Annotated in this window: 48 protein-coding genes, 1 pseudogene and 1 riboswitch (1 of these 50 only partly in view); of the genes and pseudogenes, 26 read left to right on the forward strand and 23 right to left on the reverse strand. The window is 68.1% G+C overall.

The features are described 5' to 3' along the window. Positions 1-16: 16 nt before the first annotated feature. Positions 17-274: pseudogene (locus B5D37_RS10220) on the reverse strand (transposase); the annotation flags it as partial. A 250-nt stretch (positions 275-524) separates the two neighbouring features. Between B5D37_RS10220 and B5D37_RS10230 the strand changes: the two are divergent. Continuing rightward, positions 525-878 (forward strand): hypothetical protein, encoded by a 354-nt coding sequence (locus B5D37_RS10230; RefSeq protein WP_078758639.1) that lies wholly within the window; start codon positions 525-527, stop codon positions 876-878. A 7-nt stretch (positions 879-885) separates the two neighbouring features. On the opposite strand, the gene B5D37_RS10235 is transcribed toward B5D37_RS10230, so the two are convergent. Then, positions 886-2,772, reverse strand: coding sequence for a sodium:solute symporter family protein (locus tag B5D37_RS10235; RefSeq protein ID WP_078758640.1), 1,887 nt, complete (start codon positions 2,770-2,772; stop codon positions 886-888). Positions 2,773-2,946: 174 nt separating this feature from the next. Here B5D37_RS10235 and B5D37_RS10240 point away from each other — a divergent pair, with 174 nt between their 5' ends. Next, a complete protein-coding gene (locus B5D37_RS10240) occupies positions 2,947-3,810 on the forward strand; it encodes a DNA ligase (protein ID WP_078758641.1) in 864 nt (287 codons plus the stop codon). Positions 3,811-3,839: 29 nt separating this feature from the next. On the opposite strand, the gene B5D37_RS10245 is transcribed toward B5D37_RS10240, so the two are convergent. Genes B5D37_RS10245 through B5D37_RS10255 form a run of 3 tightly spaced genes read right to left on the reverse strand, consistent with a single transcriptional unit; the run spans position 3,840 to position 5,877 of the window. Then, positions 3,840-4,769 carry an aspartate carbamoyltransferase catalytic subunit gene (locus B5D37_RS10245; RefSeq protein ID WP_078758642.1) on the reverse strand — a complete coding sequence of 310 codons (930 nt, stop codon included), beginning with the start codon at positions 4,767-4,769 and terminating at the stop codon, positions 3,840-3,842. Continuing rightward, entirely contained in the window at positions 4,766-5,299 is a 534-nt protein-coding gene (gene ruvX / locus B5D37_RS10250) for a Holliday junction resolvase RuvX (RefSeq protein WP_078758643.1), read from the reverse strand. The genes B5D37_RS10245 and ruvX overlap by 4 nt, the downstream gene beginning before the upstream one ends. Beyond that, positions 5,296-5,877 carry a YqgE/AlgH family protein gene (locus tag B5D37_RS10255; protein WP_078758644.1) on the reverse strand — a complete coding sequence of 194 codons (582 nt, stop codon included), beginning with the start codon at positions 5,875-5,877 and terminating at the stop codon, positions 5,296-5,298. The genes ruvX and B5D37_RS10255 overlap by 4 nt, the downstream gene beginning before the upstream one ends. Before the next feature lie 83 nt (positions 5,878-5,960). Here B5D37_RS10255 and B5D37_RS10260 point away from each other — a divergent pair, with 83 nt between their 5' ends. Then, positions 5,961-7,676, forward strand: a complete 1,716-nt coding sequence (locus B5D37_RS10260; protein ID WP_234987810.1) for a dipeptidyl-peptidase 3 family protein — start codon at positions 5,961-5,963, stop codon at positions 7,674-7,676. 166 nt (positions 7,677-7,842) lie between these two features. After that, positions 7,843-8,760 (forward strand): DUF72 domain-containing protein, encoded by a 918-nt coding sequence (locus B5D37_RS10265; RefSeq protein WP_078758645.1) that lies wholly within the window; start codon positions 7,843-7,845, stop codon positions 8,758-8,760. Between the two features lie 267 nt (positions 8,761-9,027). Here B5D37_RS10265 and B5D37_RS10270 read toward each other — a convergent pair whose 3' ends face one another. Together B5D37_RS10270 and B5D37_RS10275 are read right to left on the reverse strand one after the other, a co-directional pair. Next, positions 9,028-10,191, reverse strand: coding sequence for a PilT/PilU family type 4a pilus ATPase (locus B5D37_RS10270; protein ID WP_078758646.1), 1,164 nt, complete (start codon positions 10,189-10,191; stop codon positions 9,028-9,030). Positions 10,192-10,249: 58 nt separating this feature from the next. Beyond that, complete coding sequence (locus tag B5D37_RS10275; protein WP_078758647.1) at positions 10,250-11,287, reverse strand: type IV pilus twitching motility protein PilT; 1,038 nt, start codon at positions 11,285-11,287, stop codon at positions 10,250-10,252. Between the two features lie 144 nt (positions 11,288-11,431). On the opposite strand from B5D37_RS10275, the gene B5D37_RS10280 reads away from it, so the two are divergent. The 3 genes from B5D37_RS10280 (at position 11,432) to B5D37_RS10290 (ending at position 13,688) form a co-directional block, all read left to right on the forward strand. Next, positions 11,432-12,115, forward strand: coding sequence for a YggS family pyridoxal phosphate-dependent enzyme (locus B5D37_RS10280; protein ID WP_425478048.1), 684 nt, complete (start codon positions 11,432-11,434; stop codon positions 12,113-12,115). A 222-nt stretch (positions 12,116-12,337) separates the two neighbouring features. Beyond that, positions 12,338-13,186, forward strand: coding sequence for a pyrroline-5-carboxylate reductase (gene proC / locus B5D37_RS10285; RefSeq protein ID WP_078758649.1), 849 nt, complete (start codon positions 12,338-12,340; stop codon positions 13,184-13,186). A gap of 25 nt (positions 13,187-13,211) precedes the next feature. Continuing rightward, a complete protein-coding gene (locus B5D37_RS10290) occupies positions 13,212-13,688 on the forward strand; it encodes a DUF4426 domain-containing protein (protein WP_159447383.1) in 477 nt (158 codons plus the stop codon). 101 nt (positions 13,689-13,789) lie between these two features. Here the strand turns inward: B5D37_RS10290 and B5D37_RS10295 are convergent, their stop codons facing one another. Further along, positions 13,790-14,590, reverse strand: a complete 801-nt coding sequence (locus B5D37_RS10295; protein WP_234987812.1) for a cobalamin-binding protein — start codon at positions 14,588-14,590, stop codon at positions 13,790-13,792. After that, positions 14,587-15,192 carry a pyridoxamine 5'-phosphate oxidase gene (gene pdxH / locus B5D37_RS10300; RefSeq protein ID WP_078758652.1) on the reverse strand — a complete coding sequence of 202 codons (606 nt, stop codon included), beginning with the start codon at positions 15,190-15,192 and terminating at the stop codon, positions 14,587-14,589. Before pdxH ends, B5D37_RS10295 begins: the two co-directional genes overlap by 4 nt. Before the next feature lie 73 nt (positions 15,193-15,265). Here pdxH and B5D37_RS10305 point away from each other — a divergent pair, with 73 nt between their 5' ends. From B5D37_RS10305 to hemE, 4 genes are all read left to right on the forward strand, one after another. Further along, positions 15,266-15,820 (forward strand): shikimate kinase, encoded by a 555-nt coding sequence (locus B5D37_RS10305; protein WP_078758653.1) that lies wholly within the window; start codon positions 15,266-15,268, stop codon positions 15,818-15,820. Next, positions 15,817-16,911 carry a 3-dehydroquinate synthase gene (aroB, locus tag B5D37_RS10310; protein ID WP_078758654.1) on the forward strand — a complete coding sequence of 365 codons (1,095 nt, stop codon included), beginning with the start codon at positions 15,817-15,819 and terminating at the stop codon, positions 16,909-16,911. Before B5D37_RS10305 ends, aroB begins: the two co-directional genes overlap by 4 nt. A gap of 106 nt (positions 16,912-17,017) precedes the next feature. Next, positions 17,018-17,272, forward strand: a complete 255-nt coding sequence (locus B5D37_RS10315) for a WGR domain-containing protein (RefSeq protein WP_078758655.1) — start codon at positions 17,018-17,020, stop codon at positions 17,270-17,272. A gap of 132 nt (positions 17,273-17,404) precedes the next feature. Continuing rightward, positions 17,405-18,478 carry a uroporphyrinogen decarboxylase gene (hemE, locus tag B5D37_RS10320; protein ID WP_078758656.1) on the forward strand — a complete coding sequence of 358 codons (1,074 nt, stop codon included), beginning with the start codon at positions 17,405-17,407 and terminating at the stop codon, positions 18,476-18,478. Positions 18,479-18,520: 42 nt separating this feature from the next. On the opposite strand, the gene B5D37_RS10325 is transcribed toward hemE, so the two are convergent. After that, entirely contained in the window at positions 18,521-22,114 is a 3,594-nt protein-coding gene (locus tag B5D37_RS10325) for a hybrid sensor histidine kinase/response regulator (protein WP_078758657.1), read from the reverse strand. 257 nt (positions 22,115-22,371) lie between these two features. Between B5D37_RS10325 and B5D37_RS10330 the strand changes: the two genes are divergently transcribed. Genes B5D37_RS10330 through B5D37_RS10340 form a run of 3 tightly spaced genes read left to right on the forward strand, consistent with a single transcriptional unit; the run spans position 22,372 to position 24,202 of the window. Next, entirely contained in the window at positions 22,372-23,085 is a 714-nt protein-coding gene (locus B5D37_RS10330; RefSeq protein ID WP_143814268.1) for a YceI family protein, read from the forward strand. Next, positions 23,082-23,654, forward strand: a complete 573-nt coding sequence (locus B5D37_RS10335) for a cytochrome b (protein ID WP_078758659.1) — start codon at positions 23,082-23,084, stop codon at positions 23,652-23,654. The genes B5D37_RS10330 and B5D37_RS10335 overlap by 4 nt, the downstream gene beginning before the upstream one ends. Further along, positions 23,651-24,202 (forward strand): YceI family protein, encoded by a 552-nt coding sequence (locus B5D37_RS10340; protein WP_078758660.1) that lies wholly within the window; start codon positions 23,651-23,653, stop codon positions 24,200-24,202. The genes B5D37_RS10335 and B5D37_RS10340 overlap by 4 nt, the downstream gene beginning before the upstream one ends. A gap of 30 nt (positions 24,203-24,232) precedes the next feature. Here B5D37_RS10340 and B5D37_RS10345 read toward each other — a convergent pair whose 3' ends face one another. Beyond that, positions 24,233-24,499 carry a glutaredoxin family protein gene (locus B5D37_RS10345; RefSeq protein ID WP_078758661.1) on the reverse strand — a complete coding sequence of 89 codons (267 nt, stop codon included), beginning with the start codon at positions 24,497-24,499 and terminating at the stop codon, positions 24,233-24,235. A 111-nt stretch (positions 24,500-24,610) separates the two neighbouring features. Here B5D37_RS10345 and B5D37_RS10350 point away from each other — a divergent pair, with 111 nt between their 5' ends. Both B5D37_RS10350 and B5D37_RS10355 read left to right on the forward strand, forming a co-directional pair. Beyond that, positions 24,611-26,002, forward strand: coding sequence for an L-serine ammonia-lyase (locus B5D37_RS10350; protein WP_078758662.1), 1,392 nt, complete (start codon positions 24,611-24,613; stop codon positions 26,000-26,002). 60 nt (positions 26,003-26,062) lie between these two features. Further along, entirely contained in the window at positions 26,063-29,131 is a 3,069-nt protein-coding gene (locus B5D37_RS10355; protein WP_078758663.1) for a ligand-binding sensor domain-containing diguanylate cyclase, read from the forward strand. Positions 29,132-29,146: 15 nt separating this feature from the next. Here the strand turns inward: B5D37_RS10355 and B5D37_RS10360 are convergent, their stop codons facing one another. Genes B5D37_RS10360 through metX form a run of 3 tightly spaced genes read right to left on the reverse strand, consistent with a single transcriptional unit; the run spans position 29,147 to position 32,588 of the window. Then, positions 29,147-30,253 (reverse strand): homoserine dehydrogenase family protein, encoded by a 1,107-nt coding sequence (locus B5D37_RS10360; RefSeq protein WP_078758664.1) that lies wholly within the window; start codon positions 30,251-30,253, stop codon positions 29,147-29,149. Then, entirely contained in the window at positions 30,250-31,503 is a 1,254-nt protein-coding gene (metB, locus tag B5D37_RS10365; protein WP_078758665.1) for a cystathionine gamma-synthase, read from the reverse strand. Before metB ends, B5D37_RS10360 begins: the two co-directional genes overlap by 4 nt. Then, entirely contained in the window at positions 31,500-32,588 is a 1,089-nt protein-coding gene (metX, locus tag B5D37_RS10370; protein WP_078758666.1) for a homoserine O-succinyltransferase MetX, read from the reverse strand. Before metX ends, metB begins: the two co-directional genes overlap by 4 nt. A gap of 70 nt (positions 32,589-32,658) precedes the next feature. Next, positions 32,659-32,780: riboswitch (SAM riboswitch) on the reverse strand. Between the two features lie 108 nt (positions 32,781-32,888). On the opposite strand from metX, the gene B5D37_RS10375 reads away from it, so the two are divergent. Both B5D37_RS10375 and B5D37_RS10380 read left to right on the forward strand, forming a co-directional pair. After that, a complete protein-coding gene (locus B5D37_RS10375; protein ID WP_078758667.1) occupies positions 32,889-34,019 on the forward strand; it encodes an NHL repeat-containing protein in 1,131 nt (376 codons plus the stop codon). A 2-nt stretch (positions 34,020-34,021) separates the two neighbouring features. Continuing rightward, positions 34,022-34,939 carry a peptidoglycan DD-metalloendopeptidase family protein gene (locus tag B5D37_RS10380; RefSeq protein WP_078758668.1) on the forward strand — a complete coding sequence of 306 codons (918 nt, stop codon included), beginning with the start codon at positions 34,022-34,024 and terminating at the stop codon, positions 34,937-34,939. A gap of 18 nt (positions 34,940-34,957) precedes the next feature. On the opposite strand, the gene B5D37_RS10385 is transcribed toward B5D37_RS10380, so the two are convergent. Next, the gene (locus tag B5D37_RS10385; RefSeq protein ID WP_078758669.1) at positions 34,958-36,058 is read right to left on the reverse strand and encodes an HDOD domain-containing protein; all 1,101 of its coding nucleotides are present in this window, start codon (positions 36,056-36,058) and stop codon (positions 34,958-34,960) included. Positions 36,059-36,240: 182 nt separating this feature from the next. Here B5D37_RS10385 and B5D37_RS10390 point away from each other — a divergent pair, with 182 nt between their 5' ends. After that, on the forward strand, positions 36,241-37,845 hold the full coding sequence (locus tag B5D37_RS10390) for a peptide chain release factor 3 (protein WP_078758670.1): 1,605 nt from the start codon (positions 36,241-36,243) through the stop codon (positions 37,843-37,845). An 80-nt stretch (positions 37,846-37,925) separates the two neighbouring features. Beyond that, positions 37,926-39,881 (forward strand): AsmA family protein, encoded by a 1,956-nt coding sequence (locus tag B5D37_RS10395; protein ID WP_078758671.1) that lies wholly within the window; start codon positions 37,926-37,928, stop codon positions 39,879-39,881. A 25-nt stretch (positions 39,882-39,906) separates the two neighbouring features. On the opposite strand, the gene B5D37_RS10400 is transcribed toward B5D37_RS10395, so the two are convergent. The 3 genes from B5D37_RS10400 to mtgA all read right to left on the reverse strand — a co-directional run bounded on the left by B5D37_RS10400 (position 39,907) and on the right by mtgA (position 42,272). After that, a complete protein-coding gene (locus B5D37_RS10400; protein ID WP_078758672.1) occupies positions 39,907-40,335 on the reverse strand; it encodes a CBS domain-containing protein in 429 nt (142 codons plus the stop codon). Continuing rightward, positions 40,295-41,335 carry a glycosyltransferase family 2 protein gene (locus B5D37_RS10405; RefSeq protein WP_078758673.1) on the reverse strand — a complete coding sequence of 347 codons (1,041 nt, stop codon included), beginning with the start codon at positions 41,333-41,335 and terminating at the stop codon, positions 40,295-40,297. The genes B5D37_RS10400 and B5D37_RS10405 overlap by 41 nt, the downstream gene beginning before the upstream one ends. Before the next feature lie 142 nt (positions 41,336-41,477). Further along, positions 41,478-42,272: a monofunctional biosynthetic peptidoglycan transglycosylase gene (gene mtgA, locus B5D37_RS10410; RefSeq protein ID WP_078758674.1), complete on the reverse strand. Its 795-nt coding sequence runs from the start codon at positions 42,270-42,272 to the stop codon at positions 41,478-41,480. Between the two features lie 36 nt (positions 42,273-42,308). On the opposite strand from mtgA, the gene hslO reads away from it, so the two are divergent. The 5 genes from hslO (at position 42,309) to B5D37_RS10435 (ending at position 49,894) form a co-directional block, all read left to right on the forward strand. Next, complete coding sequence (hslO, locus tag B5D37_RS10415) at positions 42,309-43,250, forward strand: Hsp33 family molecular chaperone HslO (protein ID WP_078758675.1); 942 nt, start codon at positions 42,309-42,311, stop codon at positions 43,248-43,250. Positions 43,251-43,352: 102 nt separating this feature from the next. Further along, a complete protein-coding gene (locus B5D37_RS10420; protein ID WP_078758676.1) occupies positions 43,353-44,201 on the forward strand; it encodes an XOO1806 family protein in 849 nt (282 codons plus the stop codon). Continuing rightward, entirely contained in the window at positions 44,146-46,023 is a 1,878-nt protein-coding gene (locus B5D37_RS10425; RefSeq protein WP_078758677.1) for a tetratricopeptide repeat-containing sulfotransferase family protein, read from the forward strand. The genes B5D37_RS10420 and B5D37_RS10425 overlap by 56 nt, the downstream gene beginning before the upstream one ends. A 182-nt stretch (positions 46,024-46,205) precedes the next feature. After that, entirely contained in the window at positions 46,206-48,818 is a 2,613-nt protein-coding gene (locus B5D37_RS10430; RefSeq protein ID WP_078758678.1) for a TonB-dependent receptor plug domain-containing protein, read from the forward strand. 89 nt (positions 48,819-48,907) lie between these two features. Beyond that, positions 48,908-49,894, forward strand: a complete 987-nt coding sequence (locus B5D37_RS10435) for a class I SAM-dependent methyltransferase (RefSeq protein ID WP_078758679.1) — start codon at positions 48,908-48,910, stop codon at positions 49,892-49,894. Positions 49,895-49,929: 35 nt separating this feature from the next. Here B5D37_RS10435 and B5D37_RS10440 read toward each other — a convergent pair whose 3' ends face one another. The 5 genes from B5D37_RS10440 to B5D37_RS10460 form a co-directional block, all read right to left on the reverse strand. Next, complete coding sequence (locus B5D37_RS10440) at positions 49,930-50,859, reverse strand: DUF4097 family beta strand repeat-containing protein (protein ID WP_078758680.1); 930 nt, start codon at positions 50,857-50,859, stop codon at positions 49,930-49,932. 12 nt (positions 50,860-50,871) lie between these two features. Further along, positions 50,872-51,147 (reverse strand): hypothetical protein, encoded by a 276-nt coding sequence (locus B5D37_RS10445; protein WP_078758681.1) that lies wholly within the window; start codon positions 51,145-51,147, stop codon positions 50,872-50,874. 221 nt (positions 51,148-51,368) lie between these two features. After that, entirely contained in the window at positions 51,369-51,959 is a 591-nt protein-coding gene (locus B5D37_RS10450; protein ID WP_078758682.1) for an RNA polymerase sigma factor, read from the reverse strand. Between the two features lie 121 nt (positions 51,960-52,080). Beyond that, positions 52,081-53,889 carry a phosphoenolpyruvate carboxykinase (GTP) gene (locus B5D37_RS10455; RefSeq protein ID WP_234987816.1) on the reverse strand — a complete coding sequence of 603 codons (1,809 nt, stop codon included), beginning with the start codon at positions 53,887-53,889 and terminating at the stop codon, positions 52,081-52,083. A gap of 63 nt (positions 53,890-53,952) precedes the next feature. Continuing rightward, on the reverse strand, positions 53,953-54,546 hold the full coding sequence (locus B5D37_RS10460) for a TetR/AcrR family transcriptional regulator (protein ID WP_078758683.1): 594 nt from the start codon (positions 54,544-54,546) through the stop codon (positions 53,953-53,955). Between the two features lie 201 nt (positions 54,547-54,747). Between B5D37_RS10460 and B5D37_RS10465 the strand changes: the two genes are divergently transcribed. Continuing rightward, on the forward strand, positions 54,748-56,952 hold the 5' portion of the coding sequence (locus B5D37_RS10465) for an acyl-CoA dehydrogenase (RefSeq protein ID WP_078758684.1). 264 nt of this gene lie beyond the right edge of the window; only the first 2,205 of its 2,469 coding nucleotides appear in the window; the start codon lies at positions 54,748-54,750; the stop codon falls past the right edge of the window.

Consider the following 56,952-nt stretch of genomic DNA (forward strand, 5'->3'; position numbering starts at 1 on the left):
GCCGGTGCGCTCACCACTTTTTTCGAAGGACGTCCTTGATGACCTCGTTCTCGAGAACCTGCTCGGCCAGCAGCTTCTTCAGCCGGCCGTTCTCGGTCTCAAGCTCCTTCAGGCGCTTGGCATCGGGCACGCTCATGCCGCCGAACTTGCTCCGCCACAGGTAGTACGACGCCTCGCTGAAGCCGTGCTTGCGGCACAGCTCCTTGACCGGCAGTCCGGCCTCGGCCTCGCGCAGGAAGCCGATGATCTGCTCTTCGGAAAAGCGCTTCTTCACGTCCAATCTCCTCGCTTTGGGGAATTGGACTCCAGTTCGCCGTGCTACTCAAAACCGGGGGGACGTCGCCCCACTCCCAGGGCGGAGATCGCGGAACTTGCCTGGGTGCCGTTGGGCGGGCCTCTTCCGGTCAAGGTGGCTCCACTGAGTACCAAGCACATCCTCCCTGCAGCGGCCTCATCGCTCGCGATATCGCGTAGCTGACAATGAGTCCCGGACACGCCCGGGCCCTGCCTGTCGAGGAGAGAAGATGTCCGACCTTAAGCCAGTGTTCGGGGCGCTACGCTCGGTCATGGCCCCGTATGGCTCTCGCCTCGCGGTGAAACGGGACACCGGGGACGAGTACTACGTCGAATCCGCCAATGCAGCCAGCAACGGTAAGCCGGAGTTCTTTGGCGCCGTCCAGATCAAGAAGGGCTACGTGAGCTACCACCTCATGCCGGTGTACACCCACCCGGAGCTGCTGGACGGCCTGTCGTCCGGGCTGAAAGCACGGATGCAGGGCAAGTCGTGCTTCAACTTCAAGGGCATCGACCCCGCCCTCTTCGACGAGCTCTCGACACTCACCAAGCGCGGCTACGCTGTCTTTGAAGCACAGCGCTAGCGGCAGTTCACCGATCATCGGGCGCGGCGCCGGTGAGGCCACGCCACCACAGGGGCACGAGGGCAATGCCTGCGATGACCAGAACGATGGGCAACGCTGACGGGCCGCCCGGCAGCGGCAACAGCAAGCGCCCCAGCCCGACCAGCAATGCGAACAGCGACGCAGCGCACGCTGCCACCAGGCCCAGCTGCCCCAGAAGCATTCGCCATGGCGCGCGCGGCTCATCCCCCGAGCGCCCCGCACTCCGCGGCCACCACCCCGACGGCAGCACCCGCTTATAGAAGGCGTCCAACACGGCAGGGTCGGTCGGCGGGGTGAGGAGGGTCACCAGCACGGCGGCAAGGGTTGGCACCAGCGCCATCAGCCCCAGCCGTATCCACTCCAGGTCCGGGTCGGTGCCAAACCGCCACAGCAGCACGGGCGCGGTCAGCAGCGAGACCACCATTGCGGTCAGTTCGGTGTACATGCTGGCGCGCTCCCACAGCCAGCGCAGCAGCAGGGCCGGCCCCAGCCCTGCCCCGAACATGAGCGAGATGAACCACGCGGTCTGGATGGAGCCCAGCTGCGCCATCACCGCGATGGCGAGCACCAGGACCAGCACGTTGGACAGCCGGGCGACCAGGACCAGCTCGCGGTCGCGGGGTGCCCGCCGCAACCAGTGCCTGCAGACGAGGCGATCGTAGATGTCGTTGCTCCAGTACGACGCCCCCCAGTTGAGGTGGGTGTCGATGGTCGAGGCGAGCGCGGCGAGCAGGCCGACCAGCATCAGCCCACGCGCGCCGGGCGGCATCAGCTCATCGATGCCGAGCACGAAGGTCAGCTCGCGGGCGGCGACGAAGCCCTCCTGCCCTGCTTCGGCCGCGTCGAACGGATAGATCGCCAGCAAGCCGACGCAGATCACCAGCCACAACAGGCTCCTCAGCAGGATCTGCACCCAGGTGAACACTACGCCCGCCACCTGCGCATCCCGATCGCTGCGGCAGGCCATGGTGCGCTGGGCGAGGTAGCCAGTACCGTCGGCGTACATCTGAAACAGCCACTGCATGCCGACCACGACCAGGAACGGCAACAGCACCTCGGACGCATGGGCCGGTGGCGCGAAAGACAGCATCTCCCTCACCCTTTGCTCCCCGTAGAGCTCGACCAGCCGCTGGCCCAGTCCCGCGATGCCGCCGGTGGCATCCAGCACGAACCAGGCGTAGGCGGCGGTGCCGAGCAGCGCCAGGACCAGCTGCATGACATCCGTCTGCATGACGGCGCGCAGTCCACCGGTGATCGAATAGCTCGCGGCGAAGGCCACGATGACGAAGATCGAGATCAGGTTGTTGGCGTCGGCCACGGCAGCAGGCAGGCCGGTTACGCCGCCGCCGAGGGACAGGCCGCTGCCCTGGACCAGCGTCACGACCGACTGGTGCAGCTCCTCCGGCAGCCACGCGTGCCAGGGGAGGAAGACCTCGGCGATGCGCACCGCGGCGACCAGCACCATCGCCATCACCACGCAGTTGATCAGCGTGCCGTAGTACAAGGCCTTCGCCACGCGCAGGGCCAGCACCCCGCGTCCGCTGTAACGCAGTTCGGTGAGTTCGGCATCGGTGAGTGCACCGGCACGGCGCCAGCGGATGGCCAGCACGAATGCGAGCAGCAGGAAGGCGAGCGCGTAGATCCACAACCGCCACAGTGCGAAGACGCCGGCGCTCGCCACCAGCCCGGCCACCAGCAGCGGCGTGTCGGCGGCGAATTGGGTAGCCGCCATCGAGAGCCCGGATTTCCAGCCCGGCATGCTGCGGCCGGCGAGGAAATACTCGCCGAGATTGCGGGACGCCGCCCTGCGTGCGCGCAGACCCGAAGTCAGCGCCCATGCCATGAATCCGAGAACGACCAGCAAGTCGAGCAAGGCCGGATCCTCCTGCCCCTGTCCCCAGAGACCGATATCGCCGGACCTTAGCAGCCGCGGGTGTGGGCGCCGTCACGGCGGCGGGTGCTTGGCGGGGCCGCGCCGGGAAGCTACCCTCCACCCGCGGCGGGCCAGGACGGCCGGCAGCACAACTCCAAACTCAAGGAAGAGACCATGCACCTGCGCCTGTTCTGCGCCCTCCTGTTGTCGTGCCTGCTGGCCGCGCCACTCGACGCGCGCGGACCCAATCCCCCTTCCCTCATGTTGGCCACCGACTACGCACCTGGCGTGGAGGTCGGCGACTACTGGGTGAGCGAGAAGCTCGATGGCGTCCGTGGCCACTGGGACGGACAGGTGCTGTGGACGCGTGGCGGCCATCGCGTCGATCCACCCGGCTGGTTCACTGCCGCCTGGCCGGCGACACCGATGGATGGCGAACTTTGGCTCGGCCGTGGTCGCTTCGACGAGGTCAGTGGCATCGTCCGCTCGCAAAGCGCCGATGACGCAGCGTGGCGCGAGGTGCGCTTCATGGTGTTCGACCTGCCGGGGGCGAAAGGTGGCTTCGGCCAGCGCCTCGCGCGCATGCGGGAGCTGGTCGATGCTGCCGGCGTCGGCTGGTTGAGGGTGGTCGACCAGCAGCGCGGCACGAGCGCAGCACGGCTGGACGAGCGGCTGGAGGCGGTGGTGGCCGCCGGTGGCGAAGGCCTGATGCTGCACCACCGCGACTCGCCGTACCGGGCCGGCCGCAGCGAGCGTCTGGTGAAGTACAAGCCCTACCGGGATGCCGAGGCGCGCGTGGTGGCGCATACCGCCGGCCGCGGCAAGTACACCGGAATGATGGGTGCGCTGGTGGTGGAGCGGACGGACGGAGTGCGCTTCCGGATCGGCAGCGGGTTCAGCGATGCACAGCGGTCCGACCCGCCGCGCATCGGCAGCCATGTCACCTACCGCTACAACGGATTCACCTCGAAAGGGTTGCCGCGATTTGCGCGGTTCCTGCGGGTGCGCGAGGTGCTGCCGCCGCCGGATCCGGATTGAGCGGGACAGCCGGCAGCAAGTCCGGCGCGTCAGGCGCGGAGGAGTTGCTCCAGCACGGCCATGCGAATGGCCACGCCATTGCGCACCTGGGCCAGTACCAGCGAGCGCGGTCCGTCAGCCACCTCGTCGGTGATCTCCACGCCGCGGTTGATCGGGCCGGGGTGCATGACCACCGCATCGGGCGCGGCATGGCGCAGCCGCCCCACCGTCAGGCCGAAATCACGGTGGTAATCATCCAGCGATGCCACCAGCCCCTCCTCCATGCGTTCGCGCTGGAGGCGCAGCATCATCACCGCGTCGACGCCTTCCAGTGCCTGCTCGAAATCCTCCGTCACCACGCAGCCGGCCAGCGTTCCGTCGTCCGGCAGCAGCATGCGCGGGCCGCAGACGCGGATCTCACCGGTGCCCAGCGCGCGCAACGCGTGGAGATCGGACCGTGCGACACGCGAATGCATCACGTCACCGACGATCAGCACCTTCAGGCTGCTGAAGTCGGCGCCCTTGGCCTGGCGCAGGGTCAGCATGTCGAGCAGGCCTTGGGTGGGATGCGCGCTGCGGCCATCGCCAGCATTGACCAGTGCAGTGCCCGGCGCGGCGGCGTTGGCCAGTGCAGCGACGGCGCCATCGTCTTGGTGGCGCACGATGAAGCCGCGCACGCCCATCGCCTCGATGGTCTTCAGAGTGTCGCGCGCCGTCTCGCCCTTGCGTGCGGACGAGGTCGACACATCGAAGTTGAGTACGTCGGCGCCCAGCCGCTGCGCGGCCAGCTGGAAGCTGAGGCGGGTGCGGGTGGACGGTTCGAAGAACAGGGTGCACACCGCCGTGCCCGCCAGCGCGCCGCGGTCGTCGGCGCCGTCGGCAAAGTGCTGGGCGCGATCGAGCAATGCTTCGATCCGCTCCCGCGGGAGACCATCAAGGGTGAGCAGGTGATCCATCCGGGCAGGCGACGCGTGACTCATGCAGGATTCCGGGGCGGGGTTTCGATAGTGGGGGTCAGTGAATCGATGTCGACCGCGTCGCCGGGCGCCGCGAGCCAGCGTTCGACGATCACCGCGGCAGCGACGGCATCGAGCGCTTCGGCATCGCGCCGCCGTTTGCGCCCACCGGCGCGGTCGGCGGCGAATCGCTGGGCGGCCTCGATCGAGCTGGAACGCTCGTCCACCAGCACCACCGGCAATCTCCAGCGCGCGCGCAATTTCCGCGCGAAGCAGTGGGCGCGGTCGCGCGCGGGCTGGTTGCCGTCCTCCAGGGTCAGCGGATCACCGACCACCAGCCCATCCGGGCGCCACTCCTTTTGCAGGCGGTCGAGCGCGGTCCAGTCGGGGCCATGGTCATGCACGTCGACCACTGCCAGCGCGCGTCCGCCATGGCCGAACGCGCTGCCGACCGCCACCCCGATGCGCCGGGACCCCACGTCGAAGCCAAGCACCGTCGCGTCGCTGCGTATCGGCGAGGGCGCGCGATCAGGGGCTGGCCCGGTGCCGGTCATGCGTGGCCGGAATAGTCGGCCAGGTGGGCGAAGTCGACGCCGATGCGACCGGCCGCGGCTTCCCAGCGGGCTTCCAGGGGCAGGTCGAACAACAATTCGGTGTCGGCTGGCGCGGTCAGCCAGTCGTTGTCGGCCAGCTCCTGTTCGAGCTGACCGGCATCCCAGCCCGCGCAGCCGAGCGCAACCAGCGCGTTGGCTGGGCCTTCCCCGCGCCCCATTGCTTCCAGGATCTCGCGGGAAGTGGTGAGGAACAACCCTTCGGTGATGGCGAGGGTGGAATCCCACTGCATGCCACCGTCATGCAGCACGAAGCCGCGCTCGGGATGCACCGGGCCTCCGGCCAGCACCACCTGGCCGCGCAATGCTTCGCTGGCGCCTTCCACGTTCATCTGCCCCAGCACGTCGCCAAGGGTGTACTCGGAAGGCCGGTTGACGATGATGCCCATCGCACCGTCTTCGTCGTGCTGGCAGACCAGCGCGACACTGCGCGAGAAACCGGTCTCAGCCAGCGAGGGCAGCGCGATCAGCAGCTGGTTGGACAGGGGCGTTGCGACGACGGTCGTGGGGGTATTCGGCATGCCGGCATTCTATCGTGCAGGCCCGGCATGCGGACCGTGAGGGCGGGGTAGGATTGAGGGCTGGTAACCACAGGAGCCCACCCATGCCCGCCCTCCCCGACCCGATGCGCGCCCTGCGCCCGCTCGTCCTGGCCTGCCTGGCTCCGCTCGCGCTGGCCGCCTGCCAGCCCGAGCCCGTCCCGACAGGCGAGGCACCTGCCACGGATGCCTCCGCTTCCTTCGGGCAGAGCTATGCGCAGGCCCATGCGGGCGACTACGCGGTGGTCCCGCTGACGGCGGACCTGTCGGCCTTCGATGCGCGTGGCAAGCAGATGATCGGCAAACTGGTAGAGGCGGCCGACGTGATGAACGACATCTTCTGGCAGCAGTCCTGGGATGGCGACCGCGAGGCGCTGATCGAGCGCGCGCCGGACGAGGCCACCGCCGAGCTCATCCGGATCAACTACGGCCCCTGGGACCGCCTCAACGAGGACACCCCCTTCATCGAAGGCATCCCGCCGCGGCCGCCGGGCGCGAACTTTTATCCAGTGGACATGAGCAAGGCCTCGTTCGAGGCGGCCGACCTCCCGGCCAAGACCTCGCCCTACACCTTGCTGCGTCGCAAGGAGGGCGAGCTGGTGACGGTGCCCTACCACGAGGCCTATGCCGCCGATCTCGAGCGCGCCGCGACCCTGCTGCGGGAAGCGGCCGACCTGAGCGACAACGAAGCCTTCGCCAACTACCTGACCATGCGCGCGGACGCGCTGCTGGACGACGACTTTCGGCCCAGCGACATGGCCTGGATGGAGATGAAGGACAACCCGGTCGACATCGTCATCGGCCCGATCGAGACCTACCAGGACCAGCTGTTCGGCTACAAGGCGGCCTACGAGGGGCTGGTGCTGGTCAAGAACATCGAGTGGAGCGAGCGGCTGGCGCGCTTCGCCGAGTTCCTGCCGGAACTGCAGCGCGGGTTGCCGGTGGATGAAGACTACAAGGCGGAGATGCCCGGCTCGGATGCCGACCTCGGCGCCTACCAGGCGGTCTACTACGCGGGCGATGCCAACGTCGGCGCCAAGACCATCGCCATCAACCTGCCCAACGACGAGGCGGTGCAGTTGGCCAAGGGCACGCGCCGGTTGCAGCTGGAGAACGTCATGAAGGCGAAATTCGACGAGATCCTGATGCCAATCGCGCGGCAGCTGATCGCCGAGGACCAGCAGCAACACGTCACCTTCGATGCGTTCTTCGGCAACACCATGTTCCACGAGGTGGCGCATGGCCTGGGCATCAAGAACACGCTCGATGGCAGTGGCACCGTCGGGGATGCGCTGAAGGAGTACGCCTCCAGCTTCGAGGAGGGCAAGGCCGACGTGCTGGGCCTGTACATGGTCGACGCGCTCAGCCGGCAGGGCGAGCTCGGCGGCGACAAGCCGGCCGAGGAACAACTGCGCGACAGCTACGTGACCTTCCTGGCCGGCATCCTGCGCTCGGTGCGCTTCGGCGCGGCCGACGCCCACGGCAAGGCCAACATGGTGCGCTTCAACTACTTCGCCGACGCCGGTGCCTTCAGCCGCGACCCGGACACCGGCCGTTACCGCGTGGACTTCGAGCGCATGCGCGAGGCCATGAATGAACTCGGCGGCACCCTGCTGACGATCCAGGGCGACGGCGACTACGCCGAGGCGAAGTCGATGACCGAGCGGCTCGGGGTGATCGAGCCGGAGCTGCAGGGCGACCTGGAAAAGCTGTCGGCGGCAGGTATCCCGATCGACATCCGCTTCGAGCAGGGGCTGGATGTGCTGGGGCTGGAGCGCTGAGGTAGGCGGTTGCCCCACGCCTGCATGCCGGCACTTGTAGGAGCGGCTTCAGCCGCGATGTGGAACCGGCGCGGGCGAACCGATTATCCGATCGCGGCTGAAGCCGCTCCTACAGGGGCTCCCCCTCTACACAACCGCTGCACGCGGCGGGCGCAAGGCTCGGCGCATGACGATCCGCATCGGTATCTCCGGGTGGCGCTACGGGCCCTGGCGCGGGGTGTTCTATCCGCCGGGGCTGGTGCAACGGCGTGAGCTTGAATACGCGGCCGGCTGTTTCCGCAGCGTCGAGCTCAACGGTTCTTTCTATTCGCTGCAGTCGCCCGACAGCTACCAGGCCTGGCACGACGCCACCCCGGATGACTTCGTGTTCGCGGTAAAGGGGCCGCGCTTCATCACCCACATGCTGCGCCTGCGGGACGAGCGCAATGCGATGGCGAACTTCTTCGCGTCCGGGTTGCTCCGGTTGGGGCCGAAGCTCGGGCCGGTGCTGTGGCAACTGCCGCCGACCCTGCAGTTCGACGAAGCGTTGTTCGAGGAATTCCTGGCCTCGCAGCCGCGCGACACCGAAGCCGCGCTGTCGCTGGCACGCCGGCGCGACGTCGGCCTGATGAAGGGTCGCAGCGCGCTTTCGATTGATGAGAACCGGCCGCTGCGCCATGCGATCGAGGTGCGGCACCCCAGCTTCTGCTGCGAGCGTTTCGTCCGGCTGTTGCGGCAACACGGGGTCGCGCTGGTGATGGCCGACACCGTCGGGAAGTGGCCCTACATGGAAGACGTCACCGCCGATTTCCTGTACCTGCGACTGCATGGCGACGCCGAGCTGTACGTCAGCGGCTATTCGGCGGAGGCGATGGACTGGTGGGCGGCGCGGGTGGCGACCTGGAGCGATGGCCGGGAGCCCGATGATGCAGTGCGGACTGGCGGGCCGGCGCCGAAGCGAAAGGCGCGCGACGTCTACTGCTATTTCGACAACGACGCGAAGGTGCACGCGCCGTTCGATGCGCAGGTGCTGTTGGGCAAGCTGGGGCTGCCGGTGCCGTGTCCGCCGCGTGGCGAGGTGCCGCTGGCTGGCAAGAACGTGTAGGAGCGGCTTCAGCCGCGATCGGATAGCCGGTCGCCCGCGCCGGTTCCACATCGCGGCTGAAGCCGCTCCTACAAGGCCTCGCAGCGCCGGCGGACGGTTGTAGGAGCGACGTGAGTCGCGACCGGGTATGGGGAGCCCGGTAATTCGGTTGCCGACGGCGCAGGCTCCCGGGGTGCGTGGTCGCGACTCACGTCACTCCTACAGGTTCTACGATGCCGCCGGACGGGTGTGGGAGCGACGTGGGTCGCGACCCCTCCGCCCCCGGCGTCAGCGCAGCTCGGCGACTTCGATGCCGTCCATGCCGGCGGACAGGCTCTTGGCGTCGCCGCCCTGGGCCAGTTTGATGCGCAGGCGCACTTCGTTCTGCGAGTCGGCGTAGCGCAGGGCGTCCTCGTAGCTGATCTCGCCGGCCTGATAGAGCTCGAACAGGGCCTGATCGAAGGTCTTCATGCCCAGCTGGGTGGACTCCTTCATCACTTCCTTGAGCTTGTGGATCTCGCCGTCGCGGATGTAGTCCTGCACCAGCGGCGTGCCCAGCATGATTTCCATCGCCACGCGGCGGGCCTTGCCGTCGGGGGTCGGGATCAGCTGCTGCGCAACCACGCCCTTGAGGTTCAGCGACAGGTCCATCAGCAACTGGCTGCGGCGGTCCTCGGGGAAGAAGTTGATGATGCGGTCCATCGCCTGGTTGGCGTTGTTGGCGTGCAGCGTGCACAGCACCAGGTGGCCGGTTTCGGCGAAAGCGATGGCGTGGTCCATGCCCTCGCGGGTGCGCACCTCGCCGATCATGATCACGTCCGGCGCCTGGCGCAGGGTGTTCTTGAGCGCGTTCTCCCAGCTGTCGGTATCGATGCCGACTTCGCGCTGGGTGATGATGCAGCCCTCGTGCTTGTGCACGAACTCGATCGGGTCCTCGATGGTGATGATGTGCCCGGTGGAGTTCTGGTTGCGGTAGCCGATCATCGCCGCCAGCGAGGTCGACTTACCGGTGCCGGTGGCACCGACGAAGATGATGATGCCGCGCTTGGTCATCGCCAGCGTCTTGATCACCGGCGGCAGGTTGAGCTCCTCGATCGAGGGGATCTTGGTCTCGATCCGGCGCAGCACCATGCCGACCTGGTTGCGCTGGTAGAAGCAGCTGACGCGGAAGCGGCCGACGCCGGCCAGGCCGATGGCGAAGTTCGCCTCGTGCGTCTTCTCGAACTCCTCGCGCTGCATCGGGTTCATGACGTTGAGCACGAGGTCGCGGCTCTGTTGCGGCGTGAGCGGGTTCTGGGTGATCGGCGACAGCTTGCCGTTCACCTTCATCGACGGCGGCATGCCGGCGGTGATGAACAGGTCGGAGGCCTTCTGGTGCGCCATCAGCTTCAGGAACGAGGTGAAGTCGATCGGGCTGCTGCCGGTGGTCGCGCTGGTCGTGGTGGTGCTCATTGCGGTTTCCCCTTGCCGCGGGGCTGCACCCCGCCGGCCGAAAGTCGGTGGGCGTGCGTCAGTCGAACAGGCGCTTGTCCTTGGCGTACTCGCGGGCCTGCGGCTTGAGGATCAGGCCGCGCTTGACCAGGTCCTGCAGGTGCTGGTCGAGCGTCATCATTCCCGAGTTCTGGCCGGTCTGGATCGCCGAATACATCTGGGCGACCTTGTCTTCGCGGATCAGATTGCGGATGGCCGGGGTGCCGACCATGATTTCCCAGGCCGCGGTACGGCCGCCGCCGACCTTCTTGAGCAGCGCCTGCGAGATCACCGCCCGCAGCGACTCCGACAGCATCGAGCGCACCATCGGCTTCTCGCCGGCGGGGAACACGTCGATGATGCGGTCGACGGTCTTGGCCGCCGACGAGGTATGCAGGGTGCCGAACACCAGGTGGCCGGTTTCCGCGGCGGTCAGCGCCAGGCGGATGGTCTCGAGGTCGCGCAACTCGCCGACCAGGATGTAGTCGGGGTCTTCACGCAGGGCGGAGCGCAGCGCCTCGTTGAAGCCGTGGGTGTCGCGGTGCACTTCGCGCTGGTTGATCAGGCACTTCTGCGAGGTGTGCACGAACTCGATCGGATCCTCGACCGACAGGATGTGCGCGTATTCCTGCTTGTTGATGTGGTCGATCATCGCCGCCAGCGTGGTCGACTTGCCCGAGCCGGTCGGGCCGGTGACCAGGATCAGGCCCTGCGGCTGGTCGATCAGCTCCTTGAAGATTCGCGGCGTGCCGAGGTCTTCGAGCGTGAGCACTTCCGACGGAATGGTACGGAACACCGCGCCGGCGCCACGGTTCTGGTTGAACGCGTTGACGCGGAAGCGGGCCAGGCCGGGAATCTCGAATGAGAAGTCGACCTCGAGGAACTCTTCGTAGTCGCGCCGCTGCTTGTCCGACATGATGTCGTAGACCAGCGTGTGCACGGCCTTGTGGTCCAGCGCCGGGATGTTGATCCGGCGGACGTCGCCATCGACGCGGATCATCGGCGGCATGCCGGCCGACAGATGGAGGTCGGATGCTTTGTTCTTGACCGAGAACGCCAGAAGTTCGGCGATATCCATTGCGTGCTCCCCCGCACTGCGATGATGTGCAATCGGTCCCGGCATTGCCGAAACCGCCGTGGCTGGTATGCCATGGCCCCTGCGCGGCAGTATAGCCCCGGACCCGCGCCGTCGATCCAGCCCTGGATCACAGGATCAGAAGCCGTGCCGAGCCACAACCTGAACGAGACCATCGCCCAGTTGGAGAACGCCGCCAGCGCCGCCGGCCGGCCGCCGCCACGGCTGCTGGCGGTCAGCAAGACGCGCCCCGCGGCCGACCTTGCCGCCCTGGCCGAGCAGGGTCAACGCGCGTTCGGCGAGAACTACGTGCAGGAAGCCGCCGCCAAACAGGCGGAGATGGGGGCGCTGGCAGGCACCCTGGAGTGGCACCTGATCGGTCACCTGCAGTCCAACAAGGCCCGCGAGGCGGCAACCCTGTTCGACTGGGTGCAGACCGTGGACCGGTTGAAGCTGGTCAGCGCCCTCGCCCGCCACCGGGATCCGGCCCGCGGGGCCCTGAACGTGCTGATCCAGGTGAACATCGATGACGAGGCCAGCAAGCACGGCTGCCAGCCGGAGGAGATCGATTCGCTGGCCGCCGCGATCGCGTTGGAAGAGCGGCTGTGCCTGCGCGGGCTGATGGTCATCCCGACGCCGCATGACGATCCGGAGCTGGGCCGGCCGGCGTTCCGACGCACCCGCGGGTTGTTCGAGCGCCTGCAGGCGGCCCATCCGCAGGTGGACACCCTGTCGATGGGCATGAGTGCGGATGCGGCGGTGGCGATATCGGAAGGCGCGACGATGGTGCGCATCGGGACCGCGCTGTTCGGGCCGCGGCCGCGGAAGTAGGCGGGATCGTGTGGCTTCTTTGTTTGTAGGAGCGGCTTCAGCCGCGATCCTGGAGTCGGCGCGGGCGAACCGATGTCCGATCGCGGCTGAAGCCGCTCCTACATCCGGGGCCGGGTTACATCCGCTGCACGGGCCGCGGGACGCGCGAGTGCCAGGCCGCTTTTGCGGCAACGTCGCGGCGGGGCTCTTACACTGGGGGCTGATCCGCATCGAGGTATCCCCATGAGCAATCCTTCCCCCAGCCCTTCCGCAGCCCCCGTGGTCGCCTTCATCGGCGGCGGCAACATGGCGCGGAGCCTGATCGGCGGGATGATCGCGCGCGGTGCGGAACCTTCCAGCGTGCGCGTGGCCGAGCCGGTGGATGCGCTGCGCGAATCCCTGCAGGCGGATTTCGGCGTGCGCTGCTTCGCCACCGCGGAGGAGGCCGTCGAAGGCGCTTCGGTCTGGCTGCTGGCGGTCAAGCCGCAGGTCATGCGCAGCGTCTGCAACACCCTGGCGCCGGTGGCGCAGGCCACCCGTCCGGTCGCCATCTCGGTGGCGGCCGGCATCACCGCGACCCAGCTGGCCGGCTGGCTGGGCGGCGACGTGCCGGTGGTCCGGGCGATGCCGAACACCCCCGCCCTGCTGGGCGCGGGCATCACCGGGCTGTACCCCAACGAACACGTCGACAAGGACCAGCGCAAGCAGTCGGGCGAGCTGATCGAAGCGGTCGGACCGGTGGTCTGGATCGACGACGAGGCACAGATGGATGCGGTTACCGCGGTGTCGGGCAGCGGGCCGGCCTATGTGTTCCTGTTGGCCGAGGCGATGCAGGCCGCGGGCGAGAAGCAGGGCCTCCCCGCCGAAACCGCGCGCAAGCTGGCCACCCAGACGCTGCTGGGCGCCTCGCGCATGCTGACCGAGCTCGGCGAGCCGGCCGCCGAACTGCGCCGCAAGGTCACTTCCCCCAACGGCACCACCCACGCCGCGATCGAGACCTTCGAGAAGGGCGGCCTGCGTGAGCTGGTGGACCGCGCCGTGACGGCCGCGGCCGATCGCGGTCGCGAGCTCTCGGCGGCCAACGGGGACTGACCGGATGGGCAGCGCGACGACCCGGATGACTTTTATTGCACGGACGGCAGGGGCGCTGCTTGGCCTCGCCATGCTCGCGGGCTGCGACGGGGGCCTCCCCCCGGTATCCACCCCGGTGGACGCACCGACGGAAGCGGTGTCCACGGTCGGCGACGCCACCGTGCGCGCGAGCGTGGTGACTACCGGCTCCCTGGGCCAGGCGGTCGCTGATCGCTACGGCATCGAACGCGGGGATGACATCGTCATGCTGCTGGTCGGCCTGCGCCGCGGCGAGGGTGCCGACGAGGTATCGGTGCCGGCACGGATAACCGCAACCGCCAGCGATCTGCGCGGGCAGCGCCACTCCATCGAGATGCGCGAGCTGCAGAGCGGCGAGCTGCTGGACTACGTCGGCACGTTGCAGGTCGACATGCCGGAGACCCTGCGTTTCGAGGTGCAGATCGTCCGCGAGGACGGCAGCAGCGAGCGCATGGAGTTCACCCGCGAGTTCAGCCGCCGGTAGCTCCGCCTGCTCCTGTAGGAGCGGCTTCAGCCGCGATCGGATGGTACGACCTTGCGCCGACTCCCTGATCGCGGCTGAAGCCGCTCCTACATGTCGGCGGATCAGGCGTGGCGTATGGCCCAGTCGCGGATGATCGCGGAGATGGCGCCGATGCCGTCGGTGAGGGCAGCCGGGCCCGGCTGCAGGATCATCGGCGACTTGATCTCGTGCAGCTCGCCGTCGCGGACCGCGGGGATCGCATCCCAGCCGGGGCGTGCCGCCACCTTCTCCGGCCGGAACTTCTTGCCGCACCACGAGCCCATGATGATGTCGGGTGCACGGCGCACCACTTCCATGGGGTCCTCGAGGATGCGCTGCTTTGCCAGCGACTCGGCGGCGCGTTCGGGAAAGATGTCGTCGCCGCCGGCGATGCGCACCAGCTCGGCCACCCAGCGGATACCGGTGATGGGCGGCTCGTCCCATTCCTCGAAGTAGACCTTCGGCCGGCGCGGCAGGCGCGCGGCGGCATCCTCGATGGCATCGAGCCCGGCCTCCAGCTGGCCGGCCCACTCGTCCGCGCGCGCAGACGCCCCCACCAGTGCACCCAGCCTGCGGATGTAATCGAGGATGCCATCCACGCTGCGGTGGTTGCTGATCCAGACCTCGACGCCGTGGCGCACCAGCTCGGCGGCGATATCGGCCTGCATGTCCGAGAAGCCGACCACGAAGTCCGGCTCCAGCTTCAGGATTTCGCCGATCTTCGCGCTCGTGAAGGCGCTGACCTTCGGCTTTTCCTTGCGCGCGATCGGCGGGCGCACGGTGAAACCGCTGATGCCGACAATCCGGTCCTGCTCGCCCAGCGCGTAGAGCACCTCGGTGGGCTCCTCGGTGAGGCAGACGATGCGTCGGGGGCCGCGGGTCACGGATAGAGCATCCGCTTGGACCATTCGCCGGCCGCATCCGACTGGTACAGCACGCGCTCGTGCAGCCGGAAGCCGGCGCCGTACCAGAACTCGATCGCCTCCAACCTCACGCGCAGGCCGGTCCAGCGGGCCGGGCGCGGGACGTCACGTCCGTCGAACTCCTGCTCGACCTGGGCGACGCGCTGCTCGAACCGCTCGCGCGATTCCAGCGTCTCCGATTGTTTCGATGCCCAAGCGCCGACCTGGCTGCCGCGCGGGCGGGAGGCGAAGTAGGCGTCGGCCTCCTCGTCGGCCACGATCTCGACGGGCCCTTCGATGCGCACCTGTACGCCCTCCTTCACCCGCGGCCAGTGGAACAGCAGCGCCGCGTGCGGGTTGGCCTGCAACTCGCGCCCCTTCCGCCCGTCCAGATGGGTGTAGAACACGAAGCCGCGCTCGTCGTGGGCCTTCAACAGCACGGTACGCACGGACGGACGCGCGTCCAGGGTCGCAGTGGCCACGGCCATGGCAGTGGGGTCGGGCTCACCCGCGACCCGCGCCTGCTGGAAGAGTTCGGCGAAGGTGGCGAGTGCTTCGGTCAGCAAATCATCGGTCTGGTTCATGGCTGCATTGTGGGGCGAACCACGGCGTCGCGCATCCCGCGACCGGTTGGACGCCCCGCCCTACAATTGCCCCATGAATCCTGCCGCCAACCTGATCCTGGTGGGCCCCACCGGCGCCGGAAAGTCCTGCATCGGCCGACGGCTCGCGGAGCACTACGGCCTGCGCCTGGTCGACCTGGACCGGGCGATCGAGCAATGCACCGGTGCTGCCATCCCCGTGATTTTCGATTGCGAGGGCGAGGCGGGGTTCCGCGTCCGCGAAAGCGCTGCACTGGCCGATGCGTTGTCGGAAAAAGGACCGGCGAAGAGCGGCATGGTGCTGGCCGTCGGCGCCGGCGCCGTACTGGACCAGGACAACCGGCGGATGATGCGCAAAGGCGGTTTCGTGGTGCACCTGCAGGCAACGCCCGACCAGCAACTGTCGCGCCTCGCACACGACACCACGCGCCCCTTGCTGCAGCGCGAGGATCGGGAGGCGGTACTGCAGGCGATGGCGGTGGAGCGTGGACCGCTGTACGCGGAGATGGCCGACCTGGCCTTCGATACCGGCGGACTCGACAGCGGCGCTGCCACGAAGGCCCTGTTGAAACGCCTCGACGAGGAATGGAAAAGGATGGAACCGGCATGACGGTAAGACGGGTGGAAGTCTCCGGCACCGTGCCCTATGCGGTCGAGGCTGGACCCGGTCTGCTTGCAGACGGCGAACGCCTGGCCCGGCATGTACGCGGCCGGCATGTGCTGCTGGTGAGCGACGGCAACGTGGCGCCGCTGTATGCCGACGGTGTGGAGGCGGCGCTGCTGGCCGCCCGGCCGCAACTGCAGATGGCCCGGATCGTGCTGCCACCGGGGGAGCAGGAGAAGACGCTGTCGCGGTTCGGCGAAGTGATCGACGCACTGGCCGGACTCGGCGCCACGCGCGATGCCACCGTGCTGGCACTGGGCGGCGGCGTCGTCGGTGACCTGGCGGGCTTCGCGGCGGCGTGCTGGATGCGGGGTGTCGACATCGTGCAGTTGCCGACCACCCTGCTGGCGATGGTGGATTCCTCGGTCGGCGGCAAGACCGCGGTGGACCTGCCCGCCGGCAAGAACCTGGTCGGGGCTTTCCATCCGCCGCGTGCGGTGATCGCCGATACCGCCACCCTGCGCACCCTGCCCGATCGTGAGCTGCGGGCGGGACTGGCCGAGGTGGTCAAGTACGGCGCGATCATGGATGCGGACTTCCTCGGCTGGCTGGAGGCCCACGCGGAGCGCCTGCTCGCGCGTGATAACGCCGCGCTGGCCGAAGCGATCGTGCATTCCTGCGCCTGCAAGGCTGCGGTGGTGGCGCGCGATCCACTGGAGCACGGCGAGCGGGCCCTGCTCAATTTCGGCCATACCTTCGGCCATGCCATCGAAACTGAGCAGGGATACGCGGGCGCCGGCGGCGGTCTGAACCACGGCGAAGCGGTGGCCGTCGGCATGGTGCTGGCCGCCCGGCTTTCCGCTCGGCTGGGGATGGCGCCCGATGCCGACGCCGACCGCTTGCAGCGACTGCTGGAGCGGCTGGGGCTGCCGGTGTCGTTGCCGCATGGCCTCGACGGTGGCGCCCTGCTGGCACGAATGCGCCTGGACAAGAAGGCGTCAGGCAGCGGGATCCGGTTGGTGCTGTGGGATCGCGCCGGCGCCGCGCGGCTGGTGGGCGATGTGTCGGACGAAGCCATCCTGACGGTGCTTTCGTAGGAGCGGCTTCAGCCGCGATCGTGGAACCGATGCGGGCGAGCAGGCATTCGATCGCGGCTGAAGCCGCTCCTACAGGGGCCTGGCGGCAGGCCTTACAATCTGCGGCATGCGATTGCTCCTTCAACAACGCCCCGAAGGGCCCGAGGCGCCTCGCTTCGTCCAGCTGATGCTGCAGCCGGACCTGCTGGGCGGCTGGGCGCTGGTCAAGGAAAGCGGTCAGATCGGCGGGCGCAGCCAGGTGCGCCGCGAGCAGTTCCTCGACCAGGAGAGCGCCCTGGTGGCCCTGGAGAAGGCACGCGACCAGCAGATCAAGCGCGGCTTCCAATTGATGTTCAGCCAGGGTACCAACGCCCGGCGCTGACGTGGCACCGGGCATCCACGCCCCGCCGCGGACAGTCTGTCCCGCACGCTGCCCGGCCCGACGCGCCCGGAAGCTTTAACATGCGCGCCGGGCGCCCCGAGGCGCAGCCCCCACCGCATCGAGGAACCCGCTTTGTCCAGCCAGCCCCGCAACGACCGTTTCCTGCGCGCCCTGCGTCGCGAGCCCGTGGACTGCACGCCGGTCTGGCTGATGCGCCAGGCCGGGCGCTACCTGCCCGAGTACCGCGCCACCCGCAAGCAGGCCGGCAGCTTCCTGGCGATGGCGAAGAATCCGGAGCTGGCCTGCGAGGTCACGCTGCAGCCGCTGCGCCGGTTTCCGCTGGATGCGGCGATCCTGTTCTCCGACATCCTGACCATCCCCGATGCGATGGGGCTGGGCCTGTACTTCGTCGAAGGCGAAGGCCCCAAGTTCGAGCGCCCGGTCCGCAACGCCGGGGACATCGCCAAGCTGGCGGTCCCCGACATGGGTTCGGAACTGCGCTACGTCATGGACGCCGTGTCGACCATCCGCCGCGAGCTCGACAACTCGGTTCCGTTGATCGGCTTCTCCGGCAGCCCGTGGACGCTGGCGTGCTACATGGTCGAGGGCGGCGGCAGCAAGGATTTCGCCCGGGTCAAGGCACTGGCGCTCAACGATCCGGCGGCCATGCACCAGTTGCTGGGGGTGGTCACCGACGCGGTCATCGCCTATCTCTCCGCGCAACGCGCAGCCGGCGCGCAGGTGCTGCAGGTGTTCGATACCTGGGGCGGCGTGCTGTCGCCTGCGATGTACCGCGAATTCTCGCTGCGCTACCTGCAGCGCATTGCCAGGGAGCTGGAGCGCGGTGATGGTGTGGAGCGCGCACCGCTGATCCTGTTCGGCAAGGGCAACGGCGCCTACGTGGCGGAGCTTGCCGACACCGGGACCGATGCGGTCGGCGTGGACTGGACCATCGAGCTGGGCGAGGCCGCGCGGCGCAGCGGTGGCAAGGTCGCGCTGCAGGGCAACCTCGACCCGGTGACACTGTATGCGAGCCCGGATGCCATCCGCCGCGAAGTCGGCCGCGCACTGGACAGCTACCGCGACGGCAATGGCGGCTCACGCGAGGGCCACGTGTTCAACCTCGGCCACGGCATGTCCCCGGACATGGATCCCGAGCACGTTGCGGTGCTGGTGCAGGCTGTTCACGAGCTCAGCGCCCGCTGACGACGGCCGTCGCCGCAGGTCCGCCCTGCAGCGACACGCAGGTTACGGAGCCTCGGCGACCACGGGAGTGGCCGCCTGCTCCGACAACCGCCGCATCAGGCTGCGCAGGGTGGCCCCGGTAACGGGCTTGCGCAGGAAGTGGTCGAAGCCTGCTGCCATGGCCTCCGGCTCCGCGTCGGCGTCGGCCCGCGCGGTGATCGCGACAAGTGGGGCCATGAATCCCAGCGTCCGCAGTTGACGCGCCAGCGCCACGCCGTCCAGGCCGGGCAGGTCGAGGTCGAGCAGTGCGAGGTCGAAGGCCGCGGTAGACGCCTCCGCCAGTGCGGCCAGTCCATGACCGGCATGGACCACCCGATGCCCCTGGGCGCGCAGCAGCCCGGCAATGACCTCGGCGACGGTGCGGTCGTCCTCCACCAGCAGGATCACGTGTGTCCGTGCCGAAGGTAGCGGTTCCGATTGCTCGGTGACCGTTTCGACGGGGCGCTCCGGCAGCGGCACATGGGCGAGTGGCAACCGCACCTCGAACCGCGTCCCCACCCCGGGGCTGCTCTCCACGCCGATCTCTCCACCCATTGCCGCGGCCAGCTCCTGGCAAATCGCCAGTCCCAGTCCGCTGCCCCCGTAGCGGGCTGCCGTGCGCGCGCCGTCCGCCTGCTCGAAGCGCTGGAACAGCCGGGTCAGTTGCTCCTCGTTGAGACCGGGGCCGGAATCGATCACCCGCAGGCGCAAGCCGTGCGGCACCGGGATACCTTCGCCGTCGACGGAAGGCCGGCAACCTGACACCTCGAGCCGCACGTGCCCGCGTTCCGTGAACTTGATGGCATTGCCAAGCAGGTTGAGCAGGATCTGGCGCAGCCGCACCGGGTCGCCGCGCAGGCCGTGCGGGGCGTCGTCCAGGTCCACCTCGAACGCCAGCCCCTGCGCCCGGGCAAGCGGCGACATCAGCGCCACCACCTCATCCAGCAGCAAGCGCAGGTCGAACGCTTCATCGGCCAGGTCGAGCTTTCCGGATTCGATCCGTGCCAGATCCAGGGCGTCGTTCACCAGCCGGAGCAGGTGCTCTCCGGCACCACGGACGGCATCGGCGTAGCTGCGCTGCAGCGAGTCAAGCGGCGTGCCCAGCAGCAGTTCGGTCATGCCCAGCACGCCTGTCATCGGCGTGCGCACTTCGTGGCCAAGCGTCGCCAGGAATCGGGTCTTGGCCAACGAGGCTTCGCGCTCGACCTCGCGCTCGTGCTCGATCCGTTGCCACGCCTGCCGCCTCGCAAGCCGCGCGCGATAGAGGTCCGCGGCCCACCACAGCAGCAGGGCCAGCGCGGCGAGGAATCCCATCAGCGCGGCCTGCGACCGCCACCAGGGTGGCTGCACTTCGAAGTGGAGCACCTGCTCGGCGGCCGCGTTGCCTGCCGCATCGACGCCGCGCGCATGCAGCGTGTAGCGACCGGGCGCCAGACCGGTGAACACCCGCTCCCCTTGCGCGCCATGGGCGACCCAGCCCGGGTCGTAGCCCTCCATGCGGGTGTAGTAGCGGATGCCGCCTGGATCCTCGAACGCCAGCAGGCGCAGGCCGACGCGCAACTCGCGATCCTCCGGCGAGAGGCTCGCCGCGAGCGGGTCGAGCGGCTCCCAGCGACCGCCCCGGCGGACCTCGATGCGATCCCAGTGCATTGCCGGCTGGCGCGCCGGCGGGTCGTCGGCCAGCGTGTCCAGCAGCAGGAGCCCGCCGTCGGCAAGCGCGGCCGCCAGCACCCCGTCGCTGCCGATCGCCAGCGCGTTGTGCACGAACTCCTGGCTGCCGAGGCCATCGGCGAGGCCGAAGCGCCGCAACCGTGTGGTCGCCGGATCCCATCGGTAAAGACCGCGAAGGCTGGCGAGCCAGACCCGATGGCGGGGGTCGACCACCAGTCCGGACCCTTCCACCGCCGGGATGCCCGCGCCGTGCCCGACGACCGCGTCGGACACCCAGCCGTCCCCGCTCCGCCGATAGCCGTGCAGGCCGGACAGCGTCTGGAGCCAGAGCGCGTCCGGCCCATCGAAGGCCAGGCCGAATACCCGGTCATCGATATCGATACCCGCCACCGGGACGAACCGGTCCAGCGAGGCGTGCCAGCGCGCGACGCCGTGGCCACCCGCGACCCACGGCCTGCCAGCTCCGTCGAACGCGATCGCTTCCAGGTCGCCCAGGCCGAGCCCTTGGCCCGCCCCGGCCAGGATGGTGCGAAGCACCCGGCCGTCCTCCGGATCACGCTGCTGGAGGCCGGCGCCGGCGCTCGACAGCCAGAGAGTGCCATCGGGCGCCAAGGCCATCAGGTCGACCTGCCCGCCGAGGGTGGCATCCCAGGGGCTGGTCGCGGTCCATTCGCGCACTTCGGTGGTGGCGGGATCCAGCCTCAGCAGCTCGCCGCGGCCGCCGGTGCCGATCCACAGTCGGCCTTGAGCGTCCTCCGCCGCGGAAAGGGTCGACCGCCCATCCATCCGCGCGGCCAACGCCTCGTCCATCGGCCGGATGTCGCCGGAGGCGTCCATGAAGTCCAGTTCGCCGCGGCCACCCAACAACCAGCGGCCACCCGCGCCGGCATTGGCGATGCCGCGGTAGAGGTCGCTGGTCAGGCCGCCCTGCCCGCGCTTGAACCGGGCCAGGCGGCGCCAGTCCGGCCGCAGGTAGCCCGCCCCGACCCCGCCCACCGGTACCCACAGCGCACCATTGTCCTGGCGCAGGATCTGCTGCAGGGCCAGCACCGGCCCATCCGCGCCGAGCGACACCGGGAAAGGAACCCGTCCCGGCTCCGCGCGCCAAAGGTGGCGCTGGCTGGCGAGCCAGTAGGCGTCGCCATCGGCCACCACCGAGAACACGGCGTTGCCCGCGGCGAACATGTCCGACCACGGCGGCTGGCTCCACGCCCCCCCGCCCGAGCGACGGAACAGGCCGGTGCGCGATCCGACCCATACGCCGTCGCCTTCGACGCTGATCGAATAGACCATCGGCGCCGGCGCCTCGCCCGGCAGCGGCACCCGGTCGAACGCCCTGCCGTTCCACATCGCCAGCCCCGCCGTGGTGCCGGCCCAGAGTCGGTCGCGGCTGTCGCAGGCCAGCGCGAGCACGGTGGTCGCGGGCAGGCTCGAAGCATCGCCCTCCACCGGCCCGAAGCGCTCGATCTCGTCGCCTTCGGGTCCCGGCCCGGGAAGCAGGCGGTGCAGGCCGCCGCCGAAGGTGCCGAACCAGAGCGCGCCGCCACAACTGGTGATCGCCCATACCTCGTCGCTGCCCATTCCGGGGTGGGAGTCGGTGCGGTAGTGCCGGAAGCCGTTGCGGCGGTCGTCCATCACGCTCAGGCCGCGCGCTTCGGTGGCGACCCAGATCCGGTTCCGTGGGTCGACATGTACCGCGGTGACGACGTTTCCCGGCAGGGCGGAGGGGTCGGCCGGGTCGTGGCGCCACGACATGATCTCAGCGCCGTCATGCCGCGCCAGTCCGTCGGTCGTCGCCAGCCAGACGTAGCCATCGCGGTCTTCAACGATGCCGTTGACGGTGCTCGAAGGCAGCCCGTGGGCAACGCCGACATGGCGCACGCTCGGCAACTCGGGCACGCCGGCAAACGCCACGCCGATACCCAGCATCAACGGCAACGCGCCCATGGCACACCACCTGGCGAACCTCGATCCTTCCCTGGTCACAACGCTCCTCCCTCCAGGCGCCGCGCGGGCGCTGGTGCGCGCAAGGCTCGGTGATCCGGCCGCGAGAGGCAAGTCGACCCACCCCACCCTTGCAACGCGGCGTTGCGGCCCATGCGGCCGTAACCGGCACGGATGGGCCTAGAATCGACCCGATGACCGCTGACCGTTCACGCTCCTTCGCCAGCCATCGGTTCGCCTGGCCCACCGTGCTGGCGGCCATGCTGCTGGCATCGCCCTGCGCGCCTGCCGTGGCCGGCGATCCGGTGGCGTGGCGGCTGGATCCGGTGCATACGCGGGTGATGTTCGCCGTCTCCCACGCAGGCTTCTCCAACGCCATCGGCACGATCTCGGGCAGCGAAGGCACTTTGCTGTTCGACCCGGAAGACCTCTCCTCGGCACGGCTCGAAGTGTCGGTGCCGCTGGACCGGCTGGACCTGGGAGACGATGCCTGGAACCGCGCGGCGCTCGGCAGCCGCCTGCTCGACGCCGTCGATCACCCGCGGGCTGAGTTCCGATCCAGCACCGTCCAGCCCCACGACGACTCGAGCGCGACCCTGTGTGGCGAACTCACGCTTCGCGGCATCTCGGCGCCGCTGTGCCTGGAGGTGAAGGTCAACGATGTGCGCCGCCATCCGATGCCGCCGTTCCGCCGCACTGCCGGCTTCTCCGCCGCCGGCGTGCTCAGCCGCAGCGACCACGGCGTGGACGGGTGGGGCTCGATGATCGGCGACGAGGTCGAGCTGCGCATCGAGGCCGAAGCGGTGCGGAGCCGGGGCGCGGCAGCGGCTTTCGAACCTGATGCTTCCGAACCCGGTGCTCCCGAACCCGGCGCTCCCGAAGCCGATGTGCCGACTGCCGAACAGCCCACCGACGTGGAGTCCGGCATGCGGTCGGACGAACCCACACCACCAGAGGCGACGCCAGACCCATGAGCCTGAAGAACCCGGGCGACCGCTGGGGCCCTGTCAGCCAACTGCTGCACTGGTTGATCGTCCTGCTGCTCGTCGCCGTCGCCACCATCGGGCTATTGCTGGACAGCCTGCCGCGGTCGCCCTCTTCGTTCTGGGTGTATGACCTGCACAAATCACTGGGACTGACCCTGCTGCTGCTCGCGGCGCTGCGACTGGGCTGGCGCTGGTTCGCGGGGGCACCGCGGCCGCTGCCGGGCACGCCGCGCTGGCAGGCGAGGATCGCCTCGACCACGCACGCGCTGCTCTACGCGATGATCTTCGCCATGCCGCTGTCAGGCTGGCTGTACGATTCGGCGAACGGTCTGCGGCCCTTGCGCTGGTTCGGCGTGGTGCGAATGCCCAAGCTCACCTCGCCCGACCAGGACCTGGCGGAACTGGCGATCAGCGCCCACGAGTGGCTGTTCTGGGTCCTCGTTCTGCTGGTCACCGCGCACGTGGCCGCGGCGCTCTACCACCATGTGTTCCTGCAGGACGCGACGCTGCGGCGCATGCTGCCCGGCCGCGGCCGCACTTCCGGAGATGTGCCATGAAGCCTGTCCTGCCCCTGTCCGCGTGCCTGCTTGCGCTGGCGATGTCGCACGTCCATGCCGCCGATTACGTGCAGGCGCCGGGTTCCACCCTCGCGTTCGCCACCAGCTACGAGGGCGAAGTCTTCAGCGGCCACTTCGGCCGGTTCACCACGACGGTCAGCTTCGACCCGGCTCGCCCTGCCGATGGAAAGCTGGACGTGGTCATCCCGCTTGCCAGCGCCAGCACCGCCAACCCGGACCGCGACGAGACCCTGCAGGGGCCGGACTTCTTCGACAGCGAAAGATTCCCGCAGGCGCGATACACCGCAAGTGGCTTCCGCGACCTGGGCGATGGCCGCTACGCCACCGACGGCATGCTGACGCTGCGCGGGGTCAGCGAGCCGGTGACGCTCACCTTCAACTGGACGGACGGCGCGACCCCGGTGCTGGAGGGCAAGGCAACCGTGCAGCGGCTGCGCTTCAATGTTGGCGGTGGCGACTGGGCCGACGTGTCGCTCATTCCCGATCCGGTGGCCGTCAGCACCCGCGTCAACCTGCGCCCCAAGTAGCGCCTGCTCCCGGGCGCGGCAGCGCGCGACTCAGCTGCGCTTCGAGATGAATCCACGAACCGCCGCGGCATCGAAGGGCCAATCCAGCTCGAGGCCGAGCGTCGGGTCGCTCAGCACCGGCACCCGGATGCCATAGCGCTCCTCAAGCGCCTCGTCGCCGTCGATGAACACGCTCTCGAACTCCGGCGTGCGCACCTCGGCCAGCACCTCCAGGGCCAGGTCGCACAGGTGGCAATCGTCACGCTGGAACAGGACCAGGCGGCTGTCGCCGACGGCGTTGATGGCGGGTTCATCCATGTGCTGCAAAAGCCCTGAAGGCGAACGCGTGGCCCCGTAGAATACGCCGCAGCCGCGCGGGCCCGCGCGCAGATCATCAATAGCCGACACGGTCGGTGGGAGTCGTGCCTGGTGGCCGTGAGTTGTTTCGACCTGTTCAAGATCGGCATCGGGCCGAGTTCCTCTCATACCGTGGGGCCGATGCGTGCGGCCGCGCGCTTCGTCGAGCGCTGGCTGGTGGAGGGCGGCGACGGCAATGGCAGCGACCTGGCCTGTACCACCCGTGTCCGCGCGGAGGTGTTCGGCTCGCTGGCCTTGACCGGCCGCGGGCACGGCACCGACAAGGCTGTGCTGATGGGGCTGGAAGGCCATTGGCCGGACCGGATCGACCCCGACATCATCCCGGCGTCGCTGGAGCGAATCCGCTCGGAGAAACGCATCCGCCTGCTGGGACGCCACGAGATCGGCTTCGACGAGAAGCACGACCTCATCATGAACAAGCGCCAGAAACTGCCGTTCCACACCAACGGCATGCGCTTCACCGCTTTCGATGCCGCGGGCGAAGTGGTCGCTACGCGCGACTACTACTCCGTCGGCGGCGGCTTCGTGGTCAACCAGGACGAGGCCGCCGAGGACCGGATCGTCGCCGACACCACCGAGGTGCCCTACCCCTTCATGTCGGGCGATGAACTGCTGCGCCAGGTGGCCGACCACGGCATCACCATCGCCGAGCTGATGTACGCCAACGAACAGGTCTGGCGCACCCGCGAACAGATCGACGCCGGACTGGATGAGATCTGGGTGGCGATGAAGCAGTGCGTCGAGCGTGGCATCCAGTCCGGCGGCACGCTGCCCGGGGGCCTGCACGTGACCCGCCGCGCGCCCTTGTTGCACGCCGAACTGGTGGAGCGCCCCGGCGCCGAGGACCCGCTGACCATGCTGGACTGGGTCAACCTGTTCGCACTGGCGGTGAACGAGGAAAACGCGGCCGGCGGACGCGTGGTGACGGCTCCGACCAATGGCGCGGCCGGCATCATCCCGGCGGTGCTGCACTACTACGACCGCTTCATCCCCGGCGCGAGCGCGCAGGGCGTGCGCGACTTCCTGCTGACAGCCGCCGCGGTCGGGATCCTCTACAAGGAGAACGCCAGCATCTCCGGCGCCGAGGTCGGCTGCCAGGGCGAGGTGGGCGTGGCCTGCTCGATGGCGGCCGCCGGGCTCACCGCGGCACTGGGCGGCAGCCCTAGCCGGATCGAGAACGCCGCCGAGATCGGCATGGAGCACAACCTGGGGCTGACCTGCGACCCGATCGGCGGACTGGTGCAGATCCCGTGCATCGAGCGTAACGCCATGGGCTCGGTCAAGGCCATCAACGCCAGCCGGATGGCCATGCGGGGCGATGGCAAGCACAAGGTCAGCCTGGACAAGGTCATCAAGACCATGCGCGACACCGGCAACGACATGAAGGACAAGTACAAGGAGACCAGCCGGGGTGGGCTGGCGGTCAACGTCATTGAATGTTGACGGTTTTGTGGCACGGTAGTTGCACGGGCAGGGGGGATCGAGCGAAACCCGGAGCCCCCATTGCGAATCCTTGCCGCCCTGCTGGTCCTGTCCTGCGCCCTGTGGCCGTGGGCTGCCCACGCCCTGGAGCCTGACAAGGCATTCCACCACTACGTCCGCACCGACCGCTCCATCCAGCATGGCCTGCCGCAGATCAGCGTGCAGGCGATCACCCAGGGCGGCGATGGCTACCTGTGGGTGGGCACGCAGGCCGGGCTGGCCCGCTTCGACGGCGTCCGCTTCACCTCCTTCACCCCCGACAACAACGACCAGTTGCCGGGCGCATGGATCCGGGCCCTGCACACCGCGCGCGACGGGCGGGTCTGGGTCGGCAGCTACAAGGGCGCGGCCGTACACGACGGTACTGGCCTGAAGGCCGTTCTGGCAGCCGATCCCGCCGCCTGGCCGTCGCTCGACATCTACGACATCACCGACGATGCGGCCGGCAACCTGTGGGTGGCCACCACCTCGGGGCTGTTCCAGCTGCGCAACGAACGTTTGCACCTGGTCGAAGAATCTTCCGCTGCGACATTCTCGCTGCTGGCCCACGACTCCGACCTCTGGGTCGGCGTCCAGGGCGGGGTGCGCCGGTTGTCCGGCGGCCGCTGGACAGACCGGCCGCTGCCGGCCGGCGTGGATTCGGCGGTGCGGCGGCTGGTCTATGCGCAGGGACGCCTTTGGGCAGCCACTGGCGTGGGTCTGTTCACATTGGAAGACAGCGGCTGGGTGGCGTTCGATTCGCCGTCGCCGCTACGGGACACGCCGGTGGAGATGCTCTTCACCGACCGCGACGGCAACCTCTGGGCCGGCGGTGACAGCGGCCTCATCCGGATCCGCGAGCGGCAGCTGGTGGAGTCGATCGCGCCCGGTGACCCGGGCGCCCTGGCGGGATTGCGCTCGGCCTACGAAGACCGCGAAGGAAACCTGTGGCTGGGCAGCCAGTGGGACGGCCTGGTCCGCTTTTCCGACAGCTGGACCCGCCGCTACAGCTCGGCCGAAGGGCTCAACGATCCGATCGTCTGGTCGGTCGCACCCGATCCCGACGGCCAGCGCGCCTGGGTTGGCGGCAACGACGGCGTCAGCATCCTGGAGGACGGGCGCTTCAACCTGTCGGTCCCCGGCAGCGCCCTGCCCCATCCCCAGGGTTACAACCTGCTGGCCGAGGAAGACCGTCTATGGATCGGCACCCGGCACGGGCTGGTGTTCGTCGACCACCGTGGTCCACGCGCCGGGCAGGTGCAGCAGCCGCCGCTGCTTGCGCCAATGGCGGATACGCAGATCAACGGCATCGTCCGCGACGACGACGGCCGGCTCTGGGTCGCCACCACCCGCGGGCTCTTCACCGAGATCGACGGCAGGTTCGTAGCCTACGGCGAGCCCGAAGGCCTGGCCGACCCGCGCGTGCGCTTTTTCCTGCGAGGCGCGGACGGCACCGTCCACGCCGGCACCCAGGGCGGGCTGTTCAGCCTGCGCGGCGGCAGGTTCGTGGAGCGGGGCCGGGATACCGGTTTGCCGCCGGGCCAGGACATCACCGCGATCCTCGAACGCGACGATGGCTCGCTGGTCGTCGGCACCCTGGCCGACCGCATCTATTTCCAGCATGACGGACGTTGGGTCCGGCTGGACGAATCGGTGGGCATGCCCGCCAACTCTCCGTTCTTCATGAGCGAGGACAGCGGCTACCTGTGGGTGGCGGGCATCCGCGGGATCAGCCGGGTTCCCGCGCAGGACCTCGCGGCGCTGGCCACGGGACGCATCGACAAGGTGCGCGGCGAGATGTTGCTCAACGAGCGCGGCGATCCGATGAGTGGCCAGCAGGGCTATTGCTGCAACGGCGCGGGCAACTCCAAGGGATTCGTTCGCGATGGCACCCTGTGGCTGCCCACGCGCGACGGCGTGGTGGCGATGGAGGAGGCGTCCATCGAAACCAACACCGTGCCGCCGCAGATGGCGATCGAGCGCGTGCAGGTTGGCGAGCAATGGCACCCGGCCTCCACCCTGGAAGGCCACGAGTTCGAGGCCAATGAGCGCGACCTGGCCTTCGAATTCACCGTGCTCAGCTTCCGCGACCCCAAGAGCACGCAGCTGGAATACCGCCTGGTGGGGTACGACGACGCGTGGCGTGCGGTGGATCCGCTCAACCGGAGCACCCGCTTCACCAATCTACCGCCCGGGGACTACGTGCTCGAGGTGCGTGGTCGCAACGATGCCGGCATCGCCGCGGCCGACGTTGCCAGCCTGTCCTTCGGCATCCTGCCCCGCTTCCACGAGACCCTGGTGTTCGCCCTGCTGCTGGTGCTGCTCGCACTCCTGCTCGCCTATGGTGCCTATCGCTACCTGCAGCGGCGATACCGTTTGCAGCGCGAGGCACTCGAGCAACTGGTGCAGCAGCGCACCCGTGCCCTGGCCGCGGCCAACGCGCGCCTGCAGGAGGCCAGCCAGACCGATCCGTTGACCGGCCTGCGCAACCGCCGCTACATGGCCAGCCAACTGCCGGTGGACCTGGCCTTCTACGACCGCGAGACCGCGCAGAACGGCGACCGCGGGGAGGTCATGGTGTTCGCCCTGGTCGACATCGACCATTTCAAGCCGGTCAACGACGAGCATGGCCACCACGTCGGCGATCGCGTCCTGCAACAGTTCGCGCAGGTGCTGACCGGGCTGGTGCGGACCGGCGACTACGTGGTGCGCTGGGGTGGCGAGGAGTTCCTGCTGGTGTTCCGGCCGATGCCACCCGAGCACCTGGCGACGCTCGGCGAACGCATCCGCGCAGCCGCGGCCAACCACGTCTTCGAGATCGGCGGCGACCGCACGCTGCGGCTGACCTGCTCGGTGGGCCTGGCCGAATACCCGCTGTTCCGTGGCCAGGGCCAGGGACAAAGGCCGAGCTGGGAAATGATGGTGGACCTTGCGGACAAGGCGCTCTACTACGTCAAGACCCGCGGGCGCGATGGCTGGGCGGCGTTCCGCCCGACCGCGAAAACCAATGCGGACACGCTGCTGCGCGACCTGCAGGGCGGGCCGGAGCCGCTGTTGGCCGAGGGGCGGCTGCAGGTGCTGGGCAGCATGGATCCGCCGGATATCGGCTGACCCCCGCGGTTTTCTTCAATGGTGCGATGCCGGTCCGCGGATGATGCGGAGCATGTCGTCGACCAGGGCCGCCGCCGTGACCGCCGCGCCCGCGCCCGGACCCTGGATCACCAGGGGCTGCCCCCGGTAACGGTCGGCCTCGATGGCCAGCCGGTTGTCGGTGCCGGCTCCGGCAGCAAGCGGATCGTCCGCGGCCAGCGCCTCCAGTCCGACGCGGGCACAGCTTTGATCCAAGCGCGCCACGAAGCGCAGGCTGCAGCCGCTTTTGCGCGCATCGGCGAATCGCGCACGCATGTCCCCATCGAGCATCGCCAGCGATGCGTCGACCTCGCCCTGTGCAAGTCGCGCCAGCGCCTGCGGCACCAGCGACTCCACCCGGACGTCGTGCTCCTCCAACTCGTGGCCGGCGCTGCGGGCGAGGATCAGGATTTTCCGCCTCACGTCCTCGCCGGAGAGGTCCTCCCGCGGGTCCGGCTCGGTGTAGCCGGCGTGCCGCGCCTGGCGGACGAATCCGGAAAAGGGGCGCAGCCCGTCGTAATGGTTGAACAGCCAGGCGAGGGAACCCGACAGCACGCCGGCGATGCCAAGGATGCGGTCGCCACCTGCGACGAGCTCCCGGATGCTGCGGATCAATGGCAAGCCCGCACCGACGGTCGCTGCGTCTCCATAGACCGCGCCGCCGCGATCGGCCGCCGCGCGGATCGACCGCCAGCGCTCCAGCGAGGTGCCCTGCCCCAGCTTGCACGCGGTGACCACGTGGATGCCCGCGGCAAGCCACTCCGCGTGCCGGGCCGCGATCGCGTCGCTGGCGGTTGCATCGATGATGATGCGCAACCCGTCGTGCCCGAGCGCTTCCGGTACCTCCGGCAGTGCGCCCGCCGCGATCGCCTGCCCCCGAACCCGTTCGCCTGCGTCGGTCGGCCGCAGTCCGGCGCGGTCGCTGATGCACGCCCGCGAATTGCGGACATGGACGAGCGACCACCCACCTCCGGGTACCCGCCCGAGTTGCTCCAGCCGGGCCAGCACTTCGCCGCCTACGTTGCCGGTACCCAACAGCGCCAGCCGCGCCGGGGGTGCAGCGGCGCTCGATGTCCGTGGCACGGCTTGGACGGCGACGTTCAACGTGGTGTCCCCGGCACGCGCGACCGGGCCATCGCGGCGCGCTGAAGCGCATCGGACAGGTCATCGAGCAGGTCCGATACATGCTCGATGCCAACCGACAACCGCAGCAGGCCATCGCCGATGCCGGCTGCGGCCCGCGCATCCGGTGACATCGCGGCATGGGTCATGGTCGCCGGGTGCGCCACCAGGCTTTCCACGCCTCCCAGCGACTCGGCCAGGGTGAAGCAGCGCAGGCCGTCCAGGAAGGCACGGACCGCCCGCTCGCCACCGTCGATCTCCACGCTCAGCATCGCGCCGAAGCCGCTCTGCTGGCGCGCCGCGATGACGTGTCCGGGGTGGTCGGGCAGCCCTGGATAATGCAGGGCACGCACCGCCGGATGCCCGTCGAGCAGCCCGGTGATCGCCAACGTGTTCTCCTGGTGCACGCGCAACCGGGCGTCGAGCGTACGCAGCCCACGCAGGGTCATGAAGCTGTCGAACGGCGCGCCGGTGATACCCAGGCAGTTCGCCCACCAGCCCAACCGCTCTTGCAGTTCGGGCCGCCGCGCCACCACCGCTCCGCCCACCACGTCGCTGTGGCCGTTGATGTACTTGGTGGTGGAGTGCACCACCACGTCGGCACCGAACGTGATCGGCTGCTGCAAGGCCGGCGACAGGAACGTGTTGTCGACCACGGCAACGGCACCGGCCGCGTGCGTGGCCTGGATGACGGCGTGCAGGTCGGTGATGCGGAGCAGTGGATTGGAGGGCGTCTCGATCCACACCACCGCGGGGCGCCGCGCCAGCGCTCCAGCCAGCGCATCGGGATCGGTCAGGTCGACGGTGTCCAGCTCGAACGCACCCTTGGCGGCCAGCGCATTGAACAGGCGCCAGCTTCCGCCATAGCCATCGTGCGGGACGACCAGGCGGTCCCCCGGTTGCAGCAGTGCATGCAGCACGAGGGAGATCGCCGCCATGCCGGTGGCGGTCACTACGCCGCCGCATCCGCCCTCCAGTTCGGCCAGCGCCTCCGCCAGCAGGTCTCGGGTGGGGTTGCCGCTGCGGGTGTAGTCGTAGGTCCGCTTCCGGTCGAAGCCGGCGAAGCTGAAGTTGGACGACAGCACCAGGGGCGGAGTGACCGCACCGAAAGCGGAGTCGCGGTCGATACCGGCGCGCACCGCGACGGTGGATCGATGCCGATCGGCAGCGGGCGGGTGACCGGCACGGGGATCCCGGTCGGCGCGGCTCACGGGAGGGACGACAGCGCTCATGCCACCTCCTCCGCGCCCGGTGCGCCGGCCAGCGACTCCACGAGCACGTCGGCGACGGCGGCATGTTCCTTCAGGAACGCGTCGTGGCCGAAGCGCGAATGCAGGATCCGCAGGCGGGCGCCCGATGGCAGGTCCTCCACCAGCTCGCAGGCATCGGCGAGCGGCACGATCCGGTCATCCGCCACCGCCACCACCGTCACCGGAACGTCGATCTGTCGGGGATCCACGTCCTGCAGGTCGATGGACTCCGACAGGCGGGTGAAGGCGACCGGATGGACCTTGTCGGCATAGATGGCGCCGCAGTGGTCGAGGTAGTCCTCGGCGTCGACCCGCACCGCACCGTTGACCACGGTCGCGCCGCCGAACCGCAGCTGGAACTCCTCGGGGGTGCGGTAGCCGAGCATCGCCAGTTGCCGCGCGAGCGCCAGCCCGTGCGAACCGTCGCACTGCAGGGCACCCAGCGCCACCGCCCTTCGCTGCAAAGCGCGCGCCGCGCTCGCGTAGGGATGTGGCCGGTGGCAGCCGCTGATCGCGACCAGGCGCCGCAGCCGCGCCGGGTGCAGCGCTGCGAACTGAAGGCCTACCATCGCTCCATACGAACACCCGACGAACGCGTCCAGCCGGTGCACGCCGAGGTGGTCAAGCAAGGCGGCGACCGCCTCGGCCTGGTCCGCCGGGTCGATCGGCAGGTCGAGTGACCCATCGCTTCCGATCCAGTCGAAAGACAGCACGCAACGATGCCGTGGATCCAGCGCGCGCCCCGGGCCGCATTGGGCATCCCACCAGCCGGCCTGTGGGAACGCACGGGAACCGGCCACGTGGCGGTCTGCGGAGATGCCGCCGGCGACGAGGACGACCGGTGCGGACAAGGTCCCGATGAACTCGTAGTGCAGCGCCAGGGTGCGGCTGCCGCCATGGCGCAGGGTCAGCGTCAGGTCCATCACGCCGCGTCGTGCGTCCGCCTCCGCCGGCTCCGGATCGATGCTGACGCCGGTGGGGGAAGCGGGCACGTCGCTGTCGACAAAGCCGTCGAGCACGATGCCGGCGGGGGTGTGGCAGGTGGGGGAGGGAATCTGAAGGCTCATGTCGGGCGTCCGGTAGTGGCGGGAGCCATCGAGCCAACGGATGCGCACGCACGCCTGGAGCGCGCACGGACACCCATCTTCCGGAGACCGGCGCACCGGTCATCCGCAGGAATTGGCACCTTCGCACCGCTTGCGCGGTGCTGGGTTGCCCCGGCTTCAAAGGGCCTGTCCCTCAGCCGGTCTCGATGGATGGCCGCAGTCTGCACGAGCCTTTCCGGTGGTGTCAATCGCTTGATGCGGATAAAGCGATTGATTGATCCCGGCAAGGCCGGATTGCCGGGGCCGCACTAGACTGCACGGATGAATCCTCGCCTCCCGCTTGCCGCACTGGCCATCGCACTGCTTCCCGCGTGTGCCGGGCTCTCCGAAACCACCACAACCGTGCCTTCCCGCACCTCCCCGGCGGGCGGATCCGGCGACAGCGGCGCCCTTGCGGTCGCCGAGCGCTACCTATCCGAAGCGGACGGCAGCGACGAACTCGACTCCCTTGCGACATGGCCCCGCCCCGAGGGCGGCACCTGGCTGATCGCCAGCGCGAAAGCGACCGATCGCCTGGTGGTGTTCGACGCGGACAGCGGCGAGAGACTGCGAGTGGTTGGCGGCCCAGGGTCCGGCCACGGCCGCTTCGACCGCCCCAACGGACTGGCGGTGCATGGCGACCTGCTGTTCGTGGTGGAGCGCGACAATGCCCGGGTGCAGGTCCTGTCGTTGCCGGGGTTCGAGCCGTTGGGGAGCTTCGGGGAAGCGCAGCTTCGCAGCCCGTACGGTCTCTGGGTGCACGAGACCGAGCCGGGCGAGATGGCGGTCTACGTCACCGACAGTTTCATGTACGGCGACCGCCATGAGCGGGTACCGCCGCTGGATGAGCTCGACCAGCGGGTACGACGTTTCCGGATCGCTTTCGACCAGGCGGGGCGCCTGCGCGCGCACCACGCCGGCCACTTCGGGGCCACCGGAACGGAGGATGCGCTGCACGTGGTCGAGTCCATCGCCGGCGACACCGCCCACGACCGGCTGCTGATCGCCGATGAGCGCGTGCCGCGTGCCGACGGCACCTCCTTCTCGACCCTCCGCGAATACACCCTGGCCGGAGTGCCCACCGGCACCAGCCTGCCGCCGGAGACCTTCGCCGCGGAGGCCGAGGGCGTGGTGCTGTGGCCGTGCGGCCCTTCCAGTGGCTATTGGGTCGCGGTGGACCAGCTGGCGCCGTTGACGCGTTTCCACCTGTTCGACCGGGAGACCTTGCGCGCGGCCGGCAGTTTCCACGGCACGCTCACGGCCTTCACCGATGGCGTGGCACTGCACGCGGCGGCCACGCCGACTTTCCCCGCAGGTGCCCTGTTCGCGGTGCACGATGACCAGGCCGTGGTCGCCTTCGACCTGGGCGAGGTCGCCCGCGCGCTCGGGCTGTCGCCGGAGTGTGGCGGCTGAGCATGGCGGTCCGGGCTGTCCTGGTGGTGGCGCTGTGGCTACTGGCCTGCTGCATGCCGGTACAGGCGGGACAGGTCTATCGGTGGAAGGACGCGGAGGGCGTCACCCACTACGGCGACCAGCTGCCGCCCGGTACCTCCGCGGAGAGGCTCGTGATACCGGCCACGGAGGATCCGCCCCCGGTCGCCGCACTGCGGGTGGAGGACACCGGGCGCGGCTTGTTCGTCTGGGCCGACAACCGGCTGGCCGGGCCGATCGAGGTGATGCTCCATTTCGAGCACCACGACAACGTCCACAGCGACCCCGCCCTGCCAGCGCGCGCAACCGTGGCGGCAAGCGCCAGCGGCCTGGTGGCGGTGCTGTCCGCGGCCGACCCCGGACGACCTTTCAAGTTCCAGTTGCGCATCGACAGCCTGCCCGGCCATCCCAGTGCCTCCCCACGCGACGTGCAATATCGGATGCCGGTGGCGGGCGATGCGCGCGTTGAACAGGGTTTCGGCGGGGGTTTCAGCCACCAGGATCCGGAGAACCGCTATGCGGTGGATTTCGCCGTTCCCAGCGGTACGACGGTGCTGGCCGCGCGGGCCGGCGTCGTGATGCAGGCGGAAGCGGGCTTCGAACACGGCGGTCTGGATCGGGCCGCTCTGGCTGGCCGTGCCAACTTCGTCAGGGTGCTGCACGATGACGGCACCATGGCGCTGTACGCCCACCTCCAGCCCGGTGGAGTACTGGTGCGGGTCGGCCAGCATGTCGAAGTGGGACAGCCGCTCGGCCTGTCCGGTGCAACGGGTTTCGCCAGCGGGCCCCACCTGCACTTCGCGGTGCAGGTCAACCGTGGGATGCGCCTGGTGTCGCTGCCCTTCCGGATGGAGCACCTGCCGGACGCGGGTGAAGCGACCGGCTTCGCGCCGAACCGGTGATGCCCTCCCGGCGAACGCTCAGGCAGCGTCCAGCAACTGCTCGCTGAGCGAGCGCCACTTCGGCAGCTTGTCGAGTTGTCCCACTGCGCGCAGATAGTGTTCGTCCACGTCATCACCCGACAGCAGGGCGGAAGCGACATGCACCGCGCCCGCCACCCAGAAGCCCGTGGTCCGCATGCGTCCCGGCCGGTGGTGGTTCGCCACCGCTTCGACGATCGGCATCGGCAGCCCCCACAGTCCGAGCAGGTACGCTCCCGCTTCCGCGTAATGGGGCCCTTCCGGGTTCTGCACGGTGCCGTCGGGAAGTTTGAAGCGCACGCCCGGAAGCAGCTTGCCGACCTCGGCGAGCAGCCCGGCGGTGGCGGCCAGCTCGGCGCTGGGACCGCCCAGCAGCTGCGCGGCAAGGCGCGAAGTCTTCAGCGCGCGCTCCTGCATCGCCTCGCGGTCCACGCCTTCCACCTCGGTGTCGGCCGCGAACGCTTCCGTGGCCAGCACCAGCCGCTGGATGTTCTGGAGCCCCAGCCTGGTCACGGCGGCACGGATATCCGTCACCACCCGCCCGGCGGAAAAGTACGCCGAGTTGCACAGGCGCAGCACCTTCGCCGCCAGCACAGGGTCCTGCCCCAGCAGCTCCGCCACGTCATTGCTGGTGGTGTCGGCATCCCTCATCAGCTGCGTCAGGTCGATGTACAGCTTGGGCGGCGGCGGCAGCGATCCGATCCGGCCGATCGCCTGGTTGAGCGCTTCGTTGTCGAGCAGTTCGCGCAGCTCGATCACGCTCTCCACCGCCTCGATCAGCTCGCCGGCGTCGAGCGGCTTGCGAAGCAGGCGGTGAGCGCAATCCAGGGCCTGCAACGCGTCGGCGTCCTGGCCCTCCTCCAGCAGCAGGATCCTGACGGCATCGGGGTGCTGGGCGCGAAGCTGGGACAGCAACAACGGCCCCGGCTGGGGTCCGCCCTCCAGTTCGCAGGCCAGCACGTCGAAGCCATCGGCGGCCGCCGCGGCGACCGCACCCGCCTGCTGCACCCAGCGCACCTGCCATGACAGATCGAAATCGGCCAGCGTCTGTTCCAGCTCGGCAGCATGGCTGCCCTCTTCTCCCACCACCAGGATGCGCAACTTCGATCTCCCTCAGGTTCCGCAGGCCCACTACCCGCCTCCATGCACAGTATCGGCCGCTGCCCGGAGCCACTGAACCACTGCTTGTGTGACCCCGCCTCCAGTTTGGGAGGCCAAACCGCCTGACCGCTATAATTGCCGGCTTCCCCTGACCCCCGGGTGCGCTGCCGCGCGCCTACGCCATGTCCGAAGTCGCAGAACAAGCCCTCCGCCGCCGTACGTTCGCGATCATTTCGCACCCCGACGCCGGCAAGACCACGTTGACCGAAAAGCTGCTGCTGTTCGGCGGCGCCATCCAGATGGCCGGATCGGTCAAGGGCCGCAAGGCCGCACGCCATGCGACGTCCGACTGGATGGCCCTGGAGAAGGAGCGCGGCATCTCGGTGACGTCGTCGGTGATGCAGTTCCCCTACGAGAACCGCATCGTCAACCTGCTCGACACCCCCGGCCACGCGGACTTCGGCGAGGACACCTACCGCGTGCTGACCGCGGTGGATTCCGCCTTGATGGTGATCGACGTCGCCAAGGGCGTGGAGGAGCGGACCATCAAGCTGATGGAAGTCTGCCGGCTGCGCGACACGCCGATCATGACCTTCATCAACAAGCTCGACCGCGAGGGCAAGGACCCGATCGAGCTGCTCGACGAAGTCGAGAGCGTGCTCGGCATCCAGTGCGCCCCCATCACCTGGCCGATCGGCATGGGCAAGCGCCTGAAGGGCGTGGTCCACCTGGTCAGCGGAGAGGTGCACCTGTACGAACAGGGACGCAACTTCACCCGCCAGGACTCCACCATCTTCGGGTCGATCGACGACCCCGGCCTGGAGGAGCGGCTGGGGGCGCAGGTGCTGGCCGAGCTCCGGGATGAACTGGAACTGGTCCAGGGCGCCAGCCACCCGTTCGATGTCGGGAGATACCTGGCGGGCGAGCAGACCCCGGTGTTCTTTGGCTCGGCGGTCAACAACTTCGGCGTGCAGCTGCTGCTGGATTTCTTCGTGCGCCACGCGCCATCGCCCCGGCCCCGCGAGACCACCAGCCGCCCGGTGGACCCCACCGAGGAAAAGCTCACCGGCTTCGTGTTCAAGATCCAGGCCAACATGGACCCTCAGCACCGGGATCGCGTTGCGTTCATGCGCGTGTGCTCCGGCAAGTTCACCGCCGGCATGAAGGCCTTCCACGTCCGCAGCGGCAAGGAGATGAAGCTGGCCAACGCACTCACCTTCATGGCCTCCGACCGCGAGATCGCCGAATCCGCCTTCTCCGGCGACGTCATCGGCATCCACAACCACGGCACCATCTCGATCGGCGACAGCTTCACAGAAGGCGAGGCATTGTCGTTCACGGGCATCCCCAACTTCGCCCCGGAACTATTCCGCCGCGCGCGCCTGCGCGATCCGCTGAAGCTCAAGCAGTTGCAGAAGGGCTTGGCCCAGCTCAGCGAGGAAGGCGCGACACAGTTCTTCAAGCCGCTGATGAGCAACGACCTGATCCTGGGTGCCGTGGGCGTGCTGCAGTTCGACGTGGTGGCCTACCGGCTGAAGGACGAATACGGCGTGGATGCGATCTTCGAACAAGTCAATGTATCGACCGCCCGCTGGGTGCGCTGCGACAACGAGAAGAAGCTCGAGGACTTCCGCGACAAGAACGCCACCAATCTGGCGATCGACGCGGCAGGACACCTGGTGTACCTCGCGCCGACACGGGTGAACCTGCAACTGGCCCAGGAGCGGGCGCCGGACGTCGAGTTCCTGGCAACCCGGGAGCATGGACACGCCGCTCCGGTCGAGTAATCGAGGCTTGCCCCACCGCGACCTGAACCGGCCGCGGTGCATTCACCACCGCTTGACCGGGGGGTGCCGATGGTTGCGCCATGGATACCTCCAGGCCTACCAGGCGCCAGTGGTCGGGCTGGCCCGCACGCCACCCCTGGCTGACGACGCTTGCGCTGGCAGTGGTGGCGTTGCTGGTTCTCGTCCTGCTCTGGGACTGGAACTGGTTCAAGGGTCCGCTCGAGCGCCAGGTCGAAGCCGGGACCGGCCGCGAGTTCGACATCGGTGGTGACCTCGATGTGGACCTGGGCTGGACGCCGGTCGTACGCGGAGAGGACCTGAGCTTCGGCAACGCGGACTGGTCGGACGAGCCCACCATGGCGGCCGCGCGCCACGCGGGGATCGCCATCGAACTGCTCCCCCTGCTACGGGGACAGGTCCGGATACCGCGCATCGACCTGGATCACCCGGTGCTTCGCCTGGAGACCCGGCCCGAGGGCGGAGGCAACTGGCAGTTCGGGGACAGCGATGGCGATAGCGACGTCGAGTTCCGGAGGCTTGTAGTCAACCGCGGGCAGCTGCGCTTCCTCGATGCGGCCAATGACACGGACATCAAGGTGGGCCTCCACAGCGCCCCCGCCACGGAAGGGCCATCGTCCTTGATCGCGGTCGACGGCGCCGGACGATGGGAAGGCAGCGACTTCACCGCGCAAGGCACGGCGGAATCACCGCTGGGACTGGCCGACCCTGACACCCCTTACCGCATCGACCTGCGCGCACAGGCAGGCCGTACCCGCGCCCACGCCACGGGCACGCTGCTCGACCCGCTCCGATTGGCGGATTTCGACCTGCAGTTGGAGCTGTCCGGACAGAACCTCGAGGACCTCTATCCCCTGCTTGGCCTGGCGCTGCCACCGACACCGCCGTACTCGGTGGAGGGTCGCCTCACGCGGGACATCGAAGGACCGTTGACCACCTGGCACTACGACGGCTTCTCCGGGCAGGTGGGCGACAGCGACCTGGGCGGCGACGTGGCGATCACCACCGGCGGCGAGCGCCCGATGTTCCGTGGTGACCTGCACTCCGACCATCTGGATTTCGACGACCTCGCAGGATTCGTCGGCGCCGCACCCGACGCAGGCAACGGCGACACCACCAATCCGGAGCTTGCAGCGCAGGCCCGCGAGGAAGCAGTCGAGGCGACGGTCCTGCCCGACACGCCCTACAAGCTGGAAAAGCTGCGTTCGATGGATGCCGATGTCCGGCTGAGGGCGGCGACGATCGAAGCGCCGTCCCTGCCCCTGAACGACATGGACGCCCACCTGAAGCTCGAGGGCGGTCTGCTGCGGCTGGATCCGCTGGACTTCGGTGTCGCGGGGGGCAACATCCGCTCCACCATCCGCATGGATGCCCGCCAGGACACTATCGCCACCACCGCCGACATCAACGCGCGCGGGCTCGACATCTCGAGCCTCCTGCCGGAAGTGGAGCTCGCGCAGAACGCGGTGGGCAAGGCCGCGGGGGATGCACGGCTATCCGGTACCGGAAACTCCATCGCAGCCATCCTCGGCAGCAGCGATGGTGAGGTCGTGATCGGCATGGGCCACGGCCGCATCAGCAACCTGCTGATGGAGATGGCCGGCATCGACCTGGCCGAGATCATCAAGTTCAAGCTGACCGAGGACCGCATGATCCCGGTGCGCTGCGCCTTCGGCGACTTCGAGGTCACCCGGGGCGTGATGAATACCCGCTCCTTTGCCTTCGATACCACCGACACCATCCTGATCGGCGAAGGCACGATCGATCTTGGCGAGGAGCGGCTCGACCTGGTCATCAAGCCACGACCCAAGGACCGCAGCCTGCTGTCGCTGCGCTCGCCCCTGTTGGTGGACGGCACCTTCAAGCAACCGGACCTGCGCCCGGATCTCGGGCGAGTGGGGCTGAGGGCCGCGATCGCGCTGACGCTGGGCAGCATCGCACCGCCGGCGGCCTTGCTTGGCACGCTGGAGCTGGGTCCCGGGGAGGACGCCGGATGCGGTGGGAAATACGCCGAATGAGGCCGGGCAGCTCCAGTAAGACCGCTCAGCTGGTGATGTAGCGCTGCAGTTGCTCGAGCTCGACCTGCTGGTCCTCGATCACCGCCTTCACCAGGTCGCCGATCGACACCACGCCGAGCACTTCCTGCCCCCTCACCACCGGCAGGTGGCGGATGCGGCGGTGGGTGACCAGTTGCATGCACTGGTCACAGGTGTCCTCGAGACCGACCGTGATCACTTCCGCGGTCATGATCTCGCGGACGGGCGTGGACGACGAGGCCCGTCCCTGCAGCACCACCTTCCGGGCGTAGTCGCGTTCGGACATGATGCCGACAAGCCGGTCCGACTCCATCACCAGTACCGCACCCACGTGCTTCTCGGCCATCAGCCGGATGGCGTCGACCACGGGCGCGTCGGGCCCTATCGAGAAGATCTCAGGCGCTTTCGCTTCTAGCAGGTGCTGCACGGTTCGCATGGCCGCCTCCCTGGACGAGCTGGACCTGCCCCGAGCATACCCCTGCTGCCGGTTGCCACGTGTCGACGAGGTACAACGGCCGCTGCTTGGACTCCTCGTACAGCCGTCCGAGGTACTCGCCAATCAGGCCGAGGGCGATCAACTGCACGCCGCCGAGGAACAGGATCACCGACATCATGGTCGGCCAGCCCTGCACCGGATCACCCCAGAACAGCGCCTTGGCGATCACCACGCAGCCGTAGCCGAAGGCCACCAGTGCGGTCAGCAGCCCCAGGTAGGTCGCCAGGCGCAGCGGCGCGGTCGAGAAACTGGTGACGCCTTCCAGCGCAAGGTTCCACAGCCGCCAGAAGCTGAACTTGCTGCGTCCGGCGGAGCGCGGCGCACGGTGGTACGGCACGGACACGCTGTTGAAGCCGACCCACCCGAACAGGCCCTTCATGAAGCGATGGCGCTCGCGCAACTGGCCGAGCGCGGCGAGTGCGCGCGGGGACAGCAGGCGGAAATCGCCGGTATCAGCGGGAATCGGGGTTTTCGACAGCCGTCCCATGACGCGATAGAAGGCGTGGGCGGTGGCGCGTTTGAACCAGCCCTCGCCCTCCCGTTCCAGGCGCGTGCCATAGACGTCGTCGTGACCCTGCCGCCACTTGTCGACGAACTGCGGGATCAGCTCCGGCGGATCCTGCCCGTCGGCGTCGAGGATCAGCGCGGCACCGGCTTCGACATGGTCGAGGCCGGCGGTCAGCGCCAGTTCCTTGCCGAAGTTGCGCGACAGCCGCAGCAGCCCCACCCGCGCATCGCCGGCCGCGATGCCCTGCAGCACCGCCCAAGTGTCGTCGCGGCTGCCGTCGTCGACATACAGCACCCGGCATTCGATGCCGTAGGCCGACCCCACTTCATCGAGCGCGACGCCGATGCGCGGATGCAACAGCGGCAGGCTCTCGGCCTCGTTGAAGGCGGCGATGACGACAGTCAGGCGATCTTGCTGGGGGTTCGCGCTCATGGGGCCATGGTAGCCGCCCGCCCCGCCCTTGTAGGAGCGGCTTCAGCCGCGATCGGATGATCGTGCGCCCGTGCCGCCTTGACGATCGCGGCTGAAGCCGCTCCTACAAGTGCCCGGGTGTTGCAATGCCCGCGACGATCGCTCAGTCGAGCTGGTCGAGGTAGGAGGTTCCGCCGATCTGCCGCATCTGCCGCTGGATCGCCGCGGTACGGCGCTGCACGTAGGGGCCAGGTCGCTCCGCGCTGTAGCGTTTCGGGCTGGGCAGCACCGCCGCCAGCCTCGCCGCCTCCGCGGGCTGCAGTGCGCTTGCATCCTTGCCGAAATAGCGGGTCGCGGCTGCCTGCGCGCCGTATACGCCATCACCGAATTCGGCCACGTTGACGTAGACCTCGAGGATGCGGGACTTCGGCCACATCAGTTCGATCAGGGCCGTATACCAGGCCTCAAGCCCCTTGCGCACCCAGCTGCGGCCACTCCAGAGGAACAGGTTCTTCGCCGTCTGCTGGCTGATCGTGCTTGCGCCCCGCACCTTCCCGCCGCGTTCGTTGTTCCTGCGGGCCTTGCGTATGGCCTCGATGTCGAAGCCGTGGTGCCCGGCGAATTTCTGGTCTTCGGCGGCGACCACGGCCAGGGGGAGATGCGCTGAAACATCCTCGCGGTCGCGCCAGTCGTAGGCCAGGTTGAAGTCCTGCTCACCGGAGGTGATCGCCTGCAACTGCCGCGCCGCCATGAACGCGGAGAACGGCGGATCGATGAACCTCAGCGACGCCACCTGCAGCACCGTGAACAACGCCAGGACGAGCGGCAGCGCCAGCAGGCGGCGCAGCCAGCGACGACGCGGTCGTGGTGACGCATCATGGACAGCGGGATCGTTAACTTGTTGCACCGGCGGACCAGCGCCCCCATCTGTGGCTGGATCCAATCGACCCGCCGCCATTATCGCGGCACAGGCACCCCTCCGCACGAGCACCCCATGACCTCTCCCCAGCCTTCCAGCCCGACCCCGTCCGAAGCCGCCGGCCCCGACACGCTCACGCGGTTCCTGATCGATGGCGCCGGTGTCCGTGGCGTGCGGGTCCACCTCCAGGACAGTTGGCAACACATCCGCAGCCTGATGCAGGACGTCGAAGCGCAGGCACCGGCAGCCCTGGAGCTGCTCGGTGAAGCGCTTGCCGCCTCCGCGCTCTTCACCGGCCACGCCAAGGTGGACGGGCGCCTGTCGGTCCAGCTGAAGGGCACCGGCACGCTGCGCACCCTTTTCGCCGAGTGCACGGCGGCCGGCGACCTCAGGGGCATCGTGCGTCTGGCGGAGGATGGCGGTGCGGTTCCGCGGGATCTCAGGCACATGGGCCCGGGCTCAATGCTGGCCATCACCATCGAAAACCCGGGACTGAGCGGCCGCGAGCCGAACCGCTACCAGGGTCTGGTGTCGCTGGAGTCGGAGTCGCTCGCCGGCGCCTTCGAGGACTACTTCCGCCAGTCGGAACAACTGCCGACCCGCCTGCTGCTGGCGGGCGACCACGAGAAGGTGGCGGGCCTGATGCTGCAGAAACTCCCCGGCGATGAAGGCGACGACGATGGCTGGGCGCGTGCAGGGGTGCTGTTCGATACGCTCACCAGCCAGGAGCTGCTCGAACTTTCCGCCGACACCCTGCTCACCCGGCTGTTCCACGAGGACGGGGTGCGGACCCTGGGCGACAAGGCCCTGCGTTTCGCCTGCTCCTGCTCGAAGGCGCGGGTGGAATCGATGCTGGTGTCGCTGGGGGAGGAAGAGGCGATGGGGGCGGTCATCGACGGCGAGGCGCGCATCCGCTGCGAGTTCTGCGGCCAGCGCTACAGCTTCTCCGCCGGGGACGTCCGGGCACTGCTGGACGCGCCTGCGCCGGGCATGGAGGCCCCGGACACCCTGCAGTAACGACTTCACGCCGCGTTGATTGTTAAACAATCATAAACATCCTAGTATCGAGTCCCAGCCAGAGGGGAACTACGCCGGAGCTTTCCGGTCGTAAGGACAACCATGCAATCGCGCCTTCTCAGACTGCCGCTCGCCCTGTTGCTCGCCCTTGGCGTGGCTACGGGCGCACACGCCCAGTCGAAGGCACGCGACGACTCCACCGTGCTCCCGGTCTGGAACCAGTCCAGTGGCAAGCTGGAGGCGGTCCTGCTTCTGGAGCCGACCGGAGCGTCCGCCAATGGCGCACGGTGGCGGGTCGGCAGCACCTCGCTGGATGCCGCTTTTGGCTTGGGCGCGGGCAATACGCTGGGCCTGGTCTGCGACCGCAAGTCCGGACTGTCCAGCACCATCGGCAACCTCGCCAACCACTGCCTGCTCGCTTCGCTCGACCAGGAGCGTGGCAACGGTCGCGGCAGCGTGGGTGCCAGCGTCGCCCGCTCCGGTAGCAGGATCGGCCTGTCGCTCGGCCGCGCCCGCGATGCACTGCCCGCATGGCTGAGCCCGAACAACCAGCCCGGCCGCCTGGACCAGAATGCGCTGACCGTCTATGGCGAGCAGAACATCGGCAGCGAAGCCACCGTGTCCATCGCCGGGACTTGGGCACGTGCGCGCCTGATCCCCGCAGGCGACGTCCCTGCCCTCGCCGATCGCTGGAACACCCACTCCATCACCCTCGGCGCGGACTACGGCGATTTTGGCGCCGACATCATCGGCCGCGTCGTGGAAACCCCCAGCGACCCCGGCCGCTGGGAAGGCCTGGGTGTCGGGTTGACGTGGCGCACCCCCTGGAGCGGCAAGCTCACCGTGGGTGCCGAGAACGTCGTGACCCGTGGCCGGAACCCCTTCGCCCCCGGCGATGCGGACGTCGACGAAGGCACCGTGCCCTACGTCCGGTACGAGCAGGATCTCTGATCATTCTCGGGGAATCGGATTTTCCGTTAGCCGGCAAGTAGGATTGGGCGCCCCATCCTTTTCCAGCCTGCCAATGCAAAGATCCGACACGGTCGCGCAAGCCGAATCTATGTTCCGGCGTGGTGAAACCCTCCGCGCTGAACAAGTCCTCGAAAGCCATGTGATGCATCAACCGTCGGATGCGGATGCGCATCGGCTGCTCGGCGTAATTGCGCTGCAGGCACGGCGAATGGAGGCGGCAGTGGCCCACCTGCAGCGGGCCAGCGAACTCTTGCCCCGCAATCCCGTACTTCGATGCGAACTGGGCAAGGTGCTGGCGCAGACGGGTCGAATGGAGCTGGCGCTGCCTTGCTTCGAACAGGCCACCGAAGCCGCGCCCGACGACGTCGAGCCTTGGCTCCTGGTCGGGGTCACCGCGGGACGCATGGGGCGCACCGGTGACGCCATCCACGCTCTGCGGAAGGCGCATTCTCTTTCCCCGTCGCACCCCATGGTCCAGCGTGAGCTGGCGGAACTCCTCTTCGAGGCAGGCGATGCTCCTGGGTCGCTCCCGCTGTGGACACGCATTGCGAAGGCGGCCCCATCCGATGTACACGCAAGGCTGCGGCTGGGAGAAACACTGAGCCGGCTCGGGATGCACCGCGATGCGGTATCGAACTACCGGGACGCGGTGTCGACCTCTCCAGACGCTGCAAACCTCTGGCTTGCACTTGGACAGGCACTGGAGGACGACGGCGACCGTGATGGAGCCCGCCGGGCGTACCAGACCGCGCTCGACTTGAAACCGGACTGGGCGCTTCCACTGAGTGCGCTGCTGGGCCTCGGGCAAGGCGATGGCAGCAGCCAGTTGGTGGCGCAGGCCCAGCGCCTCCAAGCCGGCGCAGCACTTGGAGACACCGACCGTGCCTTGATCGGTTACGAATTGGGCAAGGTGCTGGATTCGCTCGGCGATCACGCTGCTGCCTTTGCAAGCTGGGCCGATGCCAACCGGGCGCGTCGGCGGACGGCGGGACCGATGGACCGGGAAGCGCTCGAGCAGTGGGTCGCCGACGCGCTTGCCTCCTCCCCAGCGGAAGCCGAGGGACCGGATTTCGCGGCTGGAGAAGACGAATCGCTGGTGTTCATCGTGGGAATGCCCCGAAGCGGGACCACCCTCACCGAGCAGATCATCGCAGCCCATCCGCTAGCGATTGGCTGCGGCGAGTTACCCGACATGGCGCTGATAGCCCAGCGGGCAGACGCCGCGGGCAAACCGCCGTACCCCTCAGGGCTGTTACGCGAATGGGCGGACAGCTACATGTCCTCAGTCCGCCGCCACGCTGAAGGTACCGCGAAGACGCGTTTCGTCGACAAGGCGCCGCTGAACTTCTTCCACCTGCCACTGATCGCCTCGATGTTTCCCCGGGCCCGGGTCATCTGGATGAGGCGCGACCCTCGCGACATCGGCCTTTCGATTTACAGCCAGAACTTCTCGCCCGACGCCCGGTTTGCCACCGACCTGCGTGACCTCGGCCACTACATCAACGCGCACGTCCGGTTGATGCGCCACTGGACGAAGACCCTCCCGATCAGCCTGCTCGAAATGGACTACCACTCACTGGCACAAGAACCGGAGACACAGGCCAGGAGGCTCCTGGAGTTCATCGGACTGGACTGGGATGAGCGCTGTCTGGACTTCCATCGCAGCAAGCGCGGCGTGCAGACGCCCAGTCGCTGGCAGGTAAAGGAGCCTGTTCATACCCGCTCGCTGGGACGCTGGCATCGCCATGAAGTATCACTGCAGCCCCTCATTGAAGTGCTTTCACCATCGGCTTACGTGTAAGTGATTGTCTCCAAAGGACAATTCAAACTTCCTTGGGATCTCGCACGCCAACAATTAACGACACTTTAATTTTGCCTGAGGAAGGGCTAGTATCGGCCGACCTTGCTGTTTTTGGCGCATCGGTTTCGACGCTTGCAACAAGGTCCCCATGGGCAAACAAGTCACACTTGGAGAGAGAGAGCATGACCTTGAAGACCACCAAGCTCCGCGACGCGATTGGTTTCGCGATCGCCATGAGCGCAACCGGCTTCATCGGAATGGGCAGCGCACTTGCCCAGGACACTGGCGACAGCCAGTCCGAAGAAGCCACCACCCTTGATCGCGTCGAAGTCACCGGCTCGCGCCTGACCCGTGCCACCGTCGAGGGCGCGCTCCCGGTGGTCGTCATCGACCGCCAGGAAATCGAAGCCAGCGGTGAAGCATCCGTCGCCGACTACCTGCGCACCACCAACTTCAGCTCCACCGGCCAGTTCCGCCCGCAGTCGGGCAGCTCGGCACAGGCCGGCGCGTTCGCCGACCTGCGCGGCCTGGGTTCGAACCGCACCCTGGTGCTGATCGACGGCCACCGCGCACCGAAGGCTCCGTTCTCGGCGTCCTCGCAGGATCTCAACGTCATCCCGATGGCCGCCGTTGAGCGCATCGAAGTCCTGACCGACGGTGCATCGGCGATCTACGGCGCCGACGCCGTCGGCGGCGTGATCAACATCATCACCCGCAAGGACTACAACGGCGCGAGCATCATGGTCGGCAAGTCGATCCCCGAGTGGGGCGCGACCGACGAAGCCGCCGCCATCGTGGGCATCAGCGGCGACCGCGGCAACACCGTGGCCGGCTTCTCGCACAACCGCCGCGAGATGATCTATACCCGCGACCGTCCCTGGGGCGCCCAGTTGGGTTCCAGCATCTACGGCAACAACTATGTAGCGGTTGATCCTGACACCGGTGCAGCCCTGCGCGACCCCTCCCGCGACGATGACGTCTATTGGCCGGTGCCGGGTGGTTGCGAAAACACGAACTTCTATATCCAGGAAGGTACCGGTCGCTGCGTCTACGACTTCAACCGCGTTGCCGCGGACGAAGCCAGCTACAACAACAAGTCGTTCTTCTCGAACAGCACGTTCGACATCAACGACGACTGGTCGATGTACCTGCGCACCTGCGTGGCCAACACCAAGTCGTTCGGCCGCTACGCGCCGACCCCGGGCGTCGTCGTGCTGGATCCGGACTCGGCAAGCAACCCCGCGCCTGGGAACATCACGTACCTGTACCACCGCTTCGCGGCCGCGGGTAACCGTGACAACAACACCAACGCCAACGTCTACGACATCAACCTTGGTTTCGATGGCCGTCTGAGCGACAACGCCGACCTGCGCGCCGGCGTGCGCTACAACACGTACGACTACAATGAGTTCGGCCAGAACTACATCGTGCAGTCATTGGCGGAGCAGGCCATCAACGATGGTCTCTACGACATCTACGATCCGGCGTCCACGCCCGAAGACGTGCTGAACTCCATCAAGGCGACGATCACCCGCCAGAGCGAGTTCACCACCAAGGAAGCGTACTTCAACCTGACGATGTACGACCTGTTCCAGATGGGTGGCGGCGGCTCCGGTATCGCTGTCGGCGGTGAGTTCCGCAAGGAAGACTTCGCTGATATCTACGACTCGCTCTCGGCCGCCGGCGTGGTGCTGGGCAGCTCGGGTGCCTCGGCAGGCGATTCGCGCGAAGTGTCGGCGCTCTATGGTGAGTGGCAGCTGCCGATCACCTCGACCTTCGAGGTCAACCTGGCCGGCCGTTGGGAGGACTACTCCGACTACGGCAGCAACTTCGCCCCGAAGGCATCGTTCCGTTGGCAGCCGCTGGAGAACCTGACGCTGCGTGGCTCCGTGGGCCAGGGCTTCGTGGCTCCGACGCTCGACATCATCTCGCAGGCGACCGCGTTCTCCGCCGATACGGTTTACGACCCGGCAACCTGCCTGGCGTTCCAGGACTACACTGCTGCCCAGGTGGCGGAGTATGGCTCGGCTGAAGCGTACTGCAACGCGGAAGGCGGCAACCTCGGCGTCCAGCGTGACGCGTTCCGTGAAAAGGCCGAAGGCCTGGGCGCGGAAGAGTCCGATCAGTACCAGTTCGGCGTGGTGTGGGATGCGACCGATTGGCTGAACGTGTCGGTGGATTACTGGAACATCGAGATCTCCGACCGTATCGCGTACTACAGCTCGCAGAAGCTGATCAACATCGACATCGGCGACGACCCGACCCCGATGCCGGGCGCACCGTGCTCGATCCAGCGCAATCCGGACCTGGGGAACGCCATCTCCGAGATCCACAACTGCTACTTCAACGAAGGTGAAGTGGAAACCGACGGTATCGACCTGTCGCTCCGCACCAACTTCGACATGGGTGGCTGGGGTGAGCTGAACAACGAGCTCCGTGCTTCGTTCCAGAACAGCTACACGATCGATGGTGGCGAAGAGCAGGTCGGCCTGCAGGGCTTCCCGGAACTGCGTGCAACCATGAACAACCGCCTGGTCGCAGGCGATTTCACCTACGGCTACAACATCCGCTTCATCGGCGACAACGGTGAGGATGGCAGCGCCACCGGTTCGTACACGACCCACGATGTCTACGTTCAGGCGGCCCTGCCGTGGAACGCGAACGTCACCCTGGGCGTGAACAACGTCGGCGACAAGATGCCGCAGATGATTTCGTACGACGGCCGTCCGTTCAACTTCTACCTGTACGACGCTTACGGCTCCTCGCCGTACTTCCGCTACGAGCAGAATTTCTGATTCCTGCCTCATAGTGTTTTTCGGGAGGGACCCTTCGGGGTCCCTCTTTTTTTTGGTGGGAGCACGCGGCCACCCGATACACTGTCGCCATGGCCGATTACACCAACCGCCGCCGAGCGTGGAACCAGTACTGGGCGACGGGCGCGATGCACTCCCTGAAGGGCTCGCTACCTGATCACTACCAGGGAGCCGTCCGCGCTTTCTGGCAAAGGGTCTTCGCGGGACTTGACCACGAAAAGCGCGTCCTCGAGGTTGGCACCGGGAACGGCGCACTGCCCGCCCTCATCTGCCAACTGTGCGCCCAGGATATGCCCCGGGTGGACGCCGTCGACTACGCGGATATCGACCCGACCTGGGTCCGGCAGGCGCCGGACGCGTGCCGCGATGCCATCGTCTTCCACCCGAACCAGCTGATCGAAGCGTTGCCCTTCGCGGACGAAACGTTCGACCTCGTCGTCGGGCAGTTCGCGTTCGAATACGCCGAACGCCCCGCAGCCATCAAGGAACTACTGCGGGTGCTGAAACCGGACGGTAACGTCGGACTCCTGCTCCATGCCAGCGATTCCCGATTGGCCGAGGTCGCCCGCGCGGAGGCGCCAATGGCGGAGTGGCTTCTGGAAATCGATGGTTTCATGGAGGCCACCGGAGACATCTACCGGCACGCAGCACTCGCGTCGACCGCAGAAGGCAGGCGGCGGTTGCAGGGAGATCCCGAAGCCACACACGCGAAGAAACGCTATAACGAGGCGATGCAGCGACTCTCGCAGGCCGCACGCGCGACGCCGGTCCCCGACCTCCTGCTTGAGGCCCGGGAGTTCGTCGCTACCCAGGTCGCCGCGGCGGCCAGCTCCGGTCGATGCGAGCAATCGCTCCACCTGCATGCCGAGTATGCTCGCTCGCTTGCCGACGCGGCGCTCAGGTCGAAGGAGCTGTTGGCCCACGCGCTCGACGGGGAAGCTGCTGGAATCCTGGTTGCGGACATGCTTCATCAAGGGCTCGCTGATGCGCGGGTCGCGCCGTTCCACCATGAAAACGGCGCTCTGATTGGCTGGTCCCTCCTCGGCCGAAAGACCTAGGTGGCGCAGGCCCGACCATGCGTCGCAGATCGCCATTAGAGATCCAGCCGTAGCCTGGCATCCCCCGAAAAGGTCTCGATCCGGATTTCCCCCTCTCCAGCACCATAGCGGTGTTCGAAGCTCGAGCCGGGTCCGTGCCGCGGGCGCTCGATCTCCGCCCCGGGCGCGGACAGGTCGCCACTGAAGCTCTCGCCCGAGACGTCTGCAGACAGGTCAGGTGGCAGACGCAGCGAAATATCCCCGCTGACGCTCTCTGCGCTGATCGAACCACCGCTGGACAATCCGCTGGCAAAGGCCATGTCGCCGGAAACGCTCTCGCCCTCCAGCTCCCGTATGCGCGACTCGTGCGCCCGGACGTCCACGTCGCCGGACACGGTGGCGACCCTGACGCGACCGCCCAGGCGTCCGCGCAGGTCGATATCGCCGCTCACGCTCTCCAGATCCACATCCGTCGAATTGATGGTGAGGCGCATGTCGCCACTCACGCTGTCGATGCCGACCTCTCCCGGGGCACCGACCACGGCGACGTTGCCGCTGACGCTGTCGATGGACAGCGCGCGAGCTGCAGTTCCCTGGACGTCGATATCGGCCGAGACGCCGTCGATATCGAGCTCCGCCCGCAGGGGCACCATCAACCGCAGCTCACTGGGTTCGCTGTTGTCGCCGGACAGGAACCCGAGCCGGCCCTGGTTGGGGTATTTGACCTTGATCGAGAGGCGCCGCGAGTCCCCGTCCACCTCAAGCTTTTCCACCCCCTCGCCGAGGTGGCCGCGGAGCTGCACCAGGGGACGATCCCAAACCTCGACATCAATGCGTCCCTTGATGTTCTCGATCTCCAACCTGCCCTCGGGGTCCAGGCGGTGCTCCTGGTTGATGGGAGTCCTTGCGGACGCGCCCAAGGCCATGAGCAACAGGCCGCTACCCAGGATCGCAGCTCGTGCGGCATTACGCGGTGTCGGTTTCATGCAGGTCTCCGTTCAGCTGAATGCGGCGCGCCGGGCCAAGGCCAGGCGCTGTTTGTGGGTCCGATGGAGTTGCTCCAGCAACAGTCGGGATCCGGGATCGCGGGCTAGGGCCTGCTGGATGATTTCCAGGTTGCGGTCCAGCTCCTGGTAGGCCGGTTGCAGCGGTGCCGGGACACCGGCGGCCACTCGAGTCTCAAGCAGGGCTGCGTCGTATTGCCGCGACAGCCCTTCGGCCTCCACCTGCACTTGCGCCCGGGCCGGATCCGGCTGTGGGTGCGGCCCCTGCATGATGCTCCACCAACCTGCCGAGCCGACAACCAAAGCCAGTGCGGCAGCGACAGAGAACAGTGGACGCCAGTGCGGCCTCTTCGACCTTGCCGGCTGCTCCGCGGGTCGCGGGCCCAGTCGATCCTGAATGCCGGGCCACAGGTCCCGCCGGGGTATCGCCTCGCACCGGAGCGCCCGCAGGCGCAACCGCAGGTCCTGATCGTCCGGATGTTCCACTCTGTTCATGACGAGCCTCCCAAACGTTGTCGCAGCAGCCCTCGCGCCCGGTGCAGCTGCGCCTTGGAACTCCCGATCGCCATGCCGAGCTCGCTGGCGATCTCCTCGTGTGTCCAGCCTTCGATGTCGTAGAGCACGAGTACGGCGCGCGCACGTGGCGGCAACGACGCCACTGTCCGCTCCAGATCCATGGTCAGGGCAGTGCCATCGCCGGCCGAATCGGGTACGCCGACCAGCCACAGCCCGTCGTCGCCGCCGCCGTCCTGCGGCCGGGCGCGGCCGCGGCGCATCTCCATCAGTGCGGTCGTGACAGCCAGCCGATGCAGCCAGGTGGACAGCGCCGCCTCGAACCGGAAGCCCGGCAGCGCCTGCCAAGCCCGGACGAACGCTTCCTGCGTCAGGTCGTCGGCCCGGCTACCATGGCCGCCGACCAGGCGGAGGATGACTCCGCGCACGCGCCCGACATGTTGGCGGTAGATAGCCTCGAACGCTGCCACGTCGCCTGACATCGCGGCACGCACCAAGGCGCGCTCCGATATCGGTTCCGATGTGTCGGCTTCGACGAGGCCAGGCGGCTCGATCACGGCAGTGAGCATGCCATTGGGATGCCAGGGCGGCCGAAAAGGTTTAAGGCGGCCCGGGGCGGCAATGCCGCACCGGGCTCCCGGTCGCGGCTGAAGCCGCTCCTACAGCGGGCCGGAAGCGGCCCCGCTGGCGCTACGCGCCCTGGTCCAGGCGGGCAGCGATGCGCTGTTGCTCGTCCTTCAGGGCCTGCGGCATGCGCGGGCCGAACCCGTCGAGATACTCGCCGATGCCTTCGAACTCGGCCTGCCAGCCCTCGCGGTCGAAACCGAAGAGCTTGGCGCGAGCCTCCTGGTCGAGCTCGACACCGTCGAGATCCAGGTCCGCCGGGTCGGGCAGCAGCCCGACCGGGGTCTCCTTGGCACCGACGGTGCCTTTCACGCGCTGGATCATCCATTCCAGCACCCGCAGGTTGTCGCCAAAGCCCGGCCAGAGGAACTTGCCGTCATCGCCCTTGCGGAACCAGTTGACGTGGAAGATCTTCGGCAGCTTATTGCCGCCGTTGTCGAACGACAGCCAGTGGTTGAAGTAGTCGGCGAAGTTGTAGCCGCAGAACGGCTTCATCGCCATCGGGTCGCGGCGCATCACGCCCACCGCGCCGGTCGCGGCGGCCGTGGTTTCCGAACCCATCGCTGCCCCGACCAGCACGCCGTGGGTCCAGTCGCGGGCTTCGAACACCAGCGGGACGAGCGAGGCGCGGCGGCCGCCGAAGACGATCGCGCTGATCGGCACGCCCTCGGGATTTTCCGCCTCCGGTGACCAGCTGGGGCACTGCTTGGCCGATACCGTGAAGCGGGCATTGGGATGGGCCGCCGGCCGCTTGTCGGCATCGTAGGGCTCGCCGCGCCAGTCGATTGCCGGCTCGCCCTCTCCCAGCCCCTCCCACCACGGCTGGTTGTCGCCGGTGACGCCGACATTGGTGAAGATGGTGTTGCGGCGGATCGACGCCAACGCATTGGGGTTCGACTTCGCTGAAGTACCCGGCGCCACGCCGAAGAAACCCGCCTCCGGGTTGATCGCGTACAGGCGCCCGTCCTTGCCCGGGCGCATCCAGCAGATGTCGTCGCCGATGGTGGAGATCTTCCAGCCGTCCTTGAGGTAACCCTCCGGCGGGATCAGCATCGCCAGGTTGGTCTTGCCGCAGGCGGACGGGAAAGCGGCGGCGATGTAGTGGGTCTCGCCCTGCGGATCCTGCAGGCCGAGGATCAACATGTGCTCCGCCAGCCAACCCTCGCTGCGGGCCTGGTGGCTGGCAATGCGGAGGGCGTGGCACTTCTTGCCCAGCAGCGCGTTGCCGCCGTAGCCAGAGCCGTAGGACTTGATCGCCAGCTCTTCCGGGAAGTGCATGATGAAACGACGATCCGGGTCCAGCTCGCCAATGGAGTGCAGACCCTTCACGAAGGCACCGCCGCGCTCACCCTCGCGTTCGATACGCGCCAGTGCCGGCGCGCCCATGCGGGTCATGATCCGCATGTTAGCGACCACGTACGGGCTGTCGGTGATCTCGACGCCGCAGCGCGAGAGCGGCGAGTCGATCGGTCCCATGCAGTAGGGCACCACGTACAGGGTCCGGCCCTGCATGCAGCCGTCGAACAGCGCGTCCATTTTCGCGTGCGCTTCGGCGGGCGCCATCCAGTGGTTGTTCGGGCCGGCATCTTCCCGCTCGCTGGTGCACACGAAGGTCAGGTGCTCCACGCGCGCGACGTCGTCGGGATCGGACCGGTGCAACCAGCTGCCCGGGTGGGTCTGCTCGTTGAGCTTCACCATGGTGCCGTCGGCTTCCATCTGCCGGACCAGTTCCGCATTCTCCGCGTCGCTGCCATCACACCAGTGCACCCGATCCGGGCGGGTCAATGCGGCGACTTCGGCCACCCACTGGTTGAGCGACGCCAGGCGGCTGCCTGGATGGGTAGAAGCGGAAACATCCTGGGTGATTGCGTTCACGACGGCGGCCTCCAGCCGAAAAGGTTCATGACGAGGACCCGCGGCGGCGGGCCGATGCGGAAATCAGGCGCCCGGGATGAGCGTGGCCATCACGTGCTCGACGTAGGCCTCGAACTCTTCGTGCTGCAGCCGGGCGTGGTGCAACTGCAGGTTGAGCTGCAGGAAGCCGACATAGGCGGCGTACGCCAGGCGGGCGCGGTGCTGGGCTTCGGTGCGTGGCAGACCCGCCTGCCGGAACGATGCGGTGAGGTAATCGAATCGGCGCTGCGACACGCGCCCGATGACCGGCTGCACCACCGGGTGGTCCAGCGCCTTGAGCAGCTCGGAGTACACCACGTGCGACTTGTATTCGTGCGCGACCAGGTCGAACAGCGCGCGCAGCCGGGCCCGGGGATCGGCAATGACCTCCAGCTGCCCGAATACCTGCTCCTGCTCGACCTTCTCCCAGCGCTCGAGTGCGGCCACCAGCAACGCCTCGCGGGACGGAAAGTGCCAGTAGAAGCTGCCCTTGGTGACGCCCAGCCGACGTGCCAGCGGTTCAACCGCGACGGCGGCCACGCCCTGTTCGGCGATCAGGTCCAGCGCCGCCTGTGCCCAGTCCTCGGCGCTCAGGCGGGCGTTTCGATCGGACTTGGCAGGGGACTTGGTGACGGCCATGAACCGGAGATTGTAGCAACCATACGGGCCCGGCAGGGAACGTACGTCGCCTGTTGACAGCAGGCACTCCCGTTTCCATACTCGAGCGTATGTTGATGCGGGGTCGAGTGTGGGGAATCGTGCACCGGTTTCCCGCGACATCAACACGACCGCGCCTATCCTGTCCTTCCCAGCGCCACACCGTTTGCCGGAGTGCCTTGCATGAGTATCGCCGCACCGTTCCTCGTCCTTCTCCTGGTGGGCGCCTTCGCTGCCTACCACCGGATGCGCCTGGCTACCTGGACGGCCTTGACCGCCGTCGCGCTGGTGGCTGCATGGCTGCTGGGGGCCCATCCGGTGGCCACCATCGTCGCCGCGGTCATCACCGCGCTCATCGCCGTGCCGCTGCTTGTGCCGGCGATCCGCCTGCCGACCATCACCGCGCCGCTGCTCGGCTTCTACACCAAGATCCTCCCGCCACTGTCGGAAACCGAGCGGGTCGCGCTGGAGGCCGGCACCGTCGGCTTCGAAGGCGAGCTGTTCTCGGGAAAACCGGACTGGCAGGTGCTGCTCGACCAGCCGGCGCCGACACTGACTGCCGAGGAGCAGGCCTTCATCGACGGCCCGGTCGAAGAGCTGTGCCGGATGACCAACGACTGGGATATCACCCACGTGCGCGCCGACCTGCCGCCGGAAATGTGGGAGTTCATCAAGAAGAACAAGTTCTTCGGGATGATCGTGCCGAAGGAATACGGCGGCCTGGGCTTCAGCGCACTGGGTAACCACAAGGTCATCCAGAAGCTGGCCTCGGTTTCCTCCGTGGTGAGTTCCACCGTCGGCGTGCCCAACTCCCTCGGGCCGGCCGAGTTGCTGATGCATTACGGCACGCAGGAACAGAAGGACCACTACCTGCCCCGCCTGGCCGACGGCCGCGAAGTGCCCTGCTTCGCCCTCACCGGCCCTTGGGCGGGTTCGGATGCGACCTCGATCCCGGACTTCGGCATCGTCTGCATGGGCGACTGGAACGGCGCCAACGTGGTAGGCGTCAAGCTGACCTTCGACAAGCGCTACATCACCCTGGCGCCGGTTGCCTCGCTGATCGGGATGGCGTTCCGCATGTACGACCCGGACGGCATCCTCGGCGACAAGCGCGACATCGGCATCAGCCTCGCGCTGCTGCCACGCGAGACGCCCGGGATCGACATCGGCCGCCGCCACTTCCCGCTCAACAGCCCGTTCCAGAACGGCCCGCTCAGCGGCCGTGAGGTCTTCATCCCGCTGAGCCAGCTGATCGGTGGCGAAGCGTATGCCGGCAAGGGCTGGCAGATGCTGGTGGAGTGCCTGTCGATTGGTCGTTCCATCACCCTGCCCTCCACCGCGAGCGGCGGTGCCAAGCTGGCCGCCGTCGCGACCGGTTCCTATGCCCGGATCCGCAAGCAGTTCGGCCTGTCGATCGGCCGTTTCGAAGGCGTGCAGGAGGCGCTGGCGCGCATCGCCGGCAACGCCTACACGATCAGCGCGCTGTCGGAGGCTTCGGCCGCCGCCGTGGCGCGCGGTGAACTGCCCGCGGTGCCCTCGACGATCTCCAAGTACCACTGCACCGAGATGGGCCGGCAGGTCGCCCAGGACGCGATGGACATCCACGGCGGCAAGGGCATCATCCTGGGCCCGAAGAATTATCTGGGCCGCGCGTGGCAGGCTTCGCCGATCGCGATCACCGTGGAAGGCGCAAACATCATGACGCGCTCGCTGATGATCTTCGGCCAGGGCGCGATCCTCTGCCATCCGTGGGTGCTCAAGGAGATGAAGGCGGCCACGCTGGAGGACGAGGACGAGCGGCTGCGCGAGTTCGACCGCAACCTGTTCGGCCACATCGGCTTCGCGATTTCCAATGCGGTGCGTTCGCTGTGGTTCGGCTTGACCGGCGCCCGTTTCGGAAAGGCGCCGGGCGATGCCTACACCCGCCGCTTCTATCGCAAGCTCAACCGCTACTCGGCGGCGCTGGCGCTCTGCGCGGATACCTCGATGCTGCTGCTGGGCGGGAAGTTGAAGTTCAAGGAGTCGCTGTCGGGCCGCTTGGGCGACGTGCTCAGCCAGCTCTACATCACCAGCGCGCTGCTCAAGCGCTATGAGGATTGGGGCCGCCCGGAGGCCGACCAGCCGCTGTTGGCCTGGTCGTTCCACGACGCCGTCCACAAGATGGAGGTCTCGCTTTCGGCTGCCCTGCGCAACTTCCCGGTGCGTCCGGTCGGCTGGTTGCTGTGGGCACTGATCTTCCCGCTGGGTCGCCGGGCACAGGCACCGAGTGACCGCCTGGGCCGCCGCGCCGCATCGTTGCTGATGACCCCGAACGAGGCGCGGGACCGGCTGGCCGAAGGCGTGTTCACCACGCCCACCGCCACCAACCCGGCAGGCCGCATCGACAGC

It is taken from the genome of Lysobacter spongiicola DSM 21749 (assembly GCF_900167055.1).
Taxonomy (GTDB): domain Bacteria; phylum Pseudomonadota; class Gammaproteobacteria; order Xanthomonadales; family Xanthomonadaceae; genus Novilysobacter; species Novilysobacter spongiicola.

Bases quoted from the DNA above. Each gene is read 5' to 3' on its own strand.
- B5D37_RS10395 (WP_078758671.1), top strand. From the start codon at position 37,926: ATGGATACCTCCAGGCCTACCAGGCGCCAGTGGTCGGGCTGGCCCGCA.
- B5D37_RS10460 (WP_078758683.1), bottom strand. From the start codon at position 54,546: ATGGCCGTCACCAAGTCCCCTGCCAAGTCCGATCGAAACGCCCGCCTG.
- ruvX (WP_078758643.1), bottom strand. From the start codon at position 5,299: ATGACCGGCACCGGGCCAGCCCCTGATCGCGCGCCCTCGCCGATACGC.
- metX (WP_078758666.1), bottom strand. From the start codon at position 32,588: ATGAGCCTTCAGATTCCCTCCCCCACCTGCCACACCCCCGCCGGCATC.
- B5D37_RS10265 (WP_078758645.1), top strand. From the start codon at position 7,843: ATGACGATCCGCATCGGTATCTCCGGGTGGCGCTACGGGCCCTGGCGC.
- hslO (WP_078758675.1), top strand. From the start codon at position 42,309: ATGACCTCTCCCCAGCCTTCCAGCCCGACCCCGTCCGAAGCCGCCGGC.
- B5D37_RS10440 (WP_078758680.1), bottom strand. From the start codon at position 50,859: ATGAAACCGACACCGCGTAATGCCGCACGAGCTGCGATCCTGGGTAGC.
- B5D37_RS10275 (WP_078758647.1), bottom strand. From the start codon at position 11,287: ATGGATATCGCCGAACTTCTGGCGTTCTCGGTCAAGAACAAAGCATCC.
- B5D37_RS10325 (WP_078758657.1), bottom strand. From the start codon at position 22,114: ATGGGCGCGTTGCCGTTGATGCTGGGTATCGGCGTGGCGTTTGCCGGC.
- B5D37_RS10240 (WP_078758641.1), top strand. From the start codon at position 2,947: ATGCACCTGCGCCTGTTCTGCGCCCTCCTGTTGTCGTGCCTGCTGGCC.
- B5D37_RS10290 (WP_159447383.1), top strand. From the start codon at position 13,212: ATGACTTTTATTGCACGGACGGCAGGGGCGCTGCTTGGCCTCGCCATG.
- B5D37_RS10255 (WP_078758644.1), bottom strand. From the start codon at position 5,877: ATGCCGAATACCCCCACGACCGTCGTCGCAACGCCCCTGTCCAACCAG.
- B5D37_RS10330 (WP_143814268.1), top strand. From the start codon at position 22,372: ATGCTGCTGGCATCGCCCTGCGCGCCTGCCGTGGCCGGCGATCCGGTG.
- B5D37_RS10315 (WP_078758655.1), top strand. From the start codon at position 17,018: ATGCGATTGCTCCTTCAACAACGCCCCGAAGGGCCCGAGGCGCCTCGC.
- mtgA (WP_078758674.1), bottom strand. From the start codon at position 42,272: ATGGCGGCGGGTCGATTGGATCCAGCCACAGATGGGGGCGCTGGTCCG.
- B5D37_RS10270 (WP_078758646.1), bottom strand. From the start codon at position 10,191: ATGAGCACCACCACGACCAGCGCGACCACCGGCAGCAGCCCGATCGAC.
- proC (WP_078758649.1), top strand. From the start codon at position 12,338: ATGAGCAATCCTTCCCCCAGCCCTTCCGCAGCCCCCGTGGTCGCCTTC.
- B5D37_RS10340 (WP_078758660.1), top strand. From the start codon at position 23,651: ATGAAGCCTGTCCTGCCCCTGTCCGCGTGCCTGCTTGCGCTGGCGATG.
- B5D37_RS10245 (WP_078758642.1), bottom strand. From the start codon at position 4,769: ATGAGTCACGCGTCGCCTGCCCGGATGGATCACCTGCTCACCCTTGAT.
- pdxH (WP_078758652.1), bottom strand. From the start codon at position 15,192: ATGAACCAGACCGATGATTTGCTGACCGAAGCACTCGCCACCTTCGCC.
- B5D37_RS10390 (WP_078758670.1), top strand. From the start codon at position 36,241: ATGTCCGAAGTCGCAGAACAAGCCCTCCGCCGCCGTACGTTCGCGATC.
- B5D37_RS10405 (WP_078758673.1), bottom strand. From the start codon at position 41,335: ATGAGCGCGAACCCCCAGCAAGATCGCCTGACTGTCGTCATCGCCGCC.
- B5D37_RS10450 (WP_078758682.1), bottom strand. From the start codon at position 51,959: ATGCTCACTGCCGTGATCGAGCCGCCTGGCCTCGTCGAAGCCGACACA.
- metB (WP_078758665.1), bottom strand. From the start codon at position 31,503: ATGAGCGCTGTCGTCCCTCCCGTGAGCCGCGCCGACCGGGATCCCCGT.
- B5D37_RS10375 (WP_078758667.1), top strand. From the start codon at position 32,889: ATGAATCCTCGCCTCCCGCTTGCCGCACTGGCCATCGCACTGCTTCCC.
- B5D37_RS10335 (WP_078758659.1), top strand. From the start codon at position 23,082: ATGAGCCTGAAGAACCCGGGCGACCGCTGGGGCCCTGTCAGCCAACTG.
- B5D37_RS10260 (WP_234987810.1), top strand. From the start codon at position 5,961: ATGCCCGCCCTCCCCGACCCGATGCGCGCCCTGCGCCCGCTCGTCCTG.
- B5D37_RS10445 (WP_078758681.1), bottom strand. From the start codon at position 51,147: ATGCAGGGGCCGCACCCACAGCCGGATCCGGCCCGGGCGCAAGTGCAG.
- B5D37_RS10230 (WP_078758639.1), top strand. From the start codon at position 525: ATGTCCGACCTTAAGCCAGTGTTCGGGGCGCTACGCTCGGTCATGGCC.
- B5D37_RS10380 (WP_078758668.1), top strand. From the start codon at position 34,022: ATGGCGGTCCGGGCTGTCCTGGTGGTGGCGCTGTGGCTACTGGCCTGC.
- aroB (WP_078758654.1), top strand. From the start codon at position 15,817: ATGACGGTAAGACGGGTGGAAGTCTCCGGCACCGTGCCCTATGCGGTC.
- B5D37_RS10345 (WP_078758661.1), bottom strand. From the start codon at position 24,499: ATGGATGAACCCGCCATCAACGCCGTCGGCGACAGCCGCCTGGTCCTG.
- B5D37_RS10425 (WP_078758677.1), top strand. From the start codon at position 44,146: ATGCGGACGTCGACGAAGGCACCGTGCCCTACGTCCGGTACGAGCAGG.
- B5D37_RS10435 (WP_078758679.1), top strand. From the start codon at position 48,908: ATGGCCGATTACACCAACCGCCGCCGAGCGTGGAACCAGTACTGGGCG.
- B5D37_RS10305 (WP_078758653.1), top strand. From the start codon at position 15,266: ATGAATCCTGCCGCCAACCTGATCCTGGTGGGCCCCACCGGCGCCGGA.
- B5D37_RS10400 (WP_078758672.1), bottom strand. From the start codon at position 40,335: ATGCGAACCGTGCAGCACCTGCTAGAAGCGAAAGCGCCTGAGATCTTC.
- B5D37_RS10420 (WP_078758676.1), top strand. From the start codon at position 43,353: ATGCAATCGCGCCTTCTCAGACTGCCGCTCGCCCTGTTGCTCGCCCTT.
- B5D37_RS10430 (WP_078758678.1), top strand. From the start codon at position 46,206: ATGACCTTGAAGACCACCAAGCTCCGCGACGCGATTGGTTTCGCGATC.